A 50,057-nucleotide genomic window follows, 5' to 3' on the forward strand; every position below is an offset into this window, starting at 1 on the left:
ACGAGCGCGATCGTCACACCGTGCAGCATCATGAGCTGCTTCGAGATGCGGCGGGCTCGATGGTTGTGCAGGAAGCTCTCCCACCAGTGCCCGACGATGTACTGCGGCAGATACACCGTGGTCACCTCTGAGCCGTGCTCCTCGCGGCGGTGCTTGATGTACTTGATGAGCGGGATGCCGAAGTCGCGATACGGCGACTCGATGATCGTGAGCGCCACATGGATGTTCATGTCGTGCCACTGCTGCTGCAGCAGCTCGGTCGCATCCTCGTCGACCGAGATGTGGACCGCCTCGATCGACTGGTGCCGCGCCGCGATCGCGTAGTCGAGGGCCTTGAGCACGGGCTTCTGCATCTTGCCGACGAGCACGATCGCGTGGTCGCCGCTCGCTCCGAACGTGGTCGTCGGGTCGACCTCGACCTCTTTGGCGACATCCCGGTAGTACCTGTTCACGCCCATCATGAGCAGGAACAGCACGGGCATCATGATGAACACCAGCCACGCGCCGTGCGTGAACTTGGTGATCGTGACCACCACGAGAACGCTGAACGTCAGCAGCGCGCCGAACGCGTTGATGCACAGCGAGCGGATGATGCTGACGCGTTCGCGTGCGCCAGCCCGGAGCAAGGTGATCCAGTGCTTGACCATGCCCGACTGGCCGAGAGTGAACGAGACGAAAACGCCGATGATGTAGAGCTGGATCAGGTTCGTCAGATTGGCCTGGTAGATGACGAGCAGGATGATCGCGGCCAGCGCCAGCGCGATCACACCGTTGGAGAACACCAGTCGGTCGCCGCGGGTGGAGAGCGCCTTGGGTGCGTAGGAGTCGCGGGCGAGCACGGAGCCCAGCAGCGGGAATCCGTTGAACGCGGTGTTCGCGGCCAGCAACAGCACGACGGCGGTCGCCGCCTGCACGATGAAGAACGGCACCGAGTTGTTGCCGAATGTGGCGGATGCCAGCTGCGCGATGAGCGAGCGCTGCGGCTCCATTCCGCACTGCTTCCACCCGATGAGGTCGCACGGATTCTCCGCGTAGTGCACCCCGCTGATCAGCGACACCACCATCAGCCCCGCGAACAGGAAGACGGCGATGCCGCCCATGAGCAGAAGCGTCGTGCGGGCGTTGCGGATCTTGGGCGTGCGGAACGCGGGAACCCCGTTGGCGACCGCCTCGACGCCGGTGAGCGCCGAGCATCCGCTGGAGAACGCTCTAAGAAGCAGCAGCACGATGGCCGCCTGCGCGAGCCCCTCCGATCGCACGGCGTACTGCGCCGATTCGGCCACCGGGGCCGCGCCGAGTGCCGCGCGCACGAGAGCCGTGATGATCATCACGGCGATGCTGCCGATGAACACGTAGGTCGGGATGGCGAACGCCTTGCTCGCCTCGCGCACGCCCCGCAGGTTCATGGCGGCGATGAGCGCGACGAACGCGACAGCGAGCTCGACGCGGAAGCCGCTCAGCATGGGCAGTGCCGAGATGATGTTGTCCACGCCGCTGGCGACCGACACGGCGACGGTCATCACGTAGTCGACGAGCAGGGCGGATGCGACGATGAGGCCGGCCTTCTCGCCCAGGTTCTTGTGCGCGACCTCGTAGTCGCCCCCGCCGGACGGGTACGCCTTGACCAGCTGCCGGTACGATGCGACGACCGTGAGCAGCAGCACCACGACGGCCAGCGCGATCCACGGCGAGTACGCGAGCAGCGCCACGCCGCCGACCAGGAGCACCATCATGAGCTCCTGCGGCGCGTAGGCGACGGAGGAGAGCGCATCGCTGGCGAAGATCGGCAGTGCGAGGTGCTTGGGGAGGAGCTGACCCTCGAGTCGTTCGCTGGGTAGAGGTTCCCCGATCAGCCACCGTTTTGCGGAGCGACCATCGAGCCCGGGGACCCTCCCCTCATTAGTCACGAGGGACGACACTACTACCTGCCTAATGCCTGTCAAGTCGGCGCGTCGGCAGGCAAGGTGAACGCACAGCGTAGTATCGGGCGACCCTAGGAATGCACCTAGAAATGCCCGTTCACGAGCGGTTTCCGTCGCTTCCGGCATGTCCAGCGGCCCTCGCGACGCGGGTTGTCCGGCCCGGCGCCGCGAGGGCGAGCAGGTGATGCCGCTCAGAGCGAGAGGCGGCTCAGCAGCTCCTCGCGAAGGCGGGCGAGACCGTCGCGAAGACCGGAGACGGCGCCATCCGGAATTCCGCCGCGCATGGATGCCTGGCGCAGATCCGCCCTCGCCTGCTGACGGAACTCGTTGAGGACGATCTCGGCTTCGCGCAGGGCGAGGCGGGACTCCGTGCGCGCGTCTCCTGCAGCATCCGAGGCCGTCGACCGTGCGCCTTGCCGTGCCTCCTGCTTGGCCTCGCGCGCGGCTGCCGCGAGGTCGGCCCGCAGGCTCTTCATAGCCTGGTTCACCCCGGCCCGCACCTCGTCGGCCATGCGCCGCAGCGAGTCCGTGACCGCGTTCTCGATGTCGCCGAGCTCGGATGCCCGCGCCTCCAGCTCGCGCCTGCCCGCGTCGGTGATGGCGTAGACGGTCTTGCGGCCCTGGCTGGTCTTGGTGACGAGACCCTCCTCCTCCAGCTTCGCGAGCCGCGGGTAGATCGTGCCGGCGCTCGGGCTGTACGTGCCGCCGAAGCGGTCGCTGAGCGCCTGGATCAGTTCGTATCCGTGCCTGGGAGACTCGGCGAGCAGGCTGAGCAGGTACAGGCGCAGGCTGCCGTGCGAGAAGACCGCCGGTGTCATGCTGCTCCGTTCGAGGCATCCGTCGAGCTTGCGCCGGCACCCGTGCCCGCCGGGCGGCGGACGACCGAGATGTTGCCGGAGACGGAGCTGGCCGACATGTCGAGCCAGCGCCCGTCGAGCGAGCCGGTCTGGTGCGTGTACGTCTTGCCCATCGAGCCGCGCACGATGGTGGTTCCGTCCAGGTGGGCGACGCCGCTGACCGTGTTGAGGCGATAGCGCACGCCGACGCTCTCGTCGAGTCGCAGCGTGAGGTCTCCGGACACCGTGTTGCTGTTGAGCTCGTACGGCACGTCGAACAGATCGAGGTAGATGTTGGCGCTCACGCCGTCGACGCTGAACTTGGGCACGCTTCCCGACACCGTGATGTCGCCCGAGACCGTGTGGGCGGTCACCTCTCCGCGGTGGTCGCGGGCCGTGAGCTCCCCGTTGACGGTGTTGAGGTCGATGTCGCCGACGATGCCGTCTGCCGTGATCTCACCGCTGACGGTGTTGAGCTTGGCGTCGGTGACCAGGCCGCTCACGAGCGCCGTCGCCGAGATCACGCCGAGCTTCAGCTCCACGTCTCGGGGCACGAGGATCGTGACATCCGCTCGCGCCTTGCCCCGCCAGGAGCGGAACGCGTCGATGAAGTTGTCCCACCGCCACTGCGGGTGGTCGACCTCGAGCACGTCGCCGTCGATCGAGATCTTCAGCTCCTTGCCCGAGACGTCGCTCACCTCGACGCGTGCCGTCGGCTCGTCGTGGCCGATCACGTCCACCTGGCCGCCGATGAGGCTCACCTTGAGCTTGCGCACCACCTCGAAGTCGATGGTCTTGGTCTCGCCTGGCATCACGAGCCAGCGTTCCTGTGCCATGGGCATTCCCTTCTTCTTCTGCTGTTCTCATCGCCCCGTCCTCGATCGGGCGACGGATGTCGTAAGACGCCGGGCGGGCGTCCGAAGCTCTCGAGATATATCGTGACTTCGAAGAACACGATATATCGCGTTACGCGGATGCGCAAGTGGCGCGACGGAAACCAGCGATCGGCGACCTCGAGGATGACCTTGACCGGTTCCTGCAGGGTGCCTAACGTCGGCAGCAACGGGGGAAGGAGTGATCATGGGACGGCCGGTGGCGATGTTCGAGATCACGGCGCGCGACAGCGAGAAGGCGACGCGGTTCTACTGCGGACTCTTCGACTGGACGGCGCAGCCGATCGGAGACGGTTACTCGATCGTCGACACGGGAGCAGGCGAGGATGCCATCCCGGGCGGCATCGGCGAGCCGCAGCGGGGCGACGTGCCGCGGACCACCGTGTATGTGCGTGTCGACGACCTCCAGGCGTGCCTGGACAGGGCCTCCGAACTGGGCGGCAGAACGATCGTGCCGCCGACACCGCTGCCCGGCGACGCGGGATCGTTCGCCGTCTTCGCGGACCCCGAGGGCACGCCGGTCGGACTCTGGGCGTAGCGGGCAAAGGTGACGCGATGAGCGACGCGGAGGGACTGCCCGAGCTTCCACAGATCGACGACGACGAGATGCGCGCGCGACTGGCGCGCATCCGCTCGTACTCGCTCGTGCTGCTGCGCTACGGTCCGAACTATGAACGCCCGGTGCTCGCGGCATCATCTGGGAGCACGGCAGGCGCAACATGCAGCTGCAGGATGCCGGCATCCTCTCCGTCGTGCTCCCCGTCCGGGGCGACAGCGACCTGGCGGGCATCGGCGTCTTCGGCGGATCGCACGAGCAGACCACCGCGATCATGAACGGCGACCCAGCCGTCGCGGCGGGCGTGCTCACAGCCGAGGTGTACGAGGCATCCGGATTCCCGGGCGACGCGCTTCCGTCCTGACCCAGCGTTCGCCCCCCGTTCGACGCGCGCCGTCGGAGCTCGTCGATCGCGCGCGGCTCTCGCCCTATCGGCTCGCTGACCGCTTGACTCTCCCCTCAGGGGAGGCTCGAGAACGGTGTCATGACAACCAACGACACCGTCATCGGTTCGACCGGATCCGCGCGGAGCCAGGCCACGCCGGCCTCGCCCGCCTCTCGCGCCGAGGCCCGTCCGCCGTGGCGCGCTCTCACGGCTCTCCTCATCGGCACGTTCATCACGGCTATCGACTTCTTCATCGTCAACGTCGCTCTGCCGTCCATGAAGGCCGACCTGCATACCACCCCCGGGGACCTGGAATGGCTCGTCGCCGCGTACTCGCTCGGCGTCGCATCCTGTCTCCTGATCGCCGGACGCCTGGGCGACCGCTTCGGCCGTCGTCGCGCTTTCCTGTTCGGAATCGGCGCCTTCACCGCGGCTTCCGTGCTGTGCGCTGCGGCGCCCGACCCCCAGGTGCTCGTCACCGGACGTCTCGTGCAGGGCATGTCGACAGCGTTCGTCATGACGAGCGTGCTGGCCATGATCGGATCGCTCTTTCAGGGCGCGGCTCGCGCGCGCGCCATCGGCCTGTACGCTGCCGTGCTCGGAGTCGGCGCCGCGGCCGGCCAGATCATCGGCGGTCTGCTCATCGGCGGCGATCCGTTCGGCCTCGCGTGGCGAGGGATCTTCGCGATCAACGTTCCCATCGGTGTGCTCGCGCTCGTGCTCGTCCCCTTCGTGATCCCTGCCACGCGCGGCGCGGTGCATCGGCTCGATCTCGTCGGCATGATCCTCATGACGGCCGCGGTGGTCGCACTCGTGCTTCCGCTCATCGAGGGAAGGGATGCCGAATGGGCGCCGTGGGTGTGGGTGTGCTTCGCGTGCGTTCCGTTCCTCGTGGCCGCCTTCGTCGTGCAGCAGCGCAGGCTCGAGAGCCGAGGAGGGGAGCCGCTGTTCCCGAGGGTGCTGCTGCGCACGCCTGCCTTCCGCTTCGGCATGCTGTGGCAGCTGGTCTTCTGGTGCGGGCAGGCATCCGTGTTCGTCGTGCTGACCATGTATCTGCAGGTGGCGCGCGGTCTCACGGCGCTGGAGTCGGGCACGATCTTCCTGGGCATCGCGGTGCCCTATCTGGCGGCCGTGGCGCTCGCGCCGCGTCTCGCCGTCCGCATCGGCCGCGGCGTGCTGGTCGTCGGCGCGCTGTGCAACCTCGCCGGGTTCGCGGTGCTCGCCGTCGTGGCGCTCACCGGAACGGAGGTCGCCTGGCTTCTCGTCGGGTTCGTGCTGTGCGGGGCGGCGCAGGGCCTGAGCATCCCGCCGTCCACCCGCATCGTGCTCGCCACGGCGACACCCGTCGAGGCCGGTGTGGTCTCGGGCGCGCTGTCCACCATGCAGCAGGTCGGGGGATCGATCGGCGTTGCGGTGGTCGGCACCGTGTTCTTCGGCGCGGCGGCGAGCTCGGGCGCGGCGGATGCGTTCGCTGCCAGCCTCATCCCTCTCGCGGCCATCGCAGTGGCGACGCTCGCGCTCACCGCGCTGCTCCCGAAGGCGGGGTCGCGGTGAGCCGAGCGGATGAATCGCGCACCAGGCCATCGGCGGGCCCCTCGTCTGCGCCTCGCGCGATCGGCGGCCTCACCGTGGCGTCGCTGTCGCAGGGGACTGCGAGGATCGAGGATGTGACGGGATCCCTGGTCTCCATCGGCGACTTCTCGCGCATGACGCACCTCACCGTGAAGGCGCTGCGCTACTACCACGACGTCGGCGTGCTCGAGCCGGCGAGCATCGACCCGTACACCGGCTACCGGCGGTACGCCACGGACCAGGTGCCCACCGCGCAGGTGGTGAAGAGGCTCCGGGCTCTCGATATGCCGATCGACGAGGTGCGCGAGGTGGTCACCTCCGCGGATGTCGCCGCGCGTAACCGCATCATCGCCGCGCACCTGCAGCGCATGGAGGAGCAGCTGGCGAAGACGAGCGATGCCGTCGCTTCGCTGCGAGGATTGCTGGGCGCCGAGCAACGCACCGAGATCGCCGTGTCGTTCCGCACCAGCACGGCGCAGCCGGCCCTCGCGATCGACGGAGAGGTGGACATGGCGGATGCCGGTCCCTGGCTGCTCTCGGCGCTGCGCGAGTTGACGAGCGAGATCGGTCGGCTGGGGGTCACGGTCGACGGCCCACCGGGAACCCTGTTCCATCCCGAGCTCTTCGAGGAGGGACGAGGGCGGGTCACCGCGTTCGTTCCGGTCCGGGATCGCGAAGGCGACGGCATCCCGCTGCGGAGCGGCGAGTGGATCGAGCTGCCCGCAGGGGACAGCGCCGTCATGCTGCACGTGGGCTCGCACAGCGACATGGACACCACGTACGGCGCTCTCGGTTCCTACGTCGCGCAGCGTGCGATAGGTGTCGCCGGGCCGATCCGCGAGGACTTCCTCGTCTCGCCCCTCGACACGGATCGCGTCGGCGACCTGCGCACCGAGGTGCGGTGGCCCGTCTTCAGGACTGCCGAAGGAAGCTGATCCGGACGGCGGTGAAGGCTGCCGGGGCGGCGACGAAGTCCGCTCACCGTCCGGGCTTGACCTTGACGTAGCGTCAATGTCTAGCGTCGTGGTCATGAGGGATGACACGGAAGCAGACGGCACGACGCTCGCCCATGCGGGCACGGCCGATGCGGTCGAGCTGTCGATCCAGCAGCTGGCACGGCTTGTCGGAACGACGAGTCGCACGCTGCGGCACTACGACGACATCGGCCTGCTGAAGCCGAGCCGCATCGGCGGCAACGGATACCGCTACTACGACGAGCGTGCGCTCGTGCGTCTGCAGCGCATCCTGCTGCTGCGCGAGCTCGGGCTCGGTCTGCCCGACATCGCGGCTGTGCTGCAACGCGAGACCGACGAGGCCTCCGCGCTGCGGCACCACCTGGGCTGGCTGAAGAGCGAGCAGGAGCGGCTGGCGCGCCAGGCGGCATCCGTGGAGTCCACCATCGACGCACTGGAGAAGGGAGAGGCGATCATGGCCGAGAAGGCATTCGATGGATTCGATCACACGCAGTACAAGCAGGAGGTCGAGGAGCGCTGGGGAAAGGAGGCGTACGCGTCCAGCGACGCGTGGTGGCGCTCCAAGACCGACGAGGAGAAGCGGGCGTTCCAGCAGCAGCACACGGACATCGCCGCGGACTACGCATCGGCTCGCGCCGACGGCGTCGACCCTGCAGATGACCGGGTGCAGCAGATCGTGCAGCGCCACGTGGACTGGTTGAACCTGTCCACTCCGGCAACCGGGCTCACGATCAACCGCGAAGTGCTGCTCGGGTACGGCGACATGTACGTCGGCGACGACCGCTTCGCCGCCAACTACGGCGGAACCGAGGGCGCCGAGTACGTGCGCGACGCCTTCCGCGTCTACGCCGAGCGGATGTGATCACCGCGCGTCGTCGCCGTACCACCGGTTGAGCCTGTCGAAACCCGAATCACCGTCGGTTGAGCTTGTTGAAACCGCGTCCGCACGGTCGCCGGGTTTCGACAGGCTCAACCCTCGGTTGAGGCTCAGCCCTCGGTACCCGCCGCGGTACGGCCGCCGGGTTTCGACAGGCTCAACCCTCGGTGCGGCGTCAGCTGCGAGGGCTCAGCGCCCAGCGCTCGTGGGCGGGTTCCCGTCGGCGACTGAGGGAGTCGGGCTCGATGAGCCGGGCGTCCTCGTCGGCGGCAGGCGCGGCATCCGGAAGCCGCAACGCGAACAGCGGGATGGCGACGTGCACCAGCGGGCCGATGCACAGCGCGTAGGCGAGCGTGCCCCAGCCGACGTTGCCGCCCAGGAGCCATCCCACGAGAAGCACGACGGCTTCGATCCCGGTGCGCACCAGCCAGATCGGGCGGCCCGTTCGAGCCGTCAGCCCGGTCATCAGCCCGTCGCGCGGCCCCGGCCCGTAATGTGCGCCGATGTAGAGGCCGGACGCTACGGCGATGAGCACGAGCCCCGCCGCGAACAGCAGGATGCGCGCCCACAGCTGGTCGGGCTGCGGGATCGCCCAGAGTCCGAACTGCGCCGAGGGTCCGACGAGCAGCACGTTGAGCACGGTTCCGATGCCGGGGCGCTGCCGGAGCGGAATCCAGAACAGCAGCACGACGGCGCCGACGAGGTTCGTCACGAGCCCGAACGGGATGCCGGTGCGCAAGGTGATGCCCTGCGCCAGCACGTCCCACGGCTCGATGCCGATCGTGGCCTGCATCATCGTCGCGATCGCGATGCCGTAGAGGAAGAGGCCCGCGAGCAGTTGGATGCGTCGTCGCGCCGGGCTCGCCGGCCGCGACGCGAGCCGCAGCGGTTCGCGCGCACCGGCGCCCGTGCCTGCCGGCGGGGTCATGCCCGAGACGAGGATTGGCTGCATGGAAGTATCCAATCGCAGGATTGGCCTCGTGATGTAGAGCCAATCGCGCTAAAGTGGCCTGATGGCATCGACGTCGATCGGCGCACGCGCGCTCCTGGAACTGCTCGGCGAGTGGCGCGACACCGGGCCGTCGTACGAGGCGCTGGCCGAACGCATCCGGCTGCTCGTGATCGACGGACGACTGCTCTCCGGCGCGCGATTGCCCGCCGAGCGCAACCTCGCCGTCCAGCTCGGCGTGAGTCGCACCACCGTGACGGCGGCGTATCAACGACTGCGCGAGCAGGGATTCGCGGTGAGCCGGCAGGGATCGGGAACGACGACCTCGCTCCCGGCGAGCGGAACATCTCCTGCTCCCGTCGGGTCCGGTCTGCTCGACTTCACGAAGGCGGCGCTGCCCGCGCCGTCGATGATGCAGGATGCCGTTCGCCTGGCATCCGAGCAGGTCGCGCCGCTGCTGCTGGACTCCGGCTACGACACGGTGGGTCTGCCGGTGCTGCGGGAGGCGATCGCTCGCCGCTACACGGAGCGCGGGCTCGCGACCGACCCCGACGAAGTGCTGGTGACGGTCGGAGCGCAGCAGGCCATCGCGCTGATCGCGCGTGCTCTCGTGAGTCGGGGCGATCGAGTTCTCATCGAGGTGCCGACGTATCCGCACGCGTACGACGCGATCGGAGCAGCGGGGGCGCGCATCGTGACCACCTCGGTCTCCGTCGAGTCGCGGCATGGCTGGGACATGGAGACGTACGAGTCGGTGCTGCGCCGCACCAGCCCGTCCATCGCCTACGTGATGCCCGACTTCCAGAACCCGACGGGCCGCTCGATGACGGCATCCGTGCGCCGCCGGCTGCTGGAAGCGGCAGCGGCCCAGGGCACGATCGTGATCGCCGACGAGACTCCCGCCGAGCTCGACATCGACCGTCGTCAGACGTTTCCGCCGCTGGCCGCCGCGCCGGGATCGCACGTCATCACGATCGGATCCGCGAGCAAGACCATGTGGGGCGGGCTCCGCGTGGGCTGGGTGCGGGCGGAGCGCGCCACCATCCGTCGCCTGCATGCCGTGCGGGCGACGATGGACCTCGGAACGCCCGTGCTCGACCAGCTCGTGGTCGCTGCGCTCTTCGAGGACTACGACACCGTGCTCGCGGAGCGTCGTGCGGCGCTCGCGGCCGGACGGGCGGCGATCGAGCGGATCGTGCCCGACGCGTTCCCGGACTGGTCCGTTCCGCACGTGAACGGAGGGCTCGCGGCCTGGGTCAACATCGGCGCACCCGTCAGCTCGCAGCTCGCCCTTGCCGCTCGCAGCGAGGGTCTGCTCATCGCAGCAGGCCCCCGGTTCGGCATCGACGGCGCGTTCGAGCGCTTCCTCCGCATGCCGCTGACGGCGTCCGAGTCCCAGGTCGAGCGTGCCGTCGCGGCACTGGCTCGCGCTTGGCCGGCCGCGGCGCGGCATCCGCTCTCCGAGCCGGGCATGCTGGCCGCCGTCGTCTGAGCCGAATCCGACGCTCGTCCACTGCATCGTCGGCCGTCTGGCTGCCCCGCGGCGACGGCGCCGGTGATCCCTTCAGGGTCGCAGGATGCCGCTCATCGGGCACGTGCCGGCACGCTGCCGGCACTCTGCCGGCACTGCGCCGACGCTGCCCGATAGTTGACGGGGGTCAACCGCCCAGAGTCGAGTGCGATAATCGCCCGATCGGCCCCTGTTGGCCGGTGCTGCACAGTCCGCGCGAGGGTGCGGGGCAACCGTCGATCTCACTTCCCACAAAGGATTCCGCGTGCACTCGCTTGCCGTTCTGAGCATGAAGAACCGTGCTCTCATCGCGCTCGTCACGATCGTGGCCGCCGTCTTCGGCGGCATAGCGCTGAACAACCTCAAGCAGGAGCTCGCGCCTTCGATCGAGTTTCCTCAGCTGGCCATCGTCACGAGCTATCCGGGCGCATCCCCTGAGGTGGTCAACAACGACGTCAGCACTCCCATCGAGTCGGCCATCCAGGGCGTGCCGGATCTCGACAGCACCTCGGCGGTGAGCAGCACGAACCAGTCGCTCATCACCGCGAAGTTCACGTACGGCACCAATCTGGCCACGGCCGAGCAGAAGCTCGATCAGGCCATCAACCGCACCAAGTCGACGCTGCCCGACAACGTCGACCCGCAGGTGCTCAGCGGCAGCTTCGACGACCTGCCCGTCATCCAACTCGCCGTCACAAGCGACGAGAGCGGCAAGCAGCTCGGTGACGACATCACGCGGCTCGTGCTTCCCGACCTCAAGAAGGTCGACGGCGTCAACGACGCGCAGCTCATCGGACAGGTGGGTCAGCGCGTGACCATCACACCGGATGCCGCCAAGCTCGCGGCCGCGGGCCTGAGCGTGCAGTCCATCAAAGACGCGCTGAGCCAGAACGGCGTGCTCCTGCCAGCAGGCTCCATCACCCAGGACGACAAGACGTTGTCGGTGCAGACCGGCTCCACCATCACGTCGGTCGACCAGATCGCCTCGCTGCCGCTCGTGTCGACGGCCTCGGGCGCGGGTGCAGGCACCACGGGGGCGTCGGCGGGCGGGCAGGCGGCGGGCGGGCAGGCGTCCGGCGGGCAGGCATCCGCAGGGCAGACCGCCGGGAGTCAGGCCTCAGGGGCCCAGGCATCCGGCGCCAAGCCGCCGGCGACGCAGGTCGTGTCGGCGCACACGATCGGCGAGGTGGCCTCGGTCAAGCTGACGGATGACCCGAGCACCTCGATTTCGCGGGTGAACGGCGAGCCTGCGCTCACCATCGCCGTCACTAAGCTGCCGAGCGCCAACACCGTCGAGGTGTCGAAGGCCGTGAACAAGATCGTTCCGGATCTCCGCGACAAGCTCGGTCACGGCGCGAAGTTCACGGTCGTGTTCGATCAGGCGCCGTTCATCGAGCAGTCGATCGACTCGCTCACCGAGGAGGGCCTGCTCGGACTGCTGTTCGCGGTGATCGTCATCCTGATCTTCCTGCTGTCGATCCGCTCCACCCTGGTCACGGCGATCTCCATCCCTACCTCCGTACTGATCACGTTCATCGGCATGTGGGCGAGCGGCTACACGCTCAACATCATCACGCTCGGCGGCCTGACCATCGCGATCGGGCGCGTGGTGGATGACTCCATCGTCGTGATCGAGAACATCAAGCGGCACCTCGTCGCCGGCGTCGACCGGGCGAAGACGATCCTGGATGCCGTGCGCGAGGTGGCCGGAGCCATCACGGCCTCCACCATCACGACCGTCGCCGTGTTCCTGCCCATCGCGTTCGTCGGCGACGTGACGGGCGAGCTGTTCCGGCCGTTCGCCGTGACGGTGACGATCGCCCTGCTGTCGTCGTTGCTCGTGGCGCTGACGATCGTGCCGGTGCTCGCGTACTGGTTCCTCAGACCGCCGAAGCCCAGGAAGGCGAAGACGGAGCAGGATGCCGAGCGGGAGGCCGACGAGGCGAGCCACCTCTCCATCTCGGATGCGGTGGCGAGCGGTCACGACGAGCTCGAGCATCCGTCGCGCCTGCAGAAGGGCTACCTGCCCATCATCAACTGGACGCTCAAGCACTCCGCCGTGACGATCGTCATCGCGGTGCTCGTGCTCGGCGGCACTCTCGCGCTCACGCCGCTCATGAAGACGAACTTCCTCGGCTCCACGGGCCAGAACACGCTGACGGTGTCGCAGACGTTCCCGCCAGGCACCAGCCTGCAGGCGGAGGACGACGCCGCGAAGGTCGTGGAGAAGAAGCTGCTCTCGATCGACGGCATCAAGACGGTGCAGCTCTCGATCGGCTCCAGCGGCAGCGCGCTCCGGGATGCCTTCGCGGGCGGCTCGGGCGGAGCCACGTTCTCGATCACGACCGATCCGGATGCCGATCAGAATGCGCTGCAGGCGACTGTGAAGAAGCAGGTGGACGACCTCAAGACCGCGGGCGACGTCACGGTGTCGTCGAACAGCGGCTTCGGCGCATCCGACGACATCGAGATCGACATCACCGCCTCGACGCAGCAGGACCTGCAGAAGGCGTCGGACACCATCGTCGACAACGTGAAGAAGCTGAGCTCGGTGAACCAGGTCACGAGCAACCTCAGCGCCTCGCTGCCGTACATCGCCGTCGACGTGAACCGCGCGACCGCCGCGGAGTACGGCCTGAGCGAGGTGGCGGTGGGCAGTCAGGTCTCACAGGCGATGCAGCCGACCCAGGTGGGAACCGTCGCCATCGACGACAGCTCCCTCAACATCTACATCGCGAACGCGAACCAGCCCATGAGCGTCGACGAGCTGAAGAACCTGCCCATCGTGACGGCGCGCGGCTCGCAGCCGCTCAGCACGCTCGCCGACGTCAAGCAGGCCAGCGGGCCCGCGACCGTCACGACCGAGCACGGCCTGCGCAGCGCCACCGTCACCGCGTCACCGAGCACGGACAACCTCGCGACGGCCAACTCGCAGGTGTCGAAGGCGCTCGCAGACGCGAAGCTGCCGCAGGGGGCATCCGCCACCATCGGCGGCGTCACGGCTAGCCAGGGATCCGCGTTCGCGCAGCTCGGCATCGCGTTGCTCGCGGCCATCCTCATCGTCTACGTCGTGATGGTCGCGACCTTCAGGTCGCTGCGGCAGCCGCTCATGCTGCTCATCTCCGTGCCGTTTGCCGCGACAGGGGCGATCGCGCTGCAGATCGCGTCGGGCATCCCGCTGGGCGTCGCATCCCTCATCGGCGTTCTCATGCTGATCGGCATCGTCGTCACGAACGCGATCGTGCTCGTCGACCTCGTGAACCAGTACCGCAGGAGAGGACTGTCGGTACCGGATGCCGTGCGGCACGGCGCGTCCCGCCGTCTGCGCCCCATCCTGATGACGGCCCTGGCGACGATCTTCGCGCTGCTGCCGATGGCCGTCGGGCTCACCGGGCACGGCGGGTTCATCTCGCAGCCGCTGGCCATCGTGGTGATCGGCGGGCTCGTCTCGTCGACGCTGCTCACGCTCGTCGTGCTGCCCACGCTGTACAACCTGGTGGAGGGTGCCAGGGACCGGAGGCGGGCGCGCAAGGCGCGCAGGAGCGGAGATCCGGATGCCGGTGGCGCCATCGGCCGGCCCGACCGGCCGATCGCACCCACGACTCCCACGACGTCACCGGAGCCCGTCGAGCCGTCGCCCGCGAGGTGAGCGCCGCCCGGGCGTCCGACTGAGTGTCCTGCTGAGCCGCCGGTCTGCGGCCGCGGTGTCCGGTATAGCAGACGCGAACCTCGTCCGAGCGCTCATGCCGTCGTCCTGACGGTCATAGCGTTACCGCACCGCGGCGTTTCACCCGTCTGGCATTCCGCCCGCGACGCCGCCATCAAGGAGTCGACGATGACACAGCGCCCAGCGACAGGACCGGCACCAGACGGGTCCCTCTCCGGAGGTCCGGCGACGGCCGTCCTCTCGACCGCGACGCCGCCGGTGATCGAGCGGCGGACCATCGACATGGTTCCCGATTCGGAGCGATACGGGCATCCACGCAACCAGTTCACGCTGTGGTTCGGCGCGAACATGCAGATCTCGACGGTTGTGACGGGCGCGCTCGCGGTCATCCTGGGCGCCAACGGGCTCTCGGCGATCATCGGCCTCGCCGTCGGCAACGTGCTGGGCGGCATCTTCATGGCGCTGCACTCCGCTCAGGGACCGCAGCTCGGCCTGCCGCAGATGATCTCCAGCCGGGTGCAGTTCGGCGTGCGCGGAGCCGCTCTTCCGCTCGTGCTCGTCATCATCATGTATCTCGGCTTCGCCTCGACGAGCGGGGTGCTCGCCGGCCAGGCGGTGAACCTCATCATCGGGGTGGACGCGCCCGTCGTCGGCATCCTCATCTTCGGCGTGCTGACGGCCGTGATCGCCATCTTCGGGTACCGGTGGATCCACGCGCTCGGCCGGATCGCGACGGTGCTCGGCTTCATCGTCTTCGCGTACCTGATCGTGCAGGTCTTCGTGCAGTACGACGTCGGCGCCAAGTTCCTGACGGCTCCGTTCGGCTGGGTGTCGTTCATCACCGCGGTCACCCTGGCTGCCGGATGGCAGATGACGTACGCGCCGTACGTCGCCGACTACTCGCGGTACCTGCCCCGCGAGACCACGGTGGCGTCGACGTTCTGGTCCACGTTCTCCGGCAGTGTGATCGGCACGCAGATCGCGATGTCGTTCGGTGTGCTGATCGCGCTCGTGGGCGGCTCCGCGTTCCTCGACAACCAGGTCGGATTCCTCGGCAAGCTCGCCGGCATCGGCGTCGCCGCGTTCATCACCTACCTCACGGTGCTGGTCGGCAAACTCACCGTGAACTGCCTGAACTCCTACGGCGGCTTCATGACCGTGCTCACCACGGTGACGGGCTTCAACAACACGCGCAGCATCTCGCAGCGCATGCGCTCCATCATCATCGTGGCGTTCGTCGCGGTGAGCGTGCTGATCGCCATCGCGGCCAGCGCGGACTTCCTGAACTTCTTCAAGAACTTCGTGCTGCTCCTGCTGGCGGTCTTCATTCCGTGGAGCGTCATCAACCTCACCGACTACTATTTCATCTCGCGTGAGAAGGTCGACATCCCCGCGCTGTACACGCCCAAGGGTCGGTACGGCTCGGTCAACCTGGTGGCCATCGTGAGCTACGTGATCGGCATCCTCGTGCAGATCCCGTTCCTGTCGCAGACGCTCTACACCGGGCCCATAGCGAAGGCGATGGGCGGCCTCGACATCTCGTGGGCCGTGGCGCTGGTCGTCACGTTCGCCATCTACTACCCCTGGGCCAAGCGCACGCTGCGGCATCCCGATCGCATGATCTACCCGGATGACGCGGCACATGCTGCTATGCCGCAAGCCGCGGGCGCCGCACCGCAGGGCGGCCGCGCGAGCGTCGACGATCCGGACGACAGCGCCTCGGAACTGACGAGGTGAGGAGAGGGCGTCGACCGACGAGGTGAGCGACGGCCGCCCACTCGCGGGTGGAGCAGGGCCGTCGCCTCCTCGGGCGCCCGCTTCAGCCGAGGTAGCGGTGCAGGAAGGCGGCGACGGCCGTGCGGGTGGTGGCATCCAGCTGGGCGATGGAGTGCGCGCGGCCCGGGACTAGCCGCAGCGTGGTGTGCACGCCCGCCTTCCGCAGGGCGGCGGCGAACGCATCACCCTGTTCGTGCGGCACGAAGTCGAACTCGGAGCCCTGGATGAACGCGGGCGGGTCGCTCGGATCGATGTGGGTGATCGCCGACGCGGCGGCCGCCTGCCGGCATCCCTCGAACGCCGTGCAGCCCAGATAGCCGAGCTCGAAGGATTGCAGTCCGGGACCGGGATGCCCGAGCAGCTGGCCCTGCGCCGTCAGGTCGACCGGACCCGAGATGTCGACGAGCGCCGCGACGCGGGTTCCGGTGTCGGTGGGGCCCGAGCCCTCGGTGGCCAGCAGGGCAGCGAGACTGCCGCCCGCCGAGCCGCCGAAGAGGCCGATCCGCTGCGGGTCCACGCCGTACCGCGCTGCGGTCGCGGGCTGCCGGATCCAGGCGATCGCCCTGCGGAGTTCGGCCGGCGCCACCGGATACCTGCCTTGCTCGCCCAGCGTGTAGTCGGCCGAGAACGTCACGAAGCCTTCCGCCGCCAGCCACTCGCACACCGTGTGGTAGCCGATGGTCCCCTTGTCGCCCCGGACCCAGCCGCCGCCGTGCACGAGGAGAACCGCGGGTCTGCTCTTGCCCTTGCTGACCGGAAAGCACACGTCGAGAGTCACCGGGGTGCCGTCCGGCGCTGCGCCGTAGCCCACGTTCCGCGTCGTGTGCATGCCGCCTGGCGGAACGAACGTGAGGATGCCGACGCCGGCCGGGACATCCTGCGCCTCTTCCCCTCGGGTCGCGGCGGCACCACGCGCATCGGCGGCGGCGGGTGTGGCGCGTATCGCCGTGCTGTGCGCCCGTGGTGCGAACACCGCGAGGCCGACCATCGCCAGCACGGCGACGGCCGCGATCGCGCACACGGTCATGAGCACGGAGCGCAGGCGGGCCCGTGGCGAGCGGGCGCTCGCCGGAGACGGTGTGATCACGGACGGGACGGATTCTCGGGAAAGCGGCTGTGCTGCAGGCTCCGGCTGGTCGGGTCGGAAGCGATGAACGGCGAGGCTGCGGGTGGACTGGTCTGACTAGAGGGTAGATCACGTCGGCGAGAACGCCCGGCGCGCAAACCCCCGCAGCGCCCTCCCGGCTGCGAATCGGCTCAGCCGAGCGCTCGAAGCGGGGTGGACAGTGCCCGCGACGCGCGCACAGCCGGCTGCCAGCGGGAATCCTGTAAGCTCGACCAGTCGGCTCTGGACACCGCGCGGCTTGCGCGGATGGGTTTGTAAGTCTGAGGGGCCGGTTCCGCAGGTGCACTCGCAGCCGATGAGCAGCCGTGTGCTGCAGCGGATGACCACTGTATGTGAACGGCCCTCACGGTGAGTGCGGTCGATGCCGCGCGCCGAAGGTTCTGCAAGGACGCGACGATCTGTCGCGGGTTCTGCCATGCACACCGAGAACAACCCAGAAAATCCCTGATGCCCAAGAACAAGAAGTCAGCAGCCGGCCGCGCGCCGAAGAACTTCGATCCCTCCTACGCCAGGAAGTCGAGCTTCAAGCCCGGCAGCCGCAGCGAAGGACACCGCGGTTACCGTGCAGCGGATGCGACGGATGCTCCGAAGAAGCGCCGCTGGAGCGCTGAAGAGCGCGCGGCGCGGGGCGCCTCACCCGAGCGTCCCCGCGGTGCGCAGTCCCGCGGCGGCGGTCGAGACCGCGATTTCGAGCGCGCCGACCGTGCCGACCAGCGCGGGTACGGCCGTTCGGCGGACCGCGGCTACGACCGCCCGCGTCAGGATCGCGCCGGATTGCGGGACGAGCGTCCCGCCCGCCGCTTCGACGACGACCGCCCGCGCCGGTTCGACGGTGAGCGCCCCGCTCGTCGCTTCGATGACCGGCCCCGCCGCGACTCGGCCGACCGCTACGGTGACCGTCCGGCGCGTAGGTTCGACGACGACCGCCCCCGTCGGCAGTCGGACGCCGGCCCGCGTCGATCCTTCGACGGTGACCGCCCTGCGCGTCGCTCCGACACCGACCGGCCCCGTCGCTTCAGCGACGAGCGTCCGCGTCGCTTCGGCGACGAGCGTCCGCGTCGTTTCGAGGACGAGCGTCCGCGGCGGTTCGACGATGACCGTCCGCGCCGCTCCTACGATGACCGTCCCCGCCGTTTCGACGGCGACCGCCGGTCGGAAGCCCCGCGCGAGCGCCGCGACTCCTCCTTCTACCCGTCGCGCGACGCGCAGGCGCGCAGCACGTCGAACGACGACGTGGTGCTCGAGCGGCTCGAGGCCGACGCGATCCAGGCATCCGATGTGGACGGCGTGACGTTCGCCGACCTCGGCCTCGGTGGCAACATCGTGCGGGCGCTCGGCGAGCTGGGCGCTGCCGCGCCGTTCCCGATCCAGGCGGCCACGATTCCTGTGGTGCTCACCGGACGCGACGTACTCGGCCGCGGCCGCACCGGCAGCGGAAAGACCATCGCCTTCGCGGCGCCGCTCGTGGAGCGTCTGATGACGCTGTGGGCCGAGTCCGGCCGCGCGAACGGCAAGCGCACGATGGGTCGCGCGCCTCGGGCCCTCATCATGGCGCCGACGCGTGAGCTCGCTCTGCAGATCGACCGCACGGTGCAGCCGATCGCCCGCAGCGTCGGGCTCTTCACCACGCAGATCTACGGCGGCGTGCCGCAGGCTCGTCAGGTGGGAGCCCTGCGTCGCGGTGTCGACATCGTGATCGGCACGCCCGGACGCATCGAGGACCTCATCGAGCAGGGCCACCTCGACCTCAGCGAGGTGGTCATCACGGTGCTCGACGAGGCCGACCACATGTGCGACCTCGGATTCCTCGAGCCGGTGCAGTGCATCATCCGCAAGACGAGCGAAGGCGGCCAGAAGCTGCTGTTCTCCGCCACCCTCGACACGGGCGTCGCATCGCTCGTCGACGAGTTCCTGGTCGACCCTGCCGTGCACGAGGTCGCAGGCGAGGACCAGGCGTCCGGAACGATCGACCACCGCGTGTTCGTCATCGAGCACCGCGAGAAGGGTGCGATCGTCGAGCAGCTCGCCGACCGTGACGGCAAGACGCTCATCTTCGCGCGCACTCGGGCGTTCGCCGAGCAGCTCGCGGATCAGCTCGACGACGCGGGCATCCCCGCCGTCTCGCTGCACGGCGACCTGAGCCAGTCGCGCCGCCAGCGCAACCTCGACAAGCTGTCGAACGGTCGCGTGTCGGTGCTCGTGGCCACGGATGTCGCCGCTCGCGGCATCCACGTCGACGACATCGATCTCGTGATCCAGGCCGACGCCCCCGACGAGTACAAGACGTACCTGCACCGCTCGGGCCGCACGGGCCGCGCGGGCAAGCCGGGCACGGTCGTCACGCTCATCCCTCGTCAGCGTCGCCGCCGTATGGCGGAGCTGCTGGGCCGGGCCGAGATCGAGGCCGCGTTCGAGGATGTCGCGGCAGGGGACGCCGCGATCAGCGATGTCGTCGTCGGCGTCACCGAGGCACCGGTCGGTTGACCGCCGGCGCGCGAACGCCGAACGCAAGCGCCCCGACTCCCAACCGGTGAGTCGGGGCGCTTCGTCGTCTGCGGCGCAGGCGGCGTGCCGTCAGCGGGCCACGGATGTGCGACCCGTGACGAGGGCGGTCGCCCCGACACCGACGTACAGGGCGGCCGCCGCGACGAATCCCACCGACATGAGGAACGACAGCCAGTCGTTGCCGGTGAGCATGGTGCCCACTCCGGCGAGGAACGTGAGGATGATGACGACGAACGCCCACAGCGCCGTCCGCGCGCTCACTGCAGCGGCTCGGGCGGCCAGCCAGGTCCGCACGGCCACCACGATGAGCCCGATCCCGACCAGGGCGTGCAGCGCGAGCACGATGCCGGCGACGACGACTCCGGCTCCCGTGTTCTCCTCCGGGCCGCCGATGAGGTTGGCGGCCATCCCGAGCAGGAACTGGAGCGCCAGTGCAGAGAGCGCCTCACGGGATCGCCGGATGAGCCCCTCTGGACCGCTGTTGCGGCTCTGCAATGACATGGTGGTCTCCCTCCCGGCCGATCGCTTCGGCTCGCATCCGTCAGTCTGGTGGCGAGCCGTGCCCGTTGACATCGAGCGGGAGGAGTAACTCTGGCTACTCTGCGCGGAGTAGCCGACTGCACAGGCGTTGGCACGCTGATCGTCAACCCCTGGCACCTGTGCCGGCGAAGGGGGAGCGTGGCGCCATGACTGACACATCGAAGCCAGAAGGCAGCGATCTGCCTACACCGCCTGGGCATGTCGATCCCGACAGCGATCCTCAGGACCCGGTGCAGCCAGGGGCCCGGTTCCGCCCGGCGCGCCGACCGGTCCTGGCGGTCCCACCGAGCCGGACGTCACGCCAGATCAGCCGAGCCAGCCGGGCGGACCCGGCGATCCGTCTCCGGAGCCGAACGCGCCGTCGCCGTCCGAGCCGACGGTACCGACGCCGACCGAGCCGACGGTTCCCGATCCGAGCGGGCCGCCGTCGGATGACGCAGCCCGCGTGCTCAACATGCCCGGAACGGCCGACATGCCGGCGACCGACAGCACGAGCAGCGGTTCCGGCGGTTCGTCCGGCGGAGCCGGCGGCGAAGGCGACGAGCGCTTCGTGCGCGGCGAGGGCGTCGGCGGCTCGGACGCGAATCTCGGCGCGCTGGCGCAGGATGTCGCGCATCCGTTCGATCAGACCAACGGCATCCTCGAGGAGCTGGAGGGCGACGCGGACGACCCGGACCGCGTGGAAGAGCGCCTGGGCGGCGAGAACGTGTTCGAGCGCGCCTTCTCCGACCGCGAGGGGGGAGACGACTTCGGCCGCGAGGAGGAGATCGACGAGGACGAAGGCCCCTGAACCCGTCGCCGCGCCAGTCGGCTCTTCGCCCAGCCGCGAGCCGTCGGGCCGGCTCTCCGCCCGCTACCGGTCGGAGCTCTCCGGCGGAGGCACGTACACGGCCGCGATCTCCAGCGCATCGAGCGCAGCGGCGACGGTGGCCAGCTCGTGGTGGTCGAGCCCGGCCAGCAGCACCGAGATGCGTTTCGCCCGCTCCGCCCGCGCACTCTGGATGGCGGCCCTCCCCGCTTCCGTCGCGCTGACCAGCCACGAGCGTCCGTCGGCGGGATCGGGCTGCCGCTCGATCAGCCCTCTCGACTCGAGTTCGGCCACCACGCGGGTGGCACTGGGAGCCGCCACGGATTCGATCCGTGCGAGGTCGCCCGGCCGGAGCGGTCCGTGCCGCACGGTGCTCGAGAGCGCGGAGAGCTGCGCCTGGCTCAGACCCTCACCGACGGCGCGGATGCGCCGGTTGATGCGTCCGATGACGACCGCCAGCCTGGCGGCGGTCTCCTCGCGCTCGTGTTCTTCCCGCCCGCGATCCGCGTCGACGGAGACGCCGACAGCTCCGGGTGCCGGCCGGTGTACGTCCGGTGGGGTGCGCATCCGTCGATCCTAGGTTCTAGGCGCCACCGGACGCATCCGGCCCGGTGGGAGCCGAGGCTGACATGGAGCCGGACGCGATCGCGTGCGTCGCGCGAGCAGCGACCGCCTCGTCGTCGCCGTGACCGATGGCGGTCGGCACGGTGTCGACGTGCACGAACTTCTTGCCGCGGCTGAACGAGGCAATGGCGCCGATGAGCGACATGATGGCCGCCGCGACGAACACCACGACGAGACCGTCGTGGAACGGCTGCTGGATGAGCTGTGGGAAGAACTCCTTGCCCGTGAGCGCGGCGGCGTCGGATGCGGGCAGCTTGGCGAGCACGCCCGTCGGGCCGAGCAGGCTCTGGATCGGGTTGTAGCCGAGGAACGCGGCGAAGACGCTGCCGACCGGCGGTAGCTCGGAGATCTTCTGCGCAGCGGCCGTCGGAACGCCGTGCGAGGTCAGCCCGCTGTAGAGCGCGCTGGGCAGCGAGCTGGCGAGCCCGGAGATCAGCAGCGAGAAGAACAGCCCGATCGACAGCGACGTGCCGGCGTTCTGCACCGTGCCCGCCATGCCGGATGCCGCGCCTCGCTGATTCGCGGGCACGCTGTTCATGATCGCAGTGCGGTTCGGTGCGCCGAACATGCCGGAGCCGATGCCGGAGAGTCCCGTGATGATCGCGAACTGCCAGTACTCGAAGTTCACCGGGATGATCAGGAGCAGCACGAACGTGACGGCGACGATCACGAGACCGAGCGTCGCGAAGAACCGGGCGCCGAACCGATCGGACAGCACGCCGGAGAGCGGGCCGGCGATGAGGAACCCGATCGTGATCGGCAGCATGTAGATGCCGGCCCAGAGCGGCGTGTCGGCGTAGTTGAAGCCGTGCAGCGGAAGCCAGATGCCCTGCAGCCAGATGATGAGCATGAACTGCAGACCGCCCCGGCCGACGGATGCCAGCAGCCCCGCGAGGTTGGCCATGGCGAACGCGCGGATGCGGAACAGCCGCATGTTGAACATGGGCGCCTTCGCCCGCAGCTCGATGAACGCGAACACGACAAGCAGGACGATGCCGCCGGCGATCCCGCCGATCACCCACGGGTTGCCCCACCCGGTGGAGCTGTCGCCGTAGGGCTGTATGCCGTACGTGATCGCCGTGAGCAGCGCGGCCAGCCCGACGGCGAACGTGATGTTGCCAGGCCAGTCCAGCTTGCCGGGGTTCTTGGTTCCGACCTCCTTGAGGGAGATGTACGACCAGATGGTGCCGATGACGCCGATCGGAACGCTTACGAAGAACACGGCGCGCCAGTCGACGACGGCGAGAAGACCGCCGACGATGAGGCCGATGAAGCTGCCGGCGATCGCCGCCACCTGGTTGATGCCGAGCGCCATGCCCCTGCGGTGCGGGGGAAAGGCATCCGTCAGGATCGCCGTGGAGTTCGCGAACAGCATCGCGCCGCCGATGCCCTGCACGAAGCGCCATGCGATGAGCCACATGGCTCCCGGCCCGCTCGTGAATGGATCGAACGCCAGCGCGATGGAACCCACCGTGAAGACCACGAAGCCGAGGTTGTAGATGCGCACGCGGCCGTACATGTCGCCCAGACGACCGAACGTCACGACGAGAACGGCGGTGACGAGCATGTAGCCCATGAGCATCCAGAGCAGGTAGCTCACGTTGCCCGCGCCGAGTGGGTTCAGCTTGATGCCCTTGAAGATGGCGGGCAGCGAGATGATCACGATCGACGAGTTGATCGTGGCCATGAGCATGCCGAGCGTGGTGTTGCTCAGCGCGACCCACTTGTAGTGCGGGTGCTCCTTGCTGAAGATGGCGCGGGATGGCGGTGGTGTGGTAGCGGCTGTCACGGAACTCCAGGAACGGTGCGGCGGCGGCCGAGGAGCGGCACGTCGGCCAAAGTAGTTGCTTGTTGTGAAACAACTATAGTCGCGACGCCCGGGCTCGATCCCTTTCGGATCTTTGCTCCTCGCACATGCCATGACAGGGTCGAAGCATGAGCCACTACCAGCCGGATCCCCCGCTGCCGCAGGCCCCCGAGCCGTACCAGCCCGCTGCGCGCAACACCCTCGGCGTCGTCTCGTTCGCGGCAGGCCTCGCCACGGTGCTCGTCAGCATGATGCAGTCGCTCGTGCAGATTCTGCTCGTGCGGTTCGCCGGGTCAGGGATTCCGTACACGCTCGTGAACATCGCCGGGATGTCGCTGGTGGGCATCCTCGGCGCCGCCGCGCTCGTGCTCGGCATCGTCGCACTGCTGAGGCGCGGCGCGCCCAAGGGCCTCGCCGGCGCCGGCACGGCACTCGGCGGTCAGGCCGTGTTCTTCCTGCTCCTGAACCTCGTCGAGAACGCCGTGATCAGCTGGCGGTAGCCAGGCCGGGAAGCCGCACACCGCTCCTCAAGCGGCGAGGGAAGCCCCTCCCTCGCTTACGCGCCAGGGCGTACCCGCACGTCGGTGAGGTCGGCGTCGCGCGGCAGATCCAGCGCGGTGAGGATCGCGGCCACCACCGACTCGGGACGGATCCACTCCGCCTCGTCGTACTCGACGCCCTCCTGCTCGTGCACCTTCTGCTGCATCGGGGTGGCCGTGCGGCCCGGATACACGCTCGTCACTCGCACCCCGGCTGCGCGCTCCTCGGCTCGCAGTGCGTCGGCGACGGCGCGAAGGCCGAACTTGCTTGCGGCGTACGCGGTCCAGTCGGGCGATGCGGCGAGGCCGGCGCCCGAGTTGACGAAGACGACGCGTCCGGATGCCGCGCGCAGCGCCGGCAGCGCAAGGCGCGTGAGCTCGGCAGGCGCCACCAGGTTCACGTCGAGCGTGCGCCGCCACACGTCGACGGGCAACGAGGAGACGGGCCCGAGGTCGACCACCCCTGCGACGTGGAGCAGGTAGTCGAGAGCGGTGGGAATCCGTCCCTCCAGGGATGCCGCGAGCGACTCCGGACGCTCCAGGTCTCCGATCAGGGTGGTCGCCCCTGGGAACCGTGCTGACAGCTGCGCTGCGCGCTCGTCGTTCCGGGCGAGCAGCACGAGCTCGTCGCCCCTGTCGTGCAGCGCCGCGGCGAGCGCGGAGCCGATGCCGGAGGACGCGCCGGTGATCAGGTGGGTGGACATGCGTTCCAGTATCGCGTCGCGGCATCCACGTCGGTCACTCCTCGCGGCGACGTCTCGTGAGCAGGATCACCACGACCGCGGCGACGGCGAGCAGCACGATGGCACCGACGATCACGACGACGATCACGATCGCCCCGGCGTTCACCGTCCCCTCGGCCGTGCCGGCCCCCGCGGTCGGCGCGGCCGTGGCACCCGCGCTCTTGCAGGGGCTCGCCGCCGAGCCGGCAGCGGCCTTCGTCCCGGCGGGCGGCGCGTAGGTGAAGCTGATCGAATCGGAAACGACATGGCCGTCGGCCGAGACGATCTGCCAGGTCACCAGATACTTGCCCGCCTCGCCGAGTGCGACCGGAACGCTGATGTTGCGGTCGCTGATGGTGGGGCACGCCGTCTCGAAATGCGTGGAACGGCCATCCGGCCCCGTCACCTGCAGCAGTCCGCCGGGGCCGGACTTGGACAGGTCGAGCACGACATCGTCGAACGTGAGCTTGACGCTGTGGATCGGCGTCGTCTGGGTGGAGCCGGCTTTCGGCGAACTGTCGACCAGATAGTCATGCGCACTCGCCGGGGTGGCCAGGAGCGGGCCGACGGCCGCGGCCGCCGCAAGGGCGACGACCGCGGCCAGCCCGAGCACCGACCGGAGCAGCGGTCGGCGTAACGAGCCGCCCACCGATCCGCGCTTCGATCCGCGCACCGATACCCCGTTCGATCCGGGCGTCCATCGGCGGACCGCGCGGCTTCCACGGGATGCCGGCCGGGCAGAACGCGTGCGCATCAGGCGCGATCCTTGCCTGTGGTGGTCGTCGACGCGGTGGCCGCCGCTCCCGAGGTGTCGTCATCCGACGCGGCCCTGGGCCCAGGCCGTCGAGCGAGCGCGAGCACCGCCACGACCAGGGCGCCCAGCGCGAGCACCACTCCGGCAATGCCCATGCCGAGCGCGGCGGCATCCACCGAAGAGCCGCTGGAGACCGAAGGCGCGGGCGTGCTGCTCACGACCGTCGGAGTGGTGCCCGTCGGTGGTGCGTCGTTGATGTACAGCGTGGGCGCCGGATGCTCCGGCTCGGCGCCCGACGCCGGCGTCGGCTCGTCCCACTTCACGACCGAACCGTCCGAATAGGTCTGGATGGCAGGCAGCATGATCTTGCCGGTGTCGGGCACGATGCCCGCCGAGACGCTGAACTCCTGGAATTGGCCCGGCTCGATGGAGACGCCGGGATCGGCCGTCCAGACGATCTTCGTCGGTGCTTCCGTGACGGTGGCCCCGGAGATCTTCACCGGCTTCGCGAGCTTCGACGTCGTCACCTCCGCCGACCAGCCGGCCACCGGCTGGTACGAGACGGAGGTGAACGGGGTCTCGGTCGGCAGATCCACCTCGAGCTTGACCGTTCCGGCGGTGGCGGACTCGGTGGGAACCCGGAACGTGAGCACGGAGTAGCCACCGGCCGAGGCCTGGTCGGGGTCGATGCGAACGTGGGCGCTTGCCGCCAGCGGAGCGGCGAGTGCCAGTGCTGCTGCGGCGACGAGGGCCGCGCCTGTGGCCGCGATGGTGCGTTTCTTGGTCATGATTCTCTCTGGTCGATGTGTGCGCGGTGGCACGGAAGGGCATGGACGCTGATCGGGCGCGCCGGCAGCAGGGCGTGGTCGAGGACGGCCGTCAGCCGTGGTCGACGCGGGGATGCATCCAAAGCGCATCCGGAGAGAAGCAGTGAGAATCCGGGCACGACGTGGATGCGGAATGCTGCGGGCGAGCCGCCGGTCACATCCAGCACCGCCGGATGCGACCTAGGCGACCAGTGGCGGACCGCGGTGACGCAGCGCACCGAGCACGCGTGTCGGGGGCGCGAGGGTGACCGGACGCGTCTGCACGGGCATCCGTGCCGGTCCGGCGACGGGCGCGACGACGAGCGTGGCGATCGACGTCACCAGCAGAACCGTGAAGTTGGCCAGCGTCCGCAACGTGCGCTCGCCCTGGGAGAGCGCGACGAGGGTCACGACGGCGGCCGCGCCATGTGCCGCGAACATCAGCGGAGTGTCGTGGTGCATGGGCATGGAAGAACCCATCACGACCCCGATGTGCGATCCGGCGTGCACGTGTCCGGCAGGGGCTTCGAGCGAGGTTCCCGTCGCATCGGATCCGAGTCCGAACAGCAGGTGCAGCAGCAGCTGGCTGACGGCGACGGATGCCGCCTGTCGCCACAGCGCGATGCGTCGCCCCGCGAGAGCGACGCAGAGCGGAACGGCGAACGCCAGCGACAGCACGACCGCCAGAGTGGAGGGGAGGCCGCCGCCCGCAGCCTGATGGAAGAGCGCTGCGACGAAGACGGCGAAGGTCGCGGCCGCGGTGCCGCGGACCGCGCGAATGCCGCGTTCGGTCATGAAGCTCCCCATCGCGTGTGGATGCTTCCAGCGTAGTAGCAGCCGCGGCCCGGCCGGCCGCCGGGCGGTTTCGCACAGCTTCGGGCGGAGGCGCCCCTCGCGTCGGAGGCCACGGTTAGCCTTGACCGGTGAGCATTCCCGAATCCTTCGAACGCCTGGCTGCGGATTCGGCCGACTGGAACGCTGACTGGGATCCCGACGAGCTCGTCCCGCCCGACGACGACTACGGCCCGGAGCCGCTGCAGAGCCAGGGGGCAGGTGGTGCTGGACGGTCGAGCGCCGCTGCCGCGGGTGATGCGCGCGACGCGGGCGCCGACCGGTTCGAGGCCGAACTGGAACGCGCATCCGTTCGTCGCATGGTGGGCGCGGATCCGCTCGACGTGCTGCGCACCGTCTGGGGCTACGAGGGCTTCCGGGGCGACCAGGCGGCCGTCATCCATCGCCTGATCTCCGGCGGAGACGCCGTCGTGCTCATGCCGACCGGGGCGGGCAAGAGCCTGTGCTACCAGGTGCCGTCCATCGTGCGGGAGGGCACCGGCATCGTCGTCTCCCCGCTCATCGCGCTCATGCACGACCAGGTGGCGGCGCTCAACGCCGTCGGGGTGCGCGCCGCGTTCCTCAACTCGACACAGGACGGGCTCAAGCGGGCATCCGTGGAGCGCGCGTATCTGCGCGGTGAGCTCGACCTGCTCTACGTCGCACCGGAGCGCCTGGCCTCCGAGCAGACGAAACAGCTGCTGGCCAGGGGAACCATCGCGCTGTTCGCGATCGACGAGGCGCACTGCGTCTCGCAATGGGGTCACGACTTCCGACCCGACTACCTCGGGCTTTCGGAGCTCGCCAGACGGTGGCCCGGCGTTCCCCGCATCGCGCTCACCGCCACGGCGACGGAGGCGACCCACAGGGAGATCACCGAGCGACTGGCGCTGACGGGCGCCGAGCACTTCGTCGCGAGCTTCGACCGACCCAACATCCAGTACCGCATCGTCGAGAAGAACGACGTGAGACGACAGCTGGTCTCGTTCATCAAGGGCGAGTTCGGCGGTGGTGATGGAGAGGGCCCCGCGTCGGGCATCGTCTACGCGCTGAGCCGCAAGACCGTCGAGCAGACCGCCGAGCACCTGCGGCAGAACGGCATCGACGCCATGCCGTATCACGCCGGGTTGGATGCCGGCACGCGCGCCCGCACGCAGTCCCGGTTCCTCCGCGAAGACGGCGTCGTCATCGTCGCGACCATCGCTTTCGGTATGGGCATCGACAAGCCCGACGTGCGTTTCGTCGCGCACATCGACCTCCCCAAGTCCGTCGAGGGCTACTACCAGGAGACCGGGCGTGCCGGACGCGACGGCGAGCCCGCGGTGGCGTGGCTCGCATACGGCCTGCAAGACGTGGTGCAGCAGCGCCGCATGATCGAGGAGTCTCCCGGAGACCTCGCGCACCGCAGGCGCATGTCGGCCCACCTCGACGCCATGCTCGCCCTGTGCGAGACGGTGCACTGCAGGAGGCAGAACCTGCTGCAGTACTTCGGGCAGGACTCCGAAGCGTGCGGCAACTGCGACACGTGCCTCAACCCGCCGCAGACGTGGGACGGCACGATCCCCGCCCAGAAGCTGCTCTCCACCGTCGTGCGGCTCGCCCGAGAGCGCAATCAGAGGTTCGGTGCGGGCCACCTCATCGACATCCTGCGCGGCAAGCGTACGCCGAGGGTCGACCAGTACCAGCACGACGGCATCAGCACGTGGGGCATCGGCGCCGACCTCAGCGACCAGCAGTGGCGGGGTGTCGTCAGGCAGCTGCTCGCGCAGGGCCTGCTGGCCGTCAACGACGACGGCTACGGCACGCTCGCCATCACCCCGGCCAGCGCCGAGGTGCTGAACGGCTCCCGGCGGGTGCCCTTGCGTCAGCAGGCGGAGCGGGCGCCGCGGTCGAGGGGTTCGAAGGCGAGTGTTGAGACGCTGACGGATGCCGCGCATCCACTCTTCGAAGCGCTGCGAGCCTGGCGGGCAGAGCAGGCCCGCGAGCAGGGCGTGCCGGCGTACATCGTGTTCGGCGATGCCACGCTGCGCGGCGTGGCCTCGCGACGGCCGAGGACGTTGGACGAGCTCGCGCAGGTGTCGGGTGTGGGTACCAAGAAGCTGGAGACGTACGGAGAGGACGTGCTCGCGGTGGTTGCCGCCGCGCCTGAGCCGTCCGCCTGAGCCGTCCGCCTGAGCACCGAGTAGCGCGGGCGCCGACTGATCGTCGAGAACCTCACGAGTGGGCGAGGACGCCCGGAACGGAAGGACACCATCATGAGCGACGTCGTGCTCGCCATGTTCATGAGCCTGGACGGTTACATCGCCGGCCCCGGTGGAGAGTTCGTCGGCCCCGATTGGTCTGCCGAGATGCAGTCGGCGTGGTCGGACAAGAACGTGGATGCCGCGTACTTCGTGTACGGACGCACGAACTTCGACTTCAACGCGGGGTTCTGGCAGGGGCTCGAGGCCGACGAGACCGCGCCGGAGGAGCAGCGCGAGTTCGCCAGGAGGATGGGGCGGATGCCGAAGCTCGTCGTGTCGCACGAGCTGACGGAACCGGGCTGGAACGCCAGGGTCATCCGCGACATCAGGGAGGAGATCGCGCAGGCGAAGGCGACAGCCGGCGGCGACATCGTGGTCATCGGTGGAGCCGGCGTCGCGCAGTCCTTCCTGCGGCTGGGGCTGGTCGACCACCTGCGCATCATGGTCACGCCCCTGCTGCTGGGCGGCGGCATCCGTCTGTTCGACGGGGAGTACGCACGAACGCGCCTCGAGCGCACCGGGTGCATCCCCGTCGACACCGGGTCGACGATCCTGGAGTACACGATCGTCCGCGACAGCTGACGCCCCGCCGCTCACTCCAGGAGCTTGCCCGCCACCGACACCTCGCCCGCGATGAGCTCAGCGATCTCGTGCGGAATCGAGGGGATCGGCTCGCGCACGACGCCCGTCGACGGCGACCACACGAGGTTCACCTGGAGGGCCGGGTCGAGATCGGGGTAGTCGCTGCGGTTGTGGCAGCCGCGGCTCTCCCGGCGCTCGAGCGCGGCCTCGAGCGTGGCCCTGGCGGCGAGAGCGGAGGACTTGAGGTCGAACGCATGCGCGAGATCCTGGAAGCCGGCGATGTCCGGGTGGATCCCGACGTTCGACATCCGCTCCTCGATAGCGTCGAGCTCGGCCAGTCCCGTGAGCAGCCCTTCCTCCGACCTCACCACGCCCGCGTGCTCCGTCATGGTGTTGCGGATGGCGCGCTGCAGGGCTCGCACGTTCTCCGCGCCGTCGGAGGCGAGCAACGAGTCGATCTCCGCGCGTGCCGACGCGATCGCGGAAGCCGACCGCTTCTGGGCGGGCAGCCCCGCCGAGTATGTGGCGGCGGCCTGGCCGGTGATCCTGCCGAAGACGAGAAGCTCGATCAGCGAGTTGCCGCCCAGTCGATTGGCTCCGTGCAGTCCGGAGGATGCCTCGCCGATGGCGTACAGGCCGGGAACCTCGGTGCTGTGGTCCTCCGGACGCACCCACACGCCGCCCATCGAGTAGTGCGCCGTCGGCGCGATCTCGATCGGCTCCTTCGTGATGTCGAGCATCTGCAGCTCGAGCATGGTCTGGTACACGCGCGGCAGCCTGGTCATGATCGTCTCGCGCGGCAGGTGGGAGACATCCAGCCACACCCCGCCGTTCGGCGTGCCTCGGCCCTCCTTGATCTCGGTGTAGCAGGCGAGCGCGACGCGGTCGCGGGTGGACAGCTCCATTCGCTCGGGGTCGTACTTCGCCATGAAGCGTTCGCCGAGCGCGTTGGTGAGGATGCCGCCTTCGCCGCGCGCCGCCTCGGAGATGAGGGTGCCGGCCGCGTTCTCGGGCTCGATGATGCCCGACGGGTGGAACTGCACCAGCTCGGGATCCCGGAGGCGGGCGCCCGCCTCCACGGCGAGGCGGAACGAGTCGCCGGTGTTCTCGTCACGACGTGACGACGTGCGCCGCCAGATGCGGGTGTGACCGCCGGCCGCCAGGATGACGGCATCCGCGTGGATGAGATGACGCGTGCCGTCTTCGACGTCGAACCCGTAGGCGCCGAACACCGCGCCGTCCTCGTTGACGAGGATGCGCGTGACGTAGACGCTGTCGAGGATGGGGATGTGCAGTTGCGCCGCCCGGTTGACGAGGGTGCGCTGGATCTCGAGGCCCGTGTAGTCGCCGGCGAACGCGGTGCGCCGCCAGGTGTGGGCGCCGAAGAAGCGCTGTGAGATGCGGCCGTCCGCCTCCCGCGCGAACGGCATCCCGTAACGCTCGAGGTCGTCGATGCCGCGCGCGGCGCCGGAGGTGACGATCTCCACGGTGCGGGGGTCGGCGAGCAGGTAGCTCTCCTTGATGGTGTCGGCAGCGTGCTGCTGCCACGAGTCGTCGGGGTCCATGGTGCCGAGCGCGGCGTTGATGCCGCCGGCCGCGAGCGACGTGTGTGCATCCGACTTCGGGCGCTTGCCGAGCACGAGCACGTCGGTTCCGTTCTCGGCGAGTTCGATCGCCGCGCGCAGACCGGATCCGCCGGTCCCGATCACGAGAACGCTCGTCGAGGTCTGCTGCTCTGAGGTGGTCATGATTCGACGCTACGAGCGGTGCCATGATGTGTCCAATGCATCTTCCGGCTCGTGTCCATGCACGTAGGCTATGCATATGAACCTGGACCAGCTGCGCGGTTTCATGACGGTCGTGCGGGTCGGCAACTTCACGCGGGCGGCCGAGGAGCTGCACCTCGCTCAACCGTCGCTGAGCCGCCAGATCCACGCGTTGGAGCAGGATCTGGGCGCTCAGCTGCTCACTCGGGATCGCGGCGGCAGTGCGCCGACGGCGGCAGGCGAGGCGCTCCTGCCTCTGGCGAGACGGATGCTGGCCGACGCCGATTCCGTGCGTCGCGAACTCGACGAGCTCGCCGGCCTTCGTCGTGGACGCGTGCGGCTCGGTGCCACTCCGACGCTGTGCATCAGCCTCGTCGCCGAGGTGCTCAGTGCATTCCATGCGGCGCATCCGGGCATCGAGCTGCATCTGGCCGAGCACGGTTCTCGTCAGCTGCTGGATCAGCTGAACGCAGGCGAGCTCGACCTCGCGCTGATCACCACCTCCGACGCGACCACAGCCGAGCGGTTCGCGGTGAGCCCGCTGCTGGTCGAGGAGCTCGTGGTGATCTCGTCGGCCGCATCGCCGCAGCTCGCCTCCGGCCGGAGTGTCACGCTCACCGAGGTCGCCCGGCTGCCGCAGATCGTCTTCAGCTCGACCTACGATCTGCGCGCAGCGACGGATGCCGCCTTCGATGCCGCCGGCCTCACACCCTCTGTCGTGCTGGAGGGCGCGGAGATGGATGCCGTGCTGCGCTTCGTCGAGCGCGGACTCGGCGTCGCGATCGTGCCAGCCATGGTGCTGATCGACCGGCCGGGCCTTCGGTCGGTGCGCCTGCGCGAGCCGAAGCTGACCAGAACCATCAACGTCGCGCGGCCGGCGGATGTCGAGCCCTCCTCCGCCGTCGGCGTGATGCAGCGCACGATCGCTGACACCACCTTCGCCCTCGCGCGGCGCGCCGGACCGACGATGCGCTTGGCGGGCGATCCGCACCCCGCCGGGTGAGAACGCTGAGGACGGACCGAGCTACCCTGTCCGCCCCGAAGACCGGTTTGCGGCGGCCGTGACGACACCTCCGCCGTCGGATCGCAGCACGACGGCGAGGTTCAGGGCGGCGATGAGTCCCTGGAGATCGCCGCTCCGGCTCGCGGCCGCGAACGCCTTCACGACGGCATCGTGCTCCGAGCGCGGCACCTGCCTGGCGCGGCTCCCGTCGAGCCTCAGGAGGGGACTCGCTTCGACGAGTAGCGGTCTCGCCGCAGACCGTCGGGCGCACTCAGCGCACGTCCGACGCTTCACGAGATAATCGACTGCCCCCAGCCGCGGGAACCGACCCGTCACGACAGACCAACGAGGAACAGAATGCCCGAGAGCCCTAAGCCCGAGAATGCGGAGCACGGCTCCGCCCGAGTCAAGCGTGGTCTCGCTGAGATGCTCAAGGGCGGAGTGATCATGGACGTGGTCACACCCGATCAGGCGAAGATCGCCGAGGACGCCGGTGCGGTCGCCGTGATGGCGCTCGAGCGCGTGCCGGCCGACATCCGCGCCCAGGGCGGCGTCGCCCGCATGAGCGACCCCGATCTCATCGATGGCATCGTCTCCGCCGTGTCGATCCCCGTCATGGCGAAGGCTCGCATCGGGCATTTCGTGGAGGCGCAAGTGCTGCAGGCGCTCGGCGTCGACTACATCGACGAGTCCGAGGTGCTCTCGCCCGCTGACTACGTCAATCACATCGACAAGTGGCCGTTCACCGTGCCCTTCGTGTGCGGTGCGACGAACCTCGGTGAGGCGTTGCGCCGCATCACCGAGGGCGCGGCGATGATCCGGTCGAAGGGGGAGGCCGGAACGGGCGACGTCTCGGAGGCGACGAGGCACATCCGCACGATCACCGGCGAGCTGAACGCCCTGAAGTCGAAGACGAAGGACGAGCTCTATGTGGCGGCCAAGGAGTTGCAGGCGCCGTACGAGCTCGTCGCAGAGGTTGCCGAGACTGGCCGGCTCCCCGTCGTGCTGTTCACGGCGGGCGGCGTCGCCACCCCTGCGGATGCCGCGCTCATGATGCAGCTCGGCGCCGACGGGGTCTTCGTGGGCTCTGGCATCTTCAAGTCGGGCGACCCCTCCAAGCGGGCGGCGGCGATCGTCAAGGCGACCACGTTCTACGACGACCCGGACGAGATCGCGAAGGCGTCGCGCGGGCTGGGCGAGGCCATGGTCGGGATCAACGTCGCCGACATGCCGGCGCCGCACCGGCTCGCCGAGCGTGGCTGGTAGTCGGCCGAAGGTCGGCGTCCTTGCGTTGCAGGGCGACTTCCGGGAGCACCTGAACGTACTCCGGCGGCTGGGCGCGGATGCCGTACCCGTGCGTCGGCCGGCAGAGCTCGACGATGTCGACGGTCTCGTGATCCCCGGCGGCGAGTCGACGGTGATGGACAAGCTGAGCCGCGCCTTCGGTCTGCGTGACCCGCTGATCGCGCGCATCTCGGCGGGGATGCCCGTCTACGGCACCTGCGCGGGCCTCATCATGCTCAGTTCCGAAGTGCTCGATGCGGCGCAAGGGCAACAGACCCTGGGCGGCCTCGACGTGACCGTGCGCCGCAACGCATTCGGCAACCAGAACGATTCCTTCGAGACCGATCTCGAGACCCCCGAGCTCGGCCTGCCACCGGTGCATGCGATCTTCATCCGCGCCCCCGTCGTCACAAGGGTCGGCGCAGCGGTCACGACCCTCGCCACCCTGCCCGACGGGCGCGTGGTAGCCGTGGAGCAGGGCGACCTTCTCGGGACGGCGTTCCATCCCGAAGTCACCAACGACACCCGGTTCCACCGGAGGCTCCTCGAACGCATCGCGGCGGGTTGACCGGATCGGGGCGCACCCCTCTCCCGTCGCCAGTTCCGAGCGGAGCCGTCCCCGGCTGCTAGGTCAGGTCGTCGTGGTCGCCGCGCACCCAGGCCATGTACCGGTTGGCGGACTCCCTGATCACGCGGTGCGCATCCTCGGGAACGCTGCGGCCGAAGTTGTTGAACAGCCTGTCGAATCGCAGCGCGAGAGCGCGGCCGGCCACTCTGTCGACGACGGCGGCCGACAGCGGAAGCAGGTTGGGGTAGCTGCGCATGAACGAGACGGATGCGCCGTTCGGGTTCGGGAAGATCGCGTCGCCGGCCAGCAGAACGCCCTTGCCGTCGGCACCGGCGTCCCAGAGTGCGGCGGTGCTCCCCGGGAAGTGCCCGCCCAGCGTGTGCAGCGCGAGGCCGGGCGCGAGCTCGATGGTGCCGCTGAAGAGCCGGATGACGTCATCCTGACGCCGCACCCACCGTGCGTCGGCCTCGTTGACGTACACCGGGACGCCGCCCAGGGCGTGCGACCACGACACCTGCGCGCCGTACATGTGCGGATGACTCGCGGCGACCGCGATGACCGGACCGTGCTCGAGCACGCGCGCCGCGACATCCTCGTCGACGTAGCCGATCGGATCGAACAGCAGAGTTCCCGACGGCGTCGTCACGAGCATGCACTGCTGCCCGATACCCACTTGCGGCTCGCTCGTGATGCCGAGGAGGCCGGGCTCGATCTCGTGCAGTTCGACGCGGATGCCGCTGGACCGCAGCGCGTCGGCCGTGGTCCACCTCTGGCCGGAGCGCGGAACCCACTGCCGTTCGTCGCTGCAGATCGCACATTCCGCCGGCGGCTGAGAAGTCTCGGCGTGCTCAACACCGCACGTCGCACAGATCCACACAGTCATGGTTCGACGCTAGCGCTGCACGGTCATGCGGCACCAGGACCGGAGCACGCTCGGCCGCGAGAGCAAGCTCTCCCCCGTCACGCCTCGATTGCAAAGCTCGGTGTCGGAGCCGGCCTGTTCCGGCTGCTCAGGCATGACGCCTCTGCCACCTGGCGGCGACGAGCGAAAGCCCGTCCTCAGCGTGCGAAGATCAGCTGCCACGCGAATCCGATGCGATTGAACGGTTCTCGGTCGCAGAGCTCGAGTTCGAGTCGCAGGAGCTCGTCGAAGAACGCGGCGTCGTGTTTCGCCGAGTTGTCTGTGAGCAGGTCATTGGCGAGCCGGTGGCCATAGCGGCCCACCGCAGTGAGTCCGACCGCTGCGGCGGCGGTCTGAATCCGATCGGGGTCGACTTTACGAACAAGGGTGTTGAAGGTCTGGACCGCCATTCTGTCTGCGTGCAGTTCGGTGGCCGCCGCGGGGGGTCCGTCGTTGAGCAGGGTCCGCAGCACGTGGCCCGCGGGATTCACGTCGATCACGGACAATCGGCCGCCCGCACGAACGCGGGCGGCCAGCGCCGCGAGATCTGCCGCCTCAGCAGGGCGGTAACGCAACACGAAATGGCACAGCACCAGGTTCCACTCGCCCTCCGGCAGGTCGTCGAGGCCGGCCAGAATCGTGCGCACACGCGCTCCCTCGTCATCCGCGCGACGCTCTGCCTCCTCCAGCCACGCCTGCGACGGATCAACGATCGTGACCTCGTGTCCAGCCTTCGCCAGCGGTAACGCGTCCATGCCGTCACCGCCGCCGACATCCAAGACCCGAAGACGATCGCCGAGTACTTCGCACTGCCGCCGCAGCACGTCAGCGACGGTCGCGTACCGGATCCTGGCCCACGGAGAATCGGTGTACGCCCGCCACTGGGCAAGGTTCTCGCTGAAGATTTCGGTCACCGCGACATCCTTTCCCGACGGTGCGTGTCCACGGCCGACTCCATTCAAGCCGATGCCTTCGCCTGTTCTGATCCGGTGGGCGACGGCAGGCAGAGCGCCAGGACGGGTACCCCGAAGGACGCTGAGCGCTGGCGAACCCACCGAGGGCAGGCGCGCACGCGCGGCATCGGCTGGTACCGTCGGGACACGGAGACAAGGGGGTATCCGGTGGGCGAGGACTGGTACGTGGTCGGCGTCGATTGCGGAGGCACCACGAATGCGGGGACGGTCCTTCGTTCCGATGGCAGATTTCTGGTGGATCGCTTGATCGAGTCGCCCAGCCGCGTGCTCGATGGCCCGGTGGCGGCCGTCGCCGCCTTGGAGGAGGCGCTGGACGCCGCCCTCGACGAAGCCGGAATCGGGCGCGAGCAGGTGCGTGTCGTCGGCCTCGACACGCCGGGGCCGGCCAGTGCCACCGGTGTCATCTCGAGTCGGGGGGCGACGAACTTCAGTGGCCCGCAGTGGCGTGGATTCGATGTGCGGGGCGCACTGGAGCACCGTCTTCGCCTGCCGGTGGGCTACATCAACGACGCGAACGCCGCTGCGTTGTATGCGCATTATGCGTACTTCGGATCAGCCCGCGCCCTGTACTCGTCGGTAGCGGCGATCGTCGGCACCGGACTCGGTGGTGGATTGGTCGAGGCGGGAACGGTGATCACCGGACGCTCGGGAATGGCGGGCGAACTCGGGCACGTTCAGATCCCGCTCGACGGCATCCTCGAGCAAGACCAGCCGATCCCACGCTGCAACTGCGGCCTCTTCGGAGACGTTGAGAGCCTGGCGTCCTTGACCGGCATCCGGAAGAACCTGCTGCCGTACTGGCTGACCCGCTACCCCGACCATCCACTGCATCGGGTGCCTGACGAGGCTGAGCGCACATACCGGGTGCGCACGCTTGCCGAAGAGGGCGACGAGATGTGCCTGCGCATCTTCCGACAACAGGCTGACGCCATCGCCGCACTGTTCCACATCGCGTCGAACTTCACCGACCCGACCGCCTATGTCGTCGGAGGTGGCGTGGTGGAGGCCACCGATGAGTTCCGCACGTGGTTCATCGATCGTGTCGGAGAGCACATGAACCTGCGAGAGGAACAGGCCGAGGTGGCCGTCGTCGCGACGGTGCCCGACCTGGACATGGCAGGCAGCCGCGGCGCCGCCCTCTCTGCCCTCGACTCGGCGCGCACGTCAGCCGCCACGTAGACGCTGCGCCGCTCAACCCGCGCAATCGGCTCGGCCATGAAAGCAAGCTTTCACGGCTCTCGCCTCAATTGCGGGTAGATGGTCTCGCCGCGCTCCAGCATGGCGACGAACTCGCCGATCTTGCGTGCTCTTGTCTCCGCCCGCTTCACGTTGCCGATGCGGAACAGGATGGCGAAGCGGTTCTGGCTCGTCAACGTCGCGAACATGGTGGCGGCCTGTGGGCTCGCGGCCAGGGCCTCGGCGAGATCGGCGGGCACTTCGATGGTCTTCGAGCCGGCGTAGGCGGCATCCCATCGCCCGTCGGTCTTGGCGCGCTCGACCTCCGCCCGCCCGGCATCCGTCATGCGGCCCTCTCGCTCGAGGCGCTCCGTGTGCTCCCGGTTGCGCTTCGACCACAGGCTGCGCGCCCGTCGCGGCGTGAACGTCTGCAGCCACTCGGTGTTGCTCAGCCCCTGCTTGCGGCCGTCGATCCAGCCGAAGCAGAGCGCCTCGTCGAGCGCCTGCGCGTACGTGATGCCGGGAGCACCGCCCTTGGCCAGCGCGAGCTGCACGCCGTCATTGGTGGCGTGGTTCTGCTCGAGCCAGGAACGCCAGGCGCCGGCGTCCGGTAGTCGCAGCACCGGCCGGCCGCCCGTGCCGGCCGCGGTGCCAGCCACCGAGCCGGCCCCAGTGCCGCCCGGTGAGGTCTCCGCGGCCGAGGTCTTGTGCGCCCGAGCGTCGGTCATAGCAGCTTCCTGAGCGTGTTGAGGTTGCGATTGGTGGTGAGGGCCGTGCCCGGTCCACTGCCGAGTGCCTTGCCGATCACGCTGTCGAGCGTGTGTCCGCGTTCCACGGTCCAGAACAGCACGGAACCGCCGTCGGCGACCTGCACGAGCGCCGGATCGAGCGCGAGCGAGAGCACCCGGTTCGCCACTGCGTCCAGTTCCTCCGGTCGCCGGCTCCCCCCGGTGGTCGCCTCGCCGATGGGCGCCCCGATGAGGAACACCACGTAACGATGCCACGCGTCGCGTTCCGGGAAGGGATACGCCTCCACGGCGGCCGAAAGCGCATCCGTGTCGAGCACGTGCACCTTCGCGTCGTATCCGAACGCCTCGCTGAGCGCGGCCTCGAGATCGTGACGCAGAGCGGATGCGTCGCCCTCTGCTTCGAAGACCACGTTGCCGCTGGCGAGCACGGTCTTCACTCCGTCGTATCCGAGCGACCGGAACACCTCGGCCAGCTCGGCCGACTTGATGGTGCGCCCTCCGACGTTTACGCCGCGCAGCAGTGCGATGAACCGGGTCATGGCATCCAGCATCTCAGCAGCCGCCGACGGCGCACGAGCGGCGCCTGGAGCGCATGATCAGCGGGGCTGACCGACCGGCGAGCGTCGTCGCCGTAGGCTCTGCGGCGTGGAGGACGCAACACCAGGCGAGAAGCCGGCACGGAACGCCGAGGGTTCGTCGCGCATCCCGGCCGTCGGATCGCCCGAGCCCGGTGCGTCTCGGCCCCCGGGCGCTTCACGCCGGCGGCGCCGGGTCGTGGGCACCGTGGCGGTGGTCGTGGTGCTCGTGTTCGTCTACGCGGCCGTCGTCACGCTGTATGCGCTGAGCGGCAGCGTGAGGTCGTTCGACGCCAAGGAACCGGAGCCTGAGAAGGGTGGCGTCACCGTCGTGCTCACGGTGGAAGGGATCGACGCCGCGCGCCAGCGAGCCGACATGACGGCGTACATCGACCCGTCTGACACTCTCTTCACGGGCGATGGCCTCGCCCTGGCGGAAGACATCCACGTCATCATCTCGCCCATCGAAGGAAGCCAGACTCTTTCGTTCAAGGCGGATTCGGCCATCGGCACGAAGCCCATCCGAATGCTCGCCGACGGCGAGATCGGAACCTGGCCGTTCGATCATTACGACGTCGACGACCTCGTGGTCCTCGCCTATGTAACGACCGACGGCGTCTCACGACCGATACCCACGACCGTATGGATGAAGGGCGACGTACCGGGGTGGTCCGCCTCGGTCGCGCAGAAGACGAAGGCGCCGCCCGAGCTTCCCGCCTCGCTGTCTGAAGCGATCAGCACCGCGCCGTTGCTCGAGTTCAGCGCCTCCCGATCCGCCAGCACCGTCGCGTTCGCGTTCGTGCTGCTCGCTCTCCTCGTCGTGATGCCGTGCCTCGTGCTGTTCGTCGCGATCACGGCATTCAGGGGCAGACGCAAGCTCGAGGCGTCGTTCATGGGATGGATGGGCGCCATGCTGTTCGCGACCATCCCGCTGCGCACGTTCCTGCCCGGCTCGCCGCCGATCGGATCGTGGATCGACTTCACGGTCGTGCTCTGGGTGGTCACGGGACTCATCGCCGGGCTCGCGATCTACGTCGCAGCGTGGGCGAGGTGGGCGCATCCCGAGCCGGGAGCGTCGTCATCCAGCGCTCCCTGAGTCGGTGATTGCGCAAACCCACAGGTATCCGCGCCGCGCTTCCGAGGGCATTTGTGCGTTCCGCACCGCCGACTCGCCGCCCCTCGCCGGTCGACCTACCGTGGAACGGACGCCCGGAATCCGGGCGCCGCACGCCGGGATGCCGCGAGCCTCGTCGCGGCCGGCGTGCGCCGCTGATTCCACGGAAGAAGAAGACCGACCATGGTTGACACCGCTTCGAAGACCGCATCCGAACGCGTGGCGCGCGCGGACCGGTTCGAATACACGCCGCAGACCGGACCGGTCGATGTCGACGCCCCGCCTGCCGAGGTGGATGTCGCGCAACTCGGACGCACGCTTCTGGGCACCTGGGCGGACATCCGCCTCGCGTCGCGCGAGTTCGCCAAGGACCCCGCGCTGCAGCGGGTGGAGGGGCTCAGCCTCGACGAGCAGAGACGGCGCGTCTTCGGCCAGTTGAAGCTGCTGGTGGAGAACGGCCAGGTGCATCGCGCGTTCCCGGCCTCCGTCGGCGGCGGCGACGACCACGGCGGCAACATCGCGGCATTCGAGGAGCTCGTCACGGCCGACCCGTCGCTGCAGATCAAGGGTGGAGTGCAGTGGGGCCTGTTCGGCGCCGCCGTCATGCACCTGGGCACGCAGAAGCACCACGAGAAGTACCTGCCCGGCATCATGAGCCTGGATGTGCCAGGCGCCTTCGCGATGACCGAGACCGGGCACGGTTCGGATGTCGCCTCCATCGCCACGACGGCCACCTACGACCCGGAGACCCAGGAGTTCGTCATCGACACGCCGTTCCGCGGCGCGTGGAAGGACTACCTCGGCAACGCCGCGAACGATGCGATCGCGTGCACACTGTTCGCCCAGCTCATCACGAACGGCGTGAACCACGGCGTGCACTGCTTCTACGTTCCGATCAGGGACGCCGCGACCGGCGAGTTCCTGCCCGGCATCGGCGGCGAGGACGACGGTCTCAAGGGCGGCCTGAACGGCGTCGACAACGGACGCCTGCACTTCACGAACGTGCGCATCCCGCGCGAGAACCTGCTGAACCGGTACGGCGACGTTGCGGAGGACGGCACGTACACGAGCCCCATCGCGAGCCCCGGCCGCAGGTTCTTCACCATGCTCGGAACGCTCGTGCAGGGCAGGGTGTCGCTCGACGGCGCATCCACGATCGCCTCCGCCATGGCCCTGGCCATCGCCATCACGTACGGCAACCAGCGCCGGCAGTTCACGGCGGCGAGCGACACCGACGAAGAGGTGCTGCTCGACTATCAGCGCCATCAGCGCAGGCTCATCCCGAGGCTCGCCACGACGTACGCCCAGTTCTTCGCCCACGACAAGCTCCTCGTCAAGTTCGATGAGGTGTTCAGCGGCAAGGCCGACACCGACGACGACAGGCAAGACCTCGAGACGTTCGCCGCGGCGCTCAAGCCGCTGTCCACCTGGCATGCCCTCGACACGCTGCAGGAAGCGCGCGAGGCGTGTGGCGGCGCCGGGTTCCTCGCCGAGAACCGCCTGGTCGGCCTGCGCGCGGACCTCGACGTCTACGTGACGTTCGAAGGCGACAACAACGTGCTGCTCCAGCTGGTCGCCAAGCGGCTGCTCACCGACTACTCGAAGAAGTTCGCCAAAGCGGATGCCGGTGCGCTTGCCCGATACGTCGTCGCGCAGGCCGCAGACCGCGCGTACCACGGCACGGGCCTCCGCCGGCTCGCGCAGACCGTCGCCGACTTCGGCTCGACGGCCCGTGCGGTCGGTCAGCTGCGCGATCCGGAGACGCAGCGGGAGCTGCTGACCGACCGCGTGGAGACCATGATCGCCGAGGTCGCCACCCGACTGCGCAACGCGAACAAGCTCCCCAAGGAGAAGGCGGCCGAGCTGTTCAACTCGCAGCAGAACGAGCTCATCGAGGCGGCCAGGGCGCACGGTGAGCTGCTGCAGTGGGAGGCGTTCACCGAGGCGCTGGCCACCGTGCAGGATGCCGGCACCAAGCAGGTGCTCACGTGGCTGCGCGACCTGTTCGGCCTGGGTCTGCTGGAGAAGCACGTCGCCTGGCACATCATCCACGGCCGGCTCTCGCCCCAGCGGGCGCAGGCCGTCACGGCGTACATCGACCGGCTCGTCGCCCGTCTGCGCCCGCATGCGCAGGCGCTCGTCGACGCGTTCGGCTACGAGCAGGAGCACCTGCGCGCGAAGATCGCCAGCGGAGCCGAAGCGGAGCGCCAGGCCGAGGCACGAGAGTACTTCGCCGCGCTGCGCGCGTCGGGCGAGGCACCCGTCGACGAGAAGGTGCTGCACAAGAAGAAGTAGGCGCGCCGCTCACCTGAGAGCCCAGAACACGCCCGTGTCCCGACGCGGGCGTGTTCTCGTCTGTGCGCCACGGTTGCAAACTTGAACAGACCGGTCTAACGTATTGGACAGATCGGTTCAAACTCGCCCGTCCGACGTGCGACGAGAACCTCAGCAGTCTGAGAGAGGGCCAGCATGACCTTGCGCGTCTCACCCACCGCCGGAGACACCACGACGGACGTTCCCGAGGTCCGCGGGCGTCTCCGCCTCGGACGCACGGCAGCGTTCGTCGGCACGTCGCTCGCCGCCGCCGGACTGTATCTGGCATCGGGAGCACCGACGCCGGTGCTCCTGCTGCTGCAGGAGCAGTGGTCGTTCCCGTCGTGGGTTCTCACGGTGGCCTTCGCCGCGTACTCGTTCGGGCTCATCCTCGCGCTCCTGGTGGCCGGCAAGCTCTCCGATCACATCGGACGGCGCCCCGTGCTCATCGGCGCGCTCGCGGTACAGGCCGTCGCGATGGCCGGATTCGTGGTCGCGCCCAACATCGGCTGGGTCATCGCTGCTCGTGTGCTGCAGGGCATCGCGACGGGCGCCGCGACGAGTGCCTTCACGGCGTCGATCGTGGAGCTCGCCCCGGAGCGCTTCAAGCGGCTCGGCTCGGTCATCGCCGGAGTGGTTCCGCCTGCCGGGCTCGGTCTTGGAGCCCTGTTCGCCGGCGTGACCATCCAGTTCAGTCCCGTCGCTGACCTCATCGTCTTCACGGTGCTCTCGGCGGTGGCCGTGCTCGGACTGGCCGTGGCCGCCCTGTCGCCGGAGACGTCGAGTCGTCAGTCCGGCGCCGTGCGCAGCCTCGTGCCGCGCGTCGCCGTTCCGCCCGCCGCGCGCGCCGAGTTCGCGGCCTCGCTTCCGGGAATCGTGGCCACCTGGACGCTCGGAGCCCTCTTCCTGGGCCTCGGACCGACCATCGTTCTTCAGGTGTTCCACATCGACAGCGGAGCCGTGGACGGCGTCGTCGCGTTCGTGTCGCCAGGCGCCGCTGCGGTTGCTGCGCTCCTGCTCGGCAAGGTGGGGGTGCGACGCGTGCTCGTCTGGGCCGGCATCGCGGTGCTGATCGGAGCGTTCGCCGTGGTGGCATCCGTGTACAGCGGCTCTCTCGCGCTGTTCGTGGCCGGTGGGGTCGCCGGCGGTGTCGGCTTCGGCGCCGCGCTGTCGGGAGCGCTGCGAGTGCTGACCGGGCTCGCGCATCCCCATGAGAGGGCCGGTGTATTCGCCGCCGTCTACACTGTCGCGTACCTGTCGTTCGGCACGCCGGCCGTGATCGGCGGCCTGCTGATCGCGCCCCTCGGCCTCACCACCACCGTCGTGCTCTACGGAGTGGTCGTGCTGCTCGCCGCGGCGACCGGTCTGGTGGCACAGCAACGACGCGCCGCTGCGGAGCGGGAGCGGGTGGCGACGGAGCGCGCAGCGCGGCCCGTCACGGCGCCGACTCCGTGCCCGAACGGACCGGCCACGGTCTGATCCCCGCCTGGAACATCGCACGCGGGCTGCGCATCACGAGCGGCCCGCGTGCGATCGTCCGTGTGCGGCCCGAAGCAGGAGGCGGAGCGGAGCGGGAGGCGGAGCTGAGCAGGAGTGGGCCGGCAGGAGGTCAGCGCACCGGCTGAACGGTGGCGGCATCCATGAGCTGCTCCGCGATGTCGCGAGCGAACCGGGCAGACCGAGGATCCTGGTCCATCTGATACGACATGCGGGCGCCGTCGTAGAGCACGACCAGGCTCTCGGCGAGCTTGGCGGCATCCTTGGCGCCCATCGATTCGGTGAGGTGCTGGAAGAGGCCGTGCACCCAGGTGCGGTAGCTGGATGCCTGCTCCCGCTCGGTGCTGCCGGGCTGAGCCTCAGCGATCGCGCGTGAGAAGGCGCACCCCCGGTAGTCGGGTTCCTCGAAGATGGCGCCGAGCTCGTCGAAGACCGCGAGCACCTTCTCGCGCGGCTCATCCTTCGTGGCGATCGCCGCTTCGATGCGGGCCGCCCACCGCGCGTGCCTGCCCTTCAGGTATTCGCGCACCAGATCGTCTTTGCCGCTGAAGTTGTAGTACAGCGAGCCCTTGGCCACGCCCGCCTTCTCGATGATGCGGTCGATCCCGACGGTGTGGATGCCTTCGTCATAGAAGAGTTCGTCGGCAGCGGCGAGCAGACGCTCCCGCGGGGACAAGCCCTTGTCGTGTGCTGCCATGGGCGGATTCTATCAGACAGACCTGTTCAAATGGTGCTCGGATTCCGACGTGGCCCGCCCGCCGGGCCGGTGCCGAAGCGTTTGTCGAGTCCGCCATCGCTCTCGATCTCGAACGGCGGAGCCTTCGTGACCAGCAGCCACGTCGGCAGCGTGATCACGCACAGGATGGGCAGCAGCGTGAGGTCGCCGGTGAGCGCGATGCCTAGGAAGAGCGCCATCCAGCCATCCCGCGTCTCGACCATGACGATGCCGAGGCCGCCGCACGCCACGGCGAGGCCGAGCGGCATGCCGGGGATGACGGCGTGAGCGAACAGGCCGATGGCGACGCCGATGAACACCACGGGAAAGACGCGACCGCCGCGGAAGCCGGCACTCGCGGCCACGAGCAGGGCGACGATTTTCACGCCGGCGAGGGCAGCGAGGGTGCCTGCCGAATACGAATCCGGATGCGTCAGCAGCTCGCCGGTCTGCTCGAGTCCCTTGAACAGGGTGAGCGGTCCGCCGACGATGGCCAGCAGGCCGAGAACGAGACCACCGAGCGTGGTGATGGCCAGCGGATGCCGCAGGGCGTGAAACCCCGCATGCAGGTACGGAAACAGGAACGCCGCCGCGATCCCGACGCAGGCCGAGAACGCGGCGACGATGGCCCCGGTGAGGAAGTCGATCGGCTGGGGCGCACCGAGCGGCGGCAGGTGGAACGCGATCGTCTGCCCGCCCAGCAGGTGCATCGTCACGGCTCCCGCCGCGGCCGCGGCGACGGGCAGGAACAGCCTGTCCCACAACGATCCGCCACCCTTGACGGCCGCGACCGTGCCGGTGAGCACGAGCGCCGCCGCGACAGGCGTGCCGAAGAGCGCGCCGATCGTGGCGGAGATGGCGAGCAGCATCACGAGCTGGGCCGGGATCTTCGTGGCGATGCGGGAGAACGCCGCGACCGCCAGCGCCGAGTTGATCGCGATGATCGGGTTCTCCGGGCCGAGGCTCACGCCGCCCGCGAGTCCCAGCATGACGACGACCGCGATGCTCGGGAGCGTGCCCGGCCGCGGCGGCGGCGAGGCGAGTCCCGTGGTCGCGGTGTCCGGTCCGCCGTGACCGGGCACCAGCCACACGACGAGGCCGACGGCGAATCCGGTGAACGTCAGAACTGCGAGCATCCACCACGGGTTGTTCGACGCGAGCCCGATCGAATGCGGAAGAGCGGTCCACAGTCCGTCCTGGAGCACCGCGGAGATGCGCTCGAGCAGCCACAGCACGAATGCCGAGACGATGCCGATGGCGAGCGCGGGCAGCGAGAGCAGGAGCAGCATGCGCACGCTCGGTGCGGGCATCTCGATCGCCCCTGCGCTCTGCGTCGTACTGTCTTCCGCCATCGCGTCCCCCCGTGGTCGGTGCGTCACCACGATAGGGGCCGAGCGCTCCCGTGCGAAGGTTCGGCACGGGACTTCACCTGGATGGTGGGCGAGCGGGGGCAGGCATGCCGGCGCGACCCGTCGGGCGGATGCTCAACCTCGATTCGTAGACTCGCAGCATGATCGTGCCCGAGGCGAAGCCGCCCTACCTCGTGTGGGACATCGTCGTCTCGGTCATCACGTGGCTCGTCACGGGAGCCTTCATCGGCATGGCGTCGTTCATCGCCGTCTTCGGGCTCGCATTCCTCGACTACTGCCCGCCGCAGTCGTGCAGCGCCGAGGCGGCCGTCGCGTGTCTGTTCGCGGCGGGAACGGCATCCGTCGTGGTGGCGCTCGCCGGCTTCGTCTGGGGGCTGGTGCGCATGTTCCACCGCCAGCCGAGCTGGTGGATGACGGTCGGCGCCTTCGTGCTGTGCGTCGGATGCTGGGCAGGCGGCTTCGTCTCGGCGGCACGCGCCGTCGGCTGGTGAGCCGAGGTCAGACGAGGCCGGCGACGCCAATCCTGCCCGCGGGTTGAGGGGGCTCCGCCCGTCGGGTTGAGGTCTCGCCCGACCGCAATAGGCTGGGACGACGACCCGTGCGCCGACGCTCCAGGTGCGCAGCGACTCGCTCAGCCCGCGACTCCCGGAGGGACTCCATGACCGACGCCGTGAACCCGCCGACTTCGCCGTCCGGCTACGCGCCGCCAACGCCCGATGCCGCTGCCGCGCTGTCGATCCGGGGCCTCTACAAGTCGTTCGGGCAGAAGCGGGCGGTCGATGGCATCAGCCTCGACGTGCCGGCCGGAAGCTTCTACGGTCTCGTCGGTCCCAACGGGGCGGGCAAGACCACCACGCTGAGCATGGCGACCGGACTGCTCAGGCCCGACGCCGGCATGGTGACCGTGCACGGCATCGACGTGTGGCAGCATCCGCTGGCCGCGAAGGCGCAGATCGGTGTGCTGGCCGACAACGCCCGGCTGTTCGACCGTCTGACCGGTGAGCAGCTCGTCGTGTACGCGGGTCTGCTCAGCGGCATGGACCGGCCGACCGCGGTGTCTCGCACGAAAGACCTGCTGCAGCTGCTCGACCTGCAAGACGCAGCGGGAACGCTCGTCGTCGACTACTCGGCCGGCATGACCAAGAAGATCGCCCTCGCCTGCGCCATGGTGCACGCTCCGCGGCTGCTCGTGCTGGACGAGCCGTTCGAATCCGTCGACCCGGTGTCGGCGGCGAACATCCGCGACATCCTCGGCGGCTTCGTGCGCGGCGGCGGCACGGTCATCGTGTCGTCTCATGTGATGGACCTCGTGCAGCGCATGTGCGACCACGTCGCCGTGATCACGAACGGGCACGTGGTGGCATCGGGCACCGTCGACGAGGTGCGTGGCGGCGCCGACCTCGAGGACCGTTTCGTCGAGCTCGTCGGCGGCCGCCGCGTGCAGGAGGGCCCGGAGTGGTTGCAGCACTCGTAAGGCTGCGGCTGCTGGTGCTGCGCAACAGCCTCAAGCGCAGCGTCGGCCAGCTCGTCGCCGTCATCATCGGCGCCCTGTACGGCCTGTTCGTTCTCGGCCTGATCGTGGTCGGCCTGTTCGCGCTCAACCTCGCGCCCGTCGACCTCGTGCGCACCATCGTGGTGCTCGCCGGCTCGGTGCTCACGCTCGGCTGGGCGATCCTGCCGCTGTTCTTCTCGGTCGAGCAGACGCTGGATGCCCCGCACCTCGCGGTCTATCCCATCCCGCTGAACAAGCTGCTCACCGGCCTGCTCATTTCGGGCGTCGTCGCTGTTCCCGGCGCCATCACCATGATCGCGTCGGTGTTCACGTTCGGATCGTGGCTCCGGATGCCCGGCATCGCCGTGCTCGCGCTGCTCTGCGGCATCGCGGGGGCGACGCTCTGCGTCATGCTGTCCCGCGCCGTCACGTCGGCCGCGGCCGGCCTCGCGTCGGGGCGCAGGTTCCGCGAGGCCGCAGGCATCCTGATCTTCATCCCGCTCGTGCTCCTCGGACCGATCATCGCCGCCACCGCGTCGTCTCTTCGGCAGTCGGCCGACGTGCTGCCGAGTCTCGCTGAAGCCATGTCGTGGACGCCGCTCGGCGCCATCTGGGCCATCCCGTCGCAGGTGGCGCTCGGCGACCCGCTCGGCGCGGTGCTTCGCGCGCTGATCGGCGCAGCCACCATCGCTGTCGTCTTCGTGGTCTGGCGGTGGGGGCTCGCGCGCTCACTGGTCACGCCGGTTCATGCGGCGGCGAAGGTGAGAGCTCAGGGCAAGCTCGGTCTCTTCGCCCGCCTGCCCGCGACGCCGGCGGGCGCGATCGCCGCCCGATGCCTCATCTACTGGTTCCGCGACCCGCGCTACCTGCGCCAGCTGGTCATCGTGCCGGCCATGCCCGTGCTGTTCTGGTTCTACTCGTCGCTGACCCACTCCGCCGCGCTGTTCCTCGTCTCGGGCCCGCTCGTGGGCTTCCTGCTCGGTGTGACGCTGATCGCCGACGTGTCGTTCGACTCGACAGCGTTCGTGCTGCACATGAGCAAGGCCGTTCCCGGCCGCGCCGACCGGTGGGGGCGGGCATCCGCCGTCCTGACGTTCGGGCTGCCCGCTGTGATCGCCGTCACGCTCATCACGGTCGGCATCACGCACCAGTGGGCCGCACTGCCCGGCCTGCTGGGTCTCGCCATTGGCCTACTGTTCGGCGGGCTCGCCGTGTGCTCCGTCACGTCGGCCGTGCTCGTGTATCCGGCGCCCGCGCCGGGGGACAACCCGTTCAAGACCCGGCCGGGAGCGAACACCGCGCTGCTCGGGTCCACGTTCATCAGCTGGGGCGTTCTCGCGCTCGTGACCGCGCCGGAGATCGTGCTGCTGATCCTGGCGCTGGCTACGGGGAACGTGCTCTTCGGCTGGATCGGCCTCGTGGTCGGCGTGGTGCTGGCGCCGATCACGCTGGCGATCGGAGTGCGGGTAGGCGGCGGCATCCTCGACCGGCGCGGGCCCCAGCTGCTCGTGCAACTCCAGAAGGACGCGTAGCGGCCGCCGCCCGCCACCGAGGGTTGAGCCCGTCGAAACCCGCCCCCGCCCACCGAGGGTTGAGCCTGTCGAAACCCGCCCCCGCCCACCGAGGGTTGAGCCACTACCGAGGATTGAGCCTGTCGAAACACGCGCGCCCGAGGGTCGAACCGCTACCGAGGGTTGAGCCTGTCGAAACCCGCCGCACCGCCCGACGCACCGCTCGACCTCACCCCGGCAAATGCCCGAGCGCCCGCACCGCCTCCCGCTCGTCGAGCAGCTCCGCGACGGATGCCTCGATGTGAGCGTGCGCGACCGGATCCGCGTCGAGTCCGGTCACGATCTGCCATTCGCCGCGCGACGAGCGCACGGGCAACGAGCAGATCAACCCGTCGGGCAGGCCGTACGAGGCGGCAGCCTCCGCGTTGACGCCGCCCGTCGTGACACCCGCCGAGGTGAAGCGATCGCCCGTGCCGTTCACCCAGTCGTAGACGTGGTCGATGGCGGCGTTCGCAGCCGACGCCGCGCTGGACGCGCCCCGAACCTGGATGATCTCGGCTCCACGCCTGGCTACCGTCGGCACGAAGACCTCCTCCAGCCAGCGCTCGTCGACGATCTCGCGCGCCGGGCGCCCGTCCACGGTGGCGTGCGAGACATCCGGATACTGGGTGGCCGAGTGGTTGCCCCACACGATCACCCCGTCGACCGCCGTCACGGGCACCTCGGCCTTGATGGCCAGCTGCGCGACGGCACGGTTGTGATCGAGCCGGGTCATGGCCGTGAACCGTTCGGCGGGCACGTCGGGAGCATGCGAAGAGGCGATCAGTGCGTTCGTGTTCGCGGGATTTCCGACCACGAGAACGCGCACGTCGGATGCCGCATGCTCGTTGATCGCCCGACCCTGCGGCCCGAAGATCGCCGCGTTCGCCTCGAGCAGATCGGCACGCTCCATTCCGGCCGTCCGGGGACGCGCGCCGACCAGCAGGGCGACGCCGGCGCCGTCGAACGCGGTGCGCGCGCTGTCGGTCACGTCGACCGAGTCGAGCAGCGGGAAGGCGCCGTCGATGAGCTCGAGTGCCGTGCCCTCTGCAGCGCGCAGACCCAGCGGTATCTCGAGCAGGTTGAGGCGCACCGGAGTGTCAGGGCCGAGCAGCTGACCGGATGCGATGCGGAACAGCAACGCGTATCCGATCTGCCCGCCTGCTCCGGTGACGGTCACGGTGACGGGGCGGCGAGTCGGGATGG

43 protein-coding genes are annotated in these 50,057 nt (G+C 69.1%); 23 read left to right on the forward strand and 20 right to left on the reverse strand.

The features are described 5' to 3' along the window. The 3 genes from VHB92_RS15475 to VHB92_RS15485 all read right to left on the reverse strand — a co-directional run. Positions 1-1,907: APC family permease (locus VHB92_RS15475; RefSeq protein ID WP_325454663.1), on the reverse strand; the 1,907-nt coding region annotated here is incomplete at its 3' end. 206 nt (positions 1,908-2,113) lie between these two features. Then, the gene (locus VHB92_RS15480; protein ID WP_325454664.1) at positions 2,114-2,740 is read right to left on the reverse strand and encodes a PadR family transcriptional regulator; all 627 of its coding nucleotides are present in this window, start codon (positions 2,738-2,740) and stop codon (positions 2,114-2,116) included. Further along, a complete protein-coding gene (locus tag VHB92_RS15485) occupies positions 2,737-3,594 on the reverse strand; it encodes a DUF4097 family beta strand repeat-containing protein (protein WP_325454665.1) in 858 nt (285 codons plus the stop codon). Before VHB92_RS15485 ends, VHB92_RS15480 begins: the two co-directional genes overlap by 4 nt. A 244-nt stretch (positions 3,595-3,838) precedes the next feature. Between VHB92_RS15485 and VHB92_RS15490 the strand changes: the two genes are divergently transcribed. The 5 genes from VHB92_RS15490 (at position 3,839) to VHB92_RS15510 (ending at position 8,000) form a co-directional block, all read left to right on the forward strand. Further along, complete coding sequence (locus VHB92_RS15490; RefSeq protein ID WP_325454666.1) at positions 3,839-4,189, forward strand: VOC family protein; 351 nt, start codon at positions 3,839-3,841, stop codon at positions 4,187-4,189. 181 nt (positions 4,190-4,370) lie between these two features. Continuing rightward, entirely contained in the window at positions 4,371-4,571 is a 201-nt protein-coding gene (locus VHB92_RS15495; protein WP_325454667.1) for a hypothetical protein, read from the forward strand. A 120-nt stretch (positions 4,572-4,691) separates the two neighbouring features. Then, positions 4,692-6,146: an MFS transporter gene (locus VHB92_RS15500; protein WP_325454668.1), complete on the forward strand. Its 1,455-nt coding sequence runs from the start codon at positions 4,692-4,694 to the stop codon at positions 6,144-6,146. Then, positions 6,143-7,099, forward strand: coding sequence for a MerR family transcriptional regulator (locus tag VHB92_RS15505; protein WP_325454669.1), 957 nt, complete (start codon positions 6,143-6,145; stop codon positions 7,097-7,099). The genes VHB92_RS15500 and VHB92_RS15505 overlap by 4 nt, the downstream gene beginning before the upstream one ends. A gap of 94 nt (positions 7,100-7,193) precedes the next feature. Then, the gene (locus VHB92_RS15510; protein WP_325454670.1) at positions 7,194-8,000 is read left to right on the forward strand and encodes a MerR family transcriptional regulator; all 807 of its coding nucleotides are present in this window, start codon (positions 7,194-7,196) and stop codon (positions 7,998-8,000) included. Positions 8,001-8,190: 190 nt separating this feature from the next. On the opposite strand, the gene VHB92_RS15515 is transcribed toward VHB92_RS15510, so the two are convergent. Then, the gene (locus VHB92_RS15515) at positions 8,191-8,967 is read right to left on the reverse strand and encodes a hypothetical protein (protein ID WP_325454671.1); all 777 of its coding nucleotides are present in this window, start codon (positions 8,965-8,967) and stop codon (positions 8,191-8,193) included. A 61-nt stretch (positions 8,968-9,028) separates the two neighbouring features. Between VHB92_RS15515 and VHB92_RS15520 the strand changes: the two genes are divergently transcribed. The 3 genes from VHB92_RS15520 (at position 9,029) to VHB92_RS15530 (ending at position 15,878) form a co-directional block, all read left to right on the forward strand. After that, positions 9,029-10,456, forward strand: coding sequence for a PLP-dependent aminotransferase family protein (locus VHB92_RS15520; RefSeq protein ID WP_325454672.1), 1,428 nt, complete (start codon positions 9,029-9,031; stop codon positions 10,454-10,456). Between the two features lie 283 nt (positions 10,457-10,739). Beyond that, a complete protein-coding gene (locus tag VHB92_RS15525) occupies positions 10,740-14,123 on the forward strand; it encodes an efflux RND transporter permease subunit (protein ID WP_325454673.1) in 3,384 nt (1,127 codons plus the stop codon). A gap of 186 nt (positions 14,124-14,309) precedes the next feature. Beyond that, a complete protein-coding gene (locus VHB92_RS15530) occupies positions 14,310-15,878 on the forward strand; it encodes a cytosine permease (RefSeq protein WP_325454674.1) in 1,569 nt (522 codons plus the stop codon). Between the two features lie 82 nt (positions 15,879-15,960). Here the strand turns inward: VHB92_RS15530 and VHB92_RS15535 are convergent, their stop codons facing one another. Then, positions 15,961-17,004, reverse strand: a complete 1,044-nt coding sequence (locus VHB92_RS15535; RefSeq protein ID WP_325454675.1) for an alpha/beta hydrolase — start codon at positions 17,002-17,004, stop codon at positions 15,961-15,963. A 486-nt stretch (positions 17,005-17,490) separates the two neighbouring features. On the opposite strand from VHB92_RS15535, the gene VHB92_RS15540 reads away from it, so the two are divergent. Then, entirely contained in the window at positions 17,491-19,527 is a 2,037-nt protein-coding gene (locus VHB92_RS15540) for a DEAD/DEAH box helicase (protein ID WP_325454676.1), read from the forward strand. A gap of 90 nt (positions 19,528-19,617) precedes the next feature. On the opposite strand, the gene VHB92_RS15545 is transcribed toward VHB92_RS15540, so the two are convergent. After that, entirely contained in the window at positions 19,618-20,049 is a 432-nt protein-coding gene (locus tag VHB92_RS15545; protein ID WP_325454677.1) for a hypothetical protein, read from the reverse strand. Between the two features lie 484 nt (positions 20,050-20,533). Here VHB92_RS15545 and VHB92_RS15550 point away from each other — a divergent pair, with 484 nt between their 5' ends. After that, a complete protein-coding gene (locus VHB92_RS15550; RefSeq protein ID WP_325454678.1) occupies positions 20,534-20,878 on the forward strand; it encodes a hypothetical protein in 345 nt (114 codons plus the stop codon). A 63-nt stretch (positions 20,879-20,941) separates the two neighbouring features. Here VHB92_RS15550 and VHB92_RS15555 read toward each other — a convergent pair whose 3' ends face one another. Together VHB92_RS15555 and VHB92_RS15560 are read right to left on the reverse strand one after the other, a co-directional pair. After that, positions 20,942-21,463 (reverse strand): MarR family transcriptional regulator, encoded by a 522-nt coding sequence (locus VHB92_RS15555; protein ID WP_325454679.1) that lies wholly within the window; start codon positions 21,461-21,463, stop codon positions 20,942-20,944. 16 nt (positions 21,464-21,479) lie between these two features. Further along, positions 21,480-23,309 carry an MFS transporter gene (locus VHB92_RS15560; RefSeq protein ID WP_325454680.1) on the reverse strand — a complete coding sequence of 610 codons (1,830 nt, stop codon included), beginning with the start codon at positions 23,307-23,309 and terminating at the stop codon, positions 21,480-21,482. Between the two features lie 146 nt (positions 23,310-23,455). Between VHB92_RS15560 and VHB92_RS15565 the strand changes: the two genes are divergently transcribed. Then, a complete protein-coding gene (locus VHB92_RS15565) occupies positions 23,456-23,827 on the forward strand; it encodes a hypothetical protein (protein ID WP_325454681.1) in 372 nt (123 codons plus the stop codon). 56 nt (positions 23,828-23,883) lie between these two features. On the opposite strand, the gene VHB92_RS15570 is transcribed toward VHB92_RS15565, so the two are convergent. From VHB92_RS15570 to VHB92_RS15585, 4 genes are all read right to left on the reverse strand, one after another. After that, entirely contained in the window at positions 23,884-24,570 is a 687-nt protein-coding gene (locus VHB92_RS15570) for an SDR family oxidoreductase (protein WP_325454682.1), read from the reverse strand. A gap of 34 nt (positions 24,571-24,604) precedes the next feature. Beyond that, positions 24,605-25,342: a copper resistance CopC family protein gene (locus VHB92_RS15575; protein WP_325454683.1), complete on the reverse strand. Its 738-nt coding sequence runs from the start codon at positions 25,340-25,342 to the stop codon at positions 24,605-24,607. Beyond that, positions 25,342-26,130 carry a YcnI family protein gene (locus VHB92_RS15580; protein WP_325454684.1) on the reverse strand — a complete coding sequence of 263 codons (789 nt, stop codon included), beginning with the start codon at positions 26,128-26,130 and terminating at the stop codon, positions 25,342-25,344. The genes VHB92_RS15575 and VHB92_RS15580 overlap by 1 nt, the downstream gene beginning before the upstream one ends. 219 nt (positions 26,131-26,349) lie before the next feature. Then, on the reverse strand, positions 26,350-26,943 hold the full coding sequence (locus VHB92_RS15585; RefSeq protein WP_325454685.1) for a hypothetical protein: 594 nt from the start codon (positions 26,941-26,943) through the stop codon (positions 26,350-26,352). A 356-nt stretch (positions 26,944-27,299) separates the two neighbouring features. Here VHB92_RS15585 and recQ point away from each other — a divergent pair, with 356 nt between their 5' ends. Then, entirely contained in the window at positions 27,300-29,141 is a 1,842-nt protein-coding gene (recQ, locus tag VHB92_RS15590; protein WP_325454705.1) for a DNA helicase RecQ, read from the forward strand. A 93-nt stretch (positions 29,142-29,234) separates the two neighbouring features. Continuing rightward, on the forward strand, positions 29,235-29,804 hold the full coding sequence (locus VHB92_RS15595) for a dihydrofolate reductase family protein (RefSeq protein ID WP_325454686.1): 570 nt from the start codon (positions 29,235-29,237) through the stop codon (positions 29,802-29,804). An 11-nt stretch (positions 29,805-29,815) separates the two neighbouring features. Here VHB92_RS15595 and VHB92_RS15600 read toward each other — a convergent pair whose 3' ends face one another. Further along, positions 29,816-31,552 carry an L-aspartate oxidase gene (locus VHB92_RS15600; protein ID WP_325454687.1) on the reverse strand — a complete coding sequence of 579 codons (1,737 nt, stop codon included), beginning with the start codon at positions 31,550-31,552 and terminating at the stop codon, positions 29,816-29,818. A gap of 70 nt (positions 31,553-31,622) precedes the next feature. On the opposite strand from VHB92_RS15600, the gene VHB92_RS15605 reads away from it, so the two are divergent. The 3 genes from VHB92_RS15605 (at position 31,623) to pdxT (ending at position 34,425) form a co-directional block, all read left to right on the forward strand. After that, positions 31,623-32,573, forward strand: a complete 951-nt coding sequence (locus tag VHB92_RS15605; protein WP_325454688.1) for a LysR family transcriptional regulator — start codon at positions 31,623-31,625, stop codon at positions 32,571-32,573. Between the two features lie 357 nt (positions 32,574-32,930). Continuing rightward, positions 32,931-33,839: a pyridoxal 5'-phosphate synthase lyase subunit PdxS gene (gene pdxS, locus VHB92_RS15610; RefSeq protein ID WP_325454689.1), complete on the forward strand. Its 909-nt coding sequence runs from the start codon at positions 32,931-32,933 to the stop codon at positions 33,837-33,839. Beyond that, positions 33,829-34,425, forward strand: a complete 597-nt coding sequence (gene pdxT / locus VHB92_RS15615) for a pyridoxal 5'-phosphate synthase glutaminase subunit PdxT (RefSeq protein ID WP_325454690.1) — start codon at positions 33,829-33,831, stop codon at positions 34,423-34,425. The genes pdxS and pdxT overlap by 11 nt, the downstream gene beginning before the upstream one ends. 58 nt (positions 34,426-34,483) lie before the next feature. Here pdxT and VHB92_RS15620 read toward each other — a convergent pair whose 3' ends face one another. Further along, positions 34,484-35,308, reverse strand: coding sequence for a hydrolase (locus tag VHB92_RS15620; RefSeq protein ID WP_325454691.1), 825 nt, complete (start codon positions 35,306-35,308; stop codon positions 34,484-34,486). A gap of 176 nt (positions 35,309-35,484) precedes the next feature. Beyond that, complete coding sequence (locus tag VHB92_RS15625; RefSeq protein WP_325454692.1) at positions 35,485-36,240, reverse strand: methyltransferase domain-containing protein; 756 nt, start codon at positions 36,238-36,240, stop codon at positions 35,485-35,487. A gap of 24 nt (positions 36,241-36,264) precedes the next feature. Here VHB92_RS15625 and VHB92_RS15630 point away from each other — a divergent pair, with 24 nt between their 5' ends. Further along, on the forward strand, positions 36,265-37,479 hold the full coding sequence (locus VHB92_RS15630) for an ROK family protein (protein WP_325454693.1): 1,215 nt from the start codon (positions 36,265-36,267) through the stop codon (positions 37,477-37,479). A gap of 50 nt (positions 37,480-37,529) precedes the next feature. Here VHB92_RS15630 and VHB92_RS15635 read toward each other — a convergent pair whose 3' ends face one another. Further along, positions 37,530-38,204 (reverse strand): YdeI/OmpD-associated family protein, encoded by a 675-nt coding sequence (locus tag VHB92_RS15635; RefSeq protein ID WP_325454694.1) that lies wholly within the window; start codon positions 38,202-38,204, stop codon positions 37,530-37,532. Then, complete coding sequence (locus VHB92_RS15640) at positions 38,201-38,764, reverse strand: DUF1697 domain-containing protein (RefSeq protein ID WP_325454695.1); 564 nt, start codon at positions 38,762-38,764, stop codon at positions 38,201-38,203. Before VHB92_RS15640 ends, VHB92_RS15635 begins: the two co-directional genes overlap by 4 nt. A gap of 106 nt (positions 38,765-38,870) precedes the next feature. Here VHB92_RS15640 and VHB92_RS15645 point away from each other — a divergent pair, with 106 nt between their 5' ends. From VHB92_RS15645 to VHB92_RS15655, 3 genes are all read left to right on the forward strand, one after another. Continuing rightward, the gene (locus VHB92_RS15645) at positions 38,871-39,896 is read left to right on the forward strand and encodes a DUF4436 family protein (RefSeq protein WP_325454696.1); all 1,026 of its coding nucleotides are present in this window, start codon (positions 38,871-38,873) and stop codon (positions 39,894-39,896) included. Between the two features lie 201 nt (positions 39,897-40,097). Continuing rightward, positions 40,098-42,209 (forward strand): acyl-CoA dehydrogenase, encoded by a 2,112-nt coding sequence (locus tag VHB92_RS15650; RefSeq protein ID WP_325454697.1) that lies wholly within the window; start codon positions 40,098-40,100, stop codon positions 42,207-42,209. A 174-nt stretch (positions 42,210-42,383) separates the two neighbouring features. Next, positions 42,384-43,706 carry an MFS transporter gene (locus VHB92_RS15655; RefSeq protein WP_325454698.1) on the forward strand — a complete coding sequence of 441 codons (1,323 nt, stop codon included), beginning with the start codon at positions 42,384-42,386 and terminating at the stop codon, positions 43,704-43,706. Positions 43,707-43,836: 130 nt separating this feature from the next. On the opposite strand, the gene VHB92_RS15660 is transcribed toward VHB92_RS15655, so the two are convergent. Continuing rightward, a complete protein-coding gene (locus VHB92_RS15660) occupies positions 43,837-44,421 on the reverse strand; it encodes a TetR/AcrR family transcriptional regulator (RefSeq protein ID WP_325454699.1) in 585 nt (194 codons plus the stop codon). Between the two features lie 26 nt (positions 44,422-44,447). Then, complete coding sequence (locus VHB92_RS15665; protein ID WP_325454700.1) at positions 44,448-45,791, reverse strand: ion channel protein; 1,344 nt, start codon at positions 45,789-45,791, stop codon at positions 44,448-44,450. Between the two features lie 158 nt (positions 45,792-45,949). On the opposite strand from VHB92_RS15665, the gene VHB92_RS15670 reads away from it, so the two are divergent. From VHB92_RS15670 to VHB92_RS15680, 3 genes are all read left to right on the forward strand, one after another. After that, complete coding sequence (locus VHB92_RS15670; protein WP_325454701.1) at positions 45,950-46,300, forward strand: hypothetical protein; 351 nt, start codon at positions 45,950-45,952, stop codon at positions 46,298-46,300. Between the two features lie 167 nt (positions 46,301-46,467). After that, positions 46,468-47,283, forward strand: a complete 816-nt coding sequence (locus VHB92_RS15675; protein WP_325454702.1) for an ATP-binding cassette domain-containing protein — start codon at positions 46,468-46,470, stop codon at positions 47,281-47,283. Then, complete coding sequence (locus VHB92_RS15680) at positions 47,265-48,833, forward strand: transporter (protein ID WP_325454703.1); 1,569 nt, start codon at positions 47,265-47,267, stop codon at positions 48,831-48,833. The genes VHB92_RS15675 and VHB92_RS15680 overlap by 19 nt, the downstream gene beginning before the upstream one ends. Before the next feature lie 208 nt (positions 48,834-49,041). Here the strand turns inward: VHB92_RS15680 and VHB92_RS15685 are convergent, their stop codons facing one another. After that, positions 49,042-50,055: a malate dehydrogenase gene (locus VHB92_RS15685; protein WP_325454704.1), complete on the reverse strand. Its 1,014-nt coding sequence runs from the start codon at positions 50,053-50,055 to the stop codon at positions 49,042-49,044. Positions 50,056-50,057 lie beyond the last annotated feature (2 nt).

Origin of the sequence: Humibacter sp., assembly GCF_035547335.1 — a bacterium.
Classification (GTDB): domain Bacteria; phylum Actinomycetota; class Actinomycetes; order Actinomycetales; family Microbacteriaceae; genus Humibacter.

What these genes read in the sequence shown, in the direction of transcription:
- VHB92_RS15480 (WP_325454664.1), bottom strand. Translation starts at nt 2,740, where the DNA reads ATGACACCGGCGGTCTTCTCGCACGGCAGCCTGCGCCTGTACCTGCTC.
- VHB92_RS15485 (WP_325454665.1), bottom strand. Translation starts at nt 3,594, where the DNA reads ATGGCACAGGAACGCTGGCTCGTGATGCCAGGCGAGACCAAGACCATC.
- VHB92_RS15490 (WP_325454666.1), top strand. Translation starts at nt 3,839, where the DNA reads ATGGGACGGCCGGTGGCGATGTTCGAGATCACGGCGCGCGACAGCGAG.
- VHB92_RS15495 (WP_325454667.1), top strand. Translation starts at nt 4,371, where the DNA reads ATGCAGCTGCAGGATGCCGGCATCCTCTCCGTCGTGCTCCCCGTCCGG.
- VHB92_RS15500 (WP_325454668.1), top strand. Translation starts at nt 4,692, where the DNA reads ATGACAACCAACGACACCGTCATCGGTTCGACCGGATCCGCGCGGAGC.
- VHB92_RS15510 (WP_325454670.1), top strand. Translation starts at nt 7,194, where the DNA reads ATGAGGGATGACACGGAAGCAGACGGCACGACGCTCGCCCATGCGGGC.
- VHB92_RS15515 (WP_325454671.1), bottom strand. Translation starts at nt 8,967, where the DNA reads ATGCAGCCAATCCTCGTCTCGGGCATGACCCCGCCGGCAGGCACGGGC.
- VHB92_RS15520 (WP_325454672.1), top strand. Translation starts at nt 9,029, where the DNA reads ATGGCATCGACGTCGATCGGCGCACGCGCGCTCCTGGAACTGCTCGGC.
- VHB92_RS15530 (WP_325454674.1), top strand. Translation starts at nt 14,310, where the DNA reads ATGACACAGCGCCCAGCGACAGGACCGGCACCAGACGGGTCCCTCTCC.
- VHB92_RS15540 (WP_325454676.1), top strand. Translation starts at nt 17,491, where the DNA reads ATGCCCAAGAACAAGAAGTCAGCAGCCGGCCGCGCGCCGAAGAACTTC.
- VHB92_RS15545 (WP_325454677.1), bottom strand. Translation starts at nt 20,049, where the DNA reads ATGTCATTGCAGAGCCGCAACAGCGGTCCAGAGGGGCTCATCCGGCGA.
- VHB92_RS15555 (WP_325454679.1), bottom strand. Translation starts at nt 21,463, where the DNA reads ATGCGCACCCCACCGGACGTACACCGGCCGGCACCCGGAGCTGTCGGC.
- VHB92_RS15565 (WP_325454681.1), top strand. Translation starts at nt 23,456, where the DNA reads ATGAGCCACTACCAGCCGGATCCCCCGCTGCCGCAGGCCCCCGAGCCG.
- VHB92_RS15570 (WP_325454682.1), bottom strand. Translation starts at nt 24,570, where the DNA reads ATGTCCACCCACCTGATCACCGGCGCGTCCTCCGGCATCGGCTCCGCG.
- VHB92_RS15575 (WP_325454683.1), bottom strand. Translation starts at nt 25,342, where the DNA reads ATGCGCACGCGTTCTGCCCGGCCGGCATCCCGTGGAAGCCGCGCGGTC.
- VHB92_RS15580 (WP_325454684.1), bottom strand. Translation starts at nt 26,130, where the DNA reads ATGACCAAGAAACGCACCATCGCGGCCACAGGCGCGGCCCTCGTCGCC.
- VHB92_RS15585 (WP_325454685.1), bottom strand. Translation starts at nt 26,943, where the DNA reads ATGACCGAACGCGGCATTCGCGCGGTCCGCGGCACCGCGGCCGCGACC.
- recQ (WP_325454705.1), top strand. Translation starts at nt 27,300, where the DNA reads ATGGTGGGCGCGGATCCGCTCGACGTGCTGCGCACCGTCTGGGGCTAC.
- VHB92_RS15595 (WP_325454686.1), top strand. Translation starts at nt 29,235, where the DNA reads ATGAGCGACGTCGTGCTCGCCATGTTCATGAGCCTGGACGGTTACATC.
- VHB92_RS15600 (WP_325454687.1), bottom strand. Translation starts at nt 31,552, where the DNA reads ATGACCACCTCAGAGCAGCAGACCTCGACGAGCGTTCTCGTGATCGGG.
- VHB92_RS15605 (WP_325454688.1), top strand. Translation starts at nt 31,623, where the DNA reads ATGCATATGAACCTGGACCAGCTGCGCGGTTTCATGACGGTCGTGCGG.
- pdxS (WP_325454689.1), top strand. Translation starts at nt 32,931, where the DNA reads ATGCCCGAGAGCCCTAAGCCCGAGAATGCGGAGCACGGCTCCGCCCGA.
- VHB92_RS15620 (WP_325454691.1), bottom strand. Translation starts at nt 35,308, where the DNA reads ATGACTGTGTGGATCTGTGCGACGTGCGGTGTTGAGCACGCCGAGACT.
- VHB92_RS15635 (WP_325454694.1), bottom strand. Translation starts at nt 38,204, where the DNA reads ATGACCGACGCTCGGGCGCACAAGACCTCGGCCGCGGAGACCTCACCG.
- VHB92_RS15640 (WP_325454695.1), bottom strand. Translation starts at nt 38,764, where the DNA reads ATGACCCGGTTCATCGCACTGCTGCGCGGCGTAAACGTCGGAGGGCGC.
- VHB92_RS15650 (WP_325454697.1), top strand. Translation starts at nt 40,098, where the DNA reads ATGGTTGACACCGCTTCGAAGACCGCATCCGAACGCGTGGCGCGCGCG.
- VHB92_RS15655 (WP_325454698.1), top strand. Translation starts at nt 42,384, where the DNA reads ATGACCTTGCGCGTCTCACCCACCGCCGGAGACACCACGACGGACGTT.
- VHB92_RS15660 (WP_325454699.1), bottom strand. Translation starts at nt 44,421, where the DNA reads ATGGCAGCACACGACAAGGGCTTGTCCCCGCGGGAGCGTCTGCTCGCC.
- VHB92_RS15665 (WP_325454700.1), bottom strand. Translation starts at nt 45,791, where the DNA reads ATGGCGGAAGACAGTACGACGCAGAGCGCAGGGGCGATCGAGATGCCC.
- VHB92_RS15670 (WP_325454701.1), top strand. Translation starts at nt 45,950, where the DNA reads ATGATCGTGCCCGAGGCGAAGCCGCCCTACCTCGTGTGGGACATCGTC.
- VHB92_RS15675 (WP_325454702.1), top strand. Translation starts at nt 46,468, where the DNA reads ATGACCGACGCCGTGAACCCGCCGACTTCGCCGTCCGGCTACGCGCCG.